The 54,437-nt window shown below is 62.3% G+C and carries 59 protein-coding genes, 1 tRNA gene and 1 other RNA gene (1 of these 61 running past the window's edge); 25 read left to right on the forward strand and 36 right to left on the reverse strand.

The window, feature by feature from the left end; translation table 11 throughout:
* Nucleotides 1-33: 33 nt before the first annotated feature.
* The 6 genes from ACP15O_RS15130 to pedF all read right to left on the reverse strand — a co-directional run bounded on the left by ACP15O_RS15130 (nt 34) and on the right by pedF (nt 6,127).
* Nucleotides 34-816, reverse strand: a complete 783-nt coding sequence (locus ACP15O_RS15130; RefSeq protein ID WP_425095911.1) for an FAD binding domain-containing protein — start codon at nt 814-816, stop codon at nt 34-36.
* 109 nt (nt 817-925) lie between these two features.
* The gene (locus ACP15O_RS15135; protein ID WP_425095920.1) at nt 926-3,298 is read right to left on the reverse strand and encodes a xanthine dehydrogenase family protein molybdopterin-binding subunit; all 2,373 of its coding nucleotides are present in this window, start codon (nt 3,296-3,298) and stop codon (nt 926-928) included.
* Between the two features lie 78 nt (nt 3,299-3,376).
* Entirely contained in the window at nt 3,377-3,862 is a 486-nt protein-coding gene (locus ACP15O_RS15140) for a (2Fe-2S)-binding protein (RefSeq protein ID WP_425096961.1), read from the reverse strand.
* A gap of 28 nt (nt 3,863-3,890) precedes the next feature.
* Nucleotides 3,891-4,439, reverse strand: coding sequence for an SRPBCC family protein (locus ACP15O_RS15145; RefSeq protein WP_425096962.1), 549 nt, complete (start codon nt 4,437-4,439; stop codon nt 3,891-3,893).
* A gap of 83 nt (nt 4,440-4,522) precedes the next feature.
* Nucleotides 4,523-5,344 (reverse strand): substrate-binding periplasmic protein, encoded by an 822-nt coding sequence (locus ACP15O_RS15150; protein ID WP_425096963.1) that lies wholly within the window; start codon nt 5,342-5,344, stop codon nt 4,523-4,525.
* A gap of 105 nt (nt 5,345-5,449) precedes the next feature.
* Nucleotides 5,450-6,127: a cytochrome c-550 PedF gene (gene pedF / locus ACP15O_RS15155; protein ID WP_425096964.1), complete on the reverse strand. Its 678-nt coding sequence runs from the start codon at nt 6,125-6,127 to the stop codon at nt 5,450-5,452.
* A 163-nt stretch (nt 6,128-6,290) separates the two neighbouring features.
* On the opposite strand from pedF, the gene ACP15O_RS15160 reads away from it, so the two are divergent.
* The 7 genes from ACP15O_RS15160 to ACP15O_RS15190 all read left to right on the forward strand — a co-directional run bounded on the left by ACP15O_RS15160 (nt 6,291) and on the right by ACP15O_RS15190 (nt 11,607).
* Nucleotides 6,291-7,454: an ABC transporter substrate-binding protein gene (locus ACP15O_RS15160; RefSeq protein WP_425096965.1), complete on the forward strand. Its 1,164-nt coding sequence runs from the start codon at nt 6,291-6,293 to the stop codon at nt 7,452-7,454.
* Nucleotides 7,451-8,407 carry a YVTN family beta-propeller repeat protein gene (locus ACP15O_RS15165; protein WP_425096966.1) on the forward strand — a complete coding sequence of 319 codons (957 nt, stop codon included), beginning with the start codon at nt 7,451-7,453 and terminating at the stop codon, nt 8,405-8,407. The genes ACP15O_RS15160 and ACP15O_RS15165 overlap by 4 nt, the downstream gene beginning before the upstream one ends.
* A 19-nt stretch (nt 8,408-8,426) precedes the next feature.
* Complete coding sequence (locus ACP15O_RS15170; protein WP_425096967.1) at nt 8,427-8,879, forward strand: cupredoxin domain-containing protein; 453 nt, start codon at nt 8,427-8,429, stop codon at nt 8,877-8,879.
* Nucleotides 8,876-9,595, forward strand: coding sequence for an ABC transporter ATP-binding protein (locus ACP15O_RS15175; protein WP_425096968.1), 720 nt, complete (start codon nt 8,876-8,878; stop codon nt 9,593-9,595). The genes ACP15O_RS15170 and ACP15O_RS15175 overlap by 4 nt, the downstream gene beginning before the upstream one ends.
* Entirely contained in the window at nt 9,592-10,383 is a 792-nt protein-coding gene (locus ACP15O_RS15180; RefSeq protein ID WP_425096969.1) for an ABC transporter permease, read from the forward strand. The genes ACP15O_RS15175 and ACP15O_RS15180 overlap by 4 nt, the downstream gene beginning before the upstream one ends.
* Before the next feature lie 76 nt (nt 10,384-10,459).
* Nucleotides 10,460-10,999 (forward strand): tetratricopeptide repeat protein, encoded by a 540-nt coding sequence (locus ACP15O_RS15185; RefSeq protein ID WP_425096970.1) that lies wholly within the window; start codon nt 10,460-10,462, stop codon nt 10,997-10,999.
* 191 nt (nt 11,000-11,190) lie between these two features.
* Nucleotides 11,191-11,607 (forward strand): c-type cytochrome, encoded by a 417-nt coding sequence (locus ACP15O_RS15190; RefSeq protein WP_425096971.1) that lies wholly within the window; start codon nt 11,191-11,193, stop codon nt 11,605-11,607.
* A gap of 1 nt (nt 11,608) precedes the next feature.
* Here the strand turns inward: ACP15O_RS15190 and ACP15O_RS15195 are convergent, their stop codons facing one another.
* The gene (locus ACP15O_RS15195; RefSeq protein ID WP_425096972.1) at nt 11,609-12,175 is read right to left on the reverse strand and encodes a hypothetical protein; all 567 of its coding nucleotides are present in this window, start codon (nt 12,173-12,175) and stop codon (nt 11,609-11,611) included.
* Nucleotides 12,176-12,348: 173 nt separating this feature from the next.
* Here ACP15O_RS15195 and ACP15O_RS15200 point away from each other — a divergent pair, with 173 nt between their 5' ends.
* The 4 genes from ACP15O_RS15200 (at nt 12,349) to ACP15O_RS15215 (ending at nt 18,407) form a co-directional block, all read left to right on the forward strand.
* Nucleotides 12,349-14,112 carry a PQQ-dependent methanol/ethanol family dehydrogenase gene (locus ACP15O_RS15200; protein WP_425096973.1) on the forward strand — a complete coding sequence of 588 codons (1,764 nt, stop codon included), beginning with the start codon at nt 12,349-12,351 and terminating at the stop codon, nt 14,110-14,112.
* Nucleotides 14,113-14,252: 140 nt separating this feature from the next.
* Nucleotides 14,253-14,939 (forward strand): response regulator, encoded by a 687-nt coding sequence (locus ACP15O_RS15205; RefSeq protein ID WP_425096974.1) that lies wholly within the window; start codon nt 14,253-14,255, stop codon nt 14,937-14,939.
* A gap of 41 nt (nt 14,940-14,980) precedes the next feature.
* Nucleotides 14,981-16,150, forward strand: a complete 1,170-nt coding sequence (locus ACP15O_RS15210) for an FIST N-terminal domain-containing protein (protein ID WP_425096975.1) — start codon at nt 14,981-14,983, stop codon at nt 16,148-16,150.
* Nucleotide 16,151: 1 nt separating this feature from the next.
* Nucleotides 16,152-18,407, forward strand: a complete 2,256-nt coding sequence (locus tag ACP15O_RS15215) for a hybrid sensor histidine kinase/response regulator (protein WP_425096976.1) — start codon at nt 16,152-16,154, stop codon at nt 18,405-18,407.
* A gap of 3 nt (nt 18,408-18,410) precedes the next feature.
* On the opposite strand, the gene ACP15O_RS15220 is transcribed toward ACP15O_RS15215, so the two are convergent.
* From ACP15O_RS15220 to phnG, 8 genes are read right to left on the reverse strand one after another with little or no spacing between them, the layout of a single operon-like run.
* A complete protein-coding gene (locus ACP15O_RS15220) occupies nt 18,411-19,550 on the reverse strand; it encodes an alpha-D-ribose 1-methylphosphonate 5-triphosphate diphosphatase (protein WP_425096977.1) in 1,140 nt (379 codons plus the stop codon).
* Between the two features lie 60 nt (nt 19,551-19,610).
* Nucleotides 19,611-20,162 (reverse strand): phosphonate metabolism protein/1,5-bisphosphokinase (PRPP-forming) PhnN, encoded by a 552-nt coding sequence (phnN, locus tag ACP15O_RS15225; protein ID WP_425096978.1) that lies wholly within the window; start codon nt 20,160-20,162, stop codon nt 19,611-19,613.
* A 3-nt stretch (nt 20,163-20,165) separates the two neighbouring features.
* Complete coding sequence (gene phnL, locus ACP15O_RS15230) at nt 20,166-20,849, reverse strand: phosphonate C-P lyase system protein PhnL (protein ID WP_425096979.1); 684 nt, start codon at nt 20,847-20,849, stop codon at nt 20,166-20,168.
* Nucleotides 20,850-20,852: 3 nt separating this feature from the next.
* Nucleotides 20,853-21,623 (reverse strand): phosphonate C-P lyase system protein PhnK, encoded by a 771-nt coding sequence (phnK, locus tag ACP15O_RS15235; protein WP_425096980.1) that lies wholly within the window; start codon nt 21,621-21,623, stop codon nt 20,853-20,855.
* The gene (locus tag ACP15O_RS15240; RefSeq protein WP_425096981.1) at nt 21,620-22,498 is read right to left on the reverse strand and encodes an alpha-D-ribose 1-methylphosphonate 5-phosphate C-P-lyase PhnJ; all 879 of its coding nucleotides are present in this window, start codon (nt 22,496-22,498) and stop codon (nt 21,620-21,622) included. Before ACP15O_RS15240 ends, phnK begins: the two co-directional genes overlap by 4 nt.
* The gene (locus ACP15O_RS15245) at nt 22,495-23,583 is read right to left on the reverse strand and encodes a carbon-phosphorus lyase complex subunit (protein WP_425096982.1); all 1,089 of its coding nucleotides are present in this window, start codon (nt 23,581-23,583) and stop codon (nt 22,495-22,497) included. The genes ACP15O_RS15240 and ACP15O_RS15245 overlap by 4 nt, the downstream gene beginning before the upstream one ends.
* Entirely contained in the window at nt 23,583-24,152 is a 570-nt protein-coding gene (gene phnH, locus ACP15O_RS15250; protein ID WP_425096983.1) for a phosphonate C-P lyase system protein PhnH, read from the reverse strand. Before phnH ends, ACP15O_RS15245 begins: the two co-directional genes overlap by 1 nt.
* Complete coding sequence (gene phnG, locus ACP15O_RS15255) at nt 24,152-24,607, reverse strand: phosphonate C-P lyase system protein PhnG (protein ID WP_425096984.1); 456 nt, start codon at nt 24,605-24,607, stop codon at nt 24,152-24,154. Before phnG ends, phnH begins: the two co-directional genes overlap by 1 nt.
* Before the next feature lie 113 nt (nt 24,608-24,720).
* Here phnG and phnF point away from each other — a divergent pair, with 113 nt between their 5' ends.
* The gene (gene phnF / locus ACP15O_RS15260) at nt 24,721-25,431 is read left to right on the forward strand and encodes a phosphonate metabolism transcriptional regulator PhnF (protein WP_425096985.1); all 711 of its coding nucleotides are present in this window, start codon (nt 24,721-24,723) and stop codon (nt 25,429-25,431) included.
* Here the strand turns inward: phnF and ACP15O_RS15265 are convergent.
* The 5 genes from ACP15O_RS15265 to phnC all read right to left on the reverse strand — a co-directional run bounded on the left by ACP15O_RS15265 (nt 25,428) and on the right by phnC (nt 30,102).
* Nucleotides 25,428-26,048 carry an LbetaH domain-containing protein gene (locus ACP15O_RS15265; RefSeq protein WP_425096986.1) on the reverse strand — a complete coding sequence of 207 codons (621 nt, stop codon included), beginning with the start codon at nt 26,046-26,048 and terminating at the stop codon, nt 25,428-25,430. The two genes, phnF and ACP15O_RS15265, sit on opposite strands and share 4 nt — an antisense overlap.
* 10 nt (nt 26,049-26,058) lie before the next feature.
* Nucleotides 26,059-27,372: a phosphonate ABC transporter, permease protein PhnE gene (phnE, locus tag ACP15O_RS15270; protein WP_425096987.1), complete on the reverse strand. Its 1,314-nt coding sequence runs from the start codon at nt 27,370-27,372 to the stop codon at nt 26,059-26,061.
* The gene (gene phnE / locus ACP15O_RS15275; RefSeq protein ID WP_425096988.1) at nt 27,369-28,259 is read right to left on the reverse strand and encodes a phosphonate ABC transporter, permease protein PhnE; all 891 of its coding nucleotides are present in this window, start codon (nt 28,257-28,259) and stop codon (nt 27,369-27,371) included. The genes phnE (ACP15O_RS15270) and phnE (ACP15O_RS15275) overlap by 4 nt, the downstream gene beginning before the upstream one ends.
* A 66-nt stretch (nt 28,260-28,325) precedes the next feature.
* The gene (gene phnD / locus ACP15O_RS15280; RefSeq protein WP_425096989.1) at nt 28,326-29,228 is read right to left on the reverse strand and encodes a phosphonate ABC transporter substrate-binding protein; all 903 of its coding nucleotides are present in this window, start codon (nt 29,226-29,228) and stop codon (nt 28,326-28,328) included.
* Nucleotides 29,229-29,286: 58 nt separating this feature from the next.
* Entirely contained in the window at nt 29,287-30,102 is an 816-nt protein-coding gene (gene phnC / locus ACP15O_RS15285; protein WP_425096990.1) for a phosphonate ABC transporter ATP-binding protein, read from the reverse strand.
* Nucleotides 30,103-30,301: 199 nt separating this feature from the next.
* Between phnC and ACP15O_RS15290 the strand changes: the two genes are divergently transcribed.
* Together ACP15O_RS15290 and ACP15O_RS15295 are read left to right on the forward strand one after the other, a co-directional pair.
* Entirely contained in the window at nt 30,302-30,910 is a 609-nt protein-coding gene (locus tag ACP15O_RS15290) for a hypothetical protein (RefSeq protein WP_425096991.1), read from the forward strand.
* A 2-nt stretch (nt 30,911-30,912) separates the two neighbouring features.
* Nucleotides 30,913-31,392 carry a hypothetical protein gene (locus ACP15O_RS15295; protein ID WP_425096992.1) on the forward strand — a complete coding sequence of 160 codons (480 nt, stop codon included), beginning with the start codon at nt 30,913-30,915 and terminating at the stop codon, nt 31,390-31,392.
* Nucleotides 31,393-31,469: 77 nt separating this feature from the next.
* Here ACP15O_RS15295 and ACP15O_RS15300 read toward each other — a convergent pair whose 3' ends face one another.
* On the reverse strand, nt 31,470-32,021 hold the full coding sequence (locus tag ACP15O_RS15300) for a hypothetical protein (RefSeq protein WP_425096993.1): 552 nt from the start codon (nt 32,019-32,021) through the stop codon (nt 31,470-31,472).
* 71 nt (nt 32,022-32,092) lie between these two features.
* On the opposite strand from ACP15O_RS15300, the gene ACP15O_RS15305 reads away from it, so the two are divergent.
* The gene (locus ACP15O_RS15305) at nt 32,093-32,359 is read left to right on the forward strand and encodes a hypothetical protein (protein ID WP_425096994.1); all 267 of its coding nucleotides are present in this window, start codon (nt 32,093-32,095) and stop codon (nt 32,357-32,359) included.
* A gap of 98 nt (nt 32,360-32,457) precedes the next feature.
* On the opposite strand, the gene ACP15O_RS15310 is transcribed toward ACP15O_RS15305, so the two are convergent.
* A tRNA-Ser gene (locus ACP15O_RS15310) sits at nt 32,458-32,547 on the reverse strand.
* Nucleotides 32,548-32,685: 138 nt separating this feature from the next.
* Between ACP15O_RS15310 and ACP15O_RS15315 the strand changes: the two genes are divergently transcribed.
* Entirely contained in the window at nt 32,686-33,810 is a 1,125-nt protein-coding gene (locus ACP15O_RS15315; protein WP_425096995.1) for an AI-2E family transporter, read from the forward strand.
* On the opposite strand, the gene ACP15O_RS15320 is transcribed toward ACP15O_RS15315, so the two are convergent.
* The 10 genes from ACP15O_RS15320 to ACP15O_RS15365 all read right to left on the reverse strand — a co-directional run bounded on the left by ACP15O_RS15320 (nt 33,807) and on the right by ACP15O_RS15365 (nt 44,872).
* Entirely contained in the window at nt 33,807-36,146 is a 2,340-nt protein-coding gene (locus ACP15O_RS15320; RefSeq protein ID WP_425096996.1) for a DUF3772 domain-containing protein, read from the reverse strand. The genes ACP15O_RS15315 and ACP15O_RS15320 overlap by 4 nt on opposite strands.
* A gap of 7 nt (nt 36,147-36,153) precedes the next feature.
* Nucleotides 36,154-37,179, reverse strand: coding sequence for a cysteine synthase A (locus tag ACP15O_RS15325; RefSeq protein ID WP_425096997.1), 1,026 nt, complete (start codon nt 37,177-37,179; stop codon nt 36,154-36,156).
* A gap of 63 nt (nt 37,180-37,242) precedes the next feature.
* Complete coding sequence (locus ACP15O_RS15330) at nt 37,243-38,385, reverse strand: NUDIX domain-containing protein (protein WP_425096998.1); 1,143 nt, start codon at nt 38,383-38,385, stop codon at nt 37,243-37,245.
* Nucleotides 38,386-38,398: 13 nt separating this feature from the next.
* On the reverse strand, nt 38,399-38,842 hold the full coding sequence (locus ACP15O_RS15335; RefSeq protein WP_425096999.1) for a TrgA family protein: 444 nt from the start codon (nt 38,840-38,842) through the stop codon (nt 38,399-38,401).
* Nucleotides 38,839-40,053, reverse strand: a complete 1,215-nt coding sequence (locus ACP15O_RS15340; RefSeq protein WP_425097000.1) for a class I SAM-dependent methyltransferase — start codon at nt 40,051-40,053, stop codon at nt 38,839-38,841. Before ACP15O_RS15340 ends, ACP15O_RS15335 begins: the two co-directional genes overlap by 4 nt.
* Nucleotides 40,054-40,131: 78 nt before the next feature.
* Nucleotides 40,132-41,547, reverse strand: a complete 1,416-nt coding sequence (locus ACP15O_RS15345; protein WP_425097001.1) for a cryptochrome/photolyase family protein — start codon at nt 41,545-41,547, stop codon at nt 40,132-40,134.
* A gap of 31 nt (nt 41,548-41,578) precedes the next feature.
* On the reverse strand, nt 41,579-42,799 hold the full coding sequence (locus ACP15O_RS15350) for an aminotransferase class V-fold PLP-dependent enzyme (protein WP_425097002.1): 1,221 nt from the start codon (nt 42,797-42,799) through the stop codon (nt 41,579-41,581).
* Nucleotides 42,800-42,835: 36 nt separating this feature from the next.
* The gene (locus ACP15O_RS15355) at nt 42,836-43,255 is read right to left on the reverse strand and encodes an HIT family protein (RefSeq protein WP_425097003.1); all 420 of its coding nucleotides are present in this window, start codon (nt 43,253-43,255) and stop codon (nt 42,836-42,838) included.
* Nucleotides 43,256-43,327: 72 nt separating this feature from the next.
* Entirely contained in the window at nt 43,328-44,320 is a 993-nt protein-coding gene (gene acuI, locus ACP15O_RS15360) for an acryloyl-CoA reductase (RefSeq protein WP_425097004.1), read from the reverse strand.
* A gap of 36 nt (nt 44,321-44,356) precedes the next feature.
* The gene (locus ACP15O_RS15365; RefSeq protein ID WP_425097005.1) at nt 44,357-44,872 is read right to left on the reverse strand and encodes a DinB family protein; all 516 of its coding nucleotides are present in this window, start codon (nt 44,870-44,872) and stop codon (nt 44,357-44,359) included.
* 160 nt (nt 44,873-45,032) lie between these two features.
* Here ACP15O_RS15365 and ACP15O_RS15370 point away from each other — a divergent pair, with 160 nt between their 5' ends.
* From ACP15O_RS15370 to ACP15O_RS15410, 9 genes are all read left to right on the forward strand, one after another.
* The gene (locus ACP15O_RS15370; protein WP_425097006.1) at nt 45,033-45,770 is read left to right on the forward strand and encodes a FadR/GntR family transcriptional regulator; all 738 of its coding nucleotides are present in this window, start codon (nt 45,033-45,035) and stop codon (nt 45,768-45,770) included.
* Nucleotides 45,771-45,818: 48 nt separating this feature from the next.
* Nucleotides 45,819-46,427 (forward strand): M23 family metallopeptidase, encoded by a 609-nt coding sequence (locus tag ACP15O_RS15375; protein WP_425097007.1) that lies wholly within the window; start codon nt 45,819-45,821, stop codon nt 46,425-46,427.
* A gap of 2 nt (nt 46,428-46,429) precedes the next feature.
* Nucleotides 46,430-46,778: a transfer-messenger RNA gene (gene ssrA / locus ACP15O_RS15380) on the forward strand.
* An 89-nt stretch (nt 46,779-46,867) separates the two neighbouring features.
* Nucleotides 46,868-47,293: an ester cyclase gene (locus ACP15O_RS15385; RefSeq protein ID WP_425097008.1), complete on the forward strand. Its 426-nt coding sequence runs from the start codon at nt 46,868-46,870 to the stop codon at nt 47,291-47,293.
* A gap of 160 nt (nt 47,294-47,453) precedes the next feature.
* The gene (locus ACP15O_RS15390) at nt 47,454-47,924 is read left to right on the forward strand and encodes an SspB family protein (RefSeq protein WP_425097009.1); all 471 of its coding nucleotides are present in this window, start codon (nt 47,454-47,456) and stop codon (nt 47,922-47,924) included.
* Between the two features lie 80 nt (nt 47,925-48,004).
* Nucleotides 48,005-48,562, forward strand: coding sequence for a class I SAM-dependent methyltransferase (locus ACP15O_RS15395; RefSeq protein ID WP_425097010.1), 558 nt, complete (start codon nt 48,005-48,007; stop codon nt 48,560-48,562).
* Nucleotides 48,563-48,615: 53 nt separating this feature from the next.
* Nucleotides 48,616-50,010: a class II fumarate hydratase gene (gene fumC, locus ACP15O_RS15400; protein WP_425097011.1), complete on the forward strand. Its 1,395-nt coding sequence runs from the start codon at nt 48,616-48,618 to the stop codon at nt 50,008-50,010.
* Nucleotides 50,010-50,210, forward strand: coding sequence for a DUF4169 family protein (locus tag ACP15O_RS15405; RefSeq protein WP_425097012.1), 201 nt, complete (start codon nt 50,010-50,012; stop codon nt 50,208-50,210). Before fumC ends, ACP15O_RS15405 begins: the two co-directional genes overlap by 1 nt.
* Nucleotides 50,207-50,425, forward strand: a complete 219-nt coding sequence (locus ACP15O_RS15410; protein ID WP_425097013.1) for a ribbon-helix-helix domain-containing protein — start codon at nt 50,207-50,209, stop codon at nt 50,423-50,425. Before ACP15O_RS15405 ends, ACP15O_RS15410 begins: the two co-directional genes overlap by 4 nt.
* Here the strand turns inward: ACP15O_RS15410 and ACP15O_RS15415 are convergent.
* From ACP15O_RS15415 to ACP15O_RS15430, 4 genes are all read right to left on the reverse strand, one after another.
* Nucleotides 50,422-51,780, reverse strand: a complete 1,359-nt coding sequence (locus ACP15O_RS15415) for a cytochrome P450 (protein ID WP_425097014.1) — start codon at nt 51,778-51,780, stop codon at nt 50,422-50,424. The genes ACP15O_RS15410 and ACP15O_RS15415 overlap by 4 nt on opposite strands.
* The gene (locus ACP15O_RS15420) at nt 51,777-52,985 is read right to left on the reverse strand and encodes a hypothetical protein (RefSeq protein WP_425097015.1); all 1,209 of its coding nucleotides are present in this window, start codon (nt 52,983-52,985) and stop codon (nt 51,777-51,779) included. The genes ACP15O_RS15415 and ACP15O_RS15420 overlap by 4 nt, the downstream gene beginning before the upstream one ends.
* Before the next feature lie 49 nt (nt 52,986-53,034).
* Entirely contained in the window at nt 53,035-53,784 is a 750-nt protein-coding gene (locus ACP15O_RS15425) for a cytochrome c biogenesis CcdA family protein (RefSeq protein ID WP_425097016.1), read from the reverse strand.
* 108 nt (nt 53,785-53,892) lie between these two features.
* Nucleotides 53,893-54,437: the end of an Rne/Rng family ribonuclease gene (locus tag ACP15O_RS15430; RefSeq protein WP_425097017.1), read on the reverse strand. It continues 2,278 nt past the right edge of the window; only the last 545 of its 2,823 coding nucleotides appear in the window; its start codon lies beyond the right edge, outside the window — the gene reads right to left on this strand; it ends in the stop codon at nt 53,893-53,895.

The raw sequence follows: 54,437 nt of genomic DNA on the forward strand, positions 1-54,437 counted from the left end.
AAAAGGGCCCCAATGGACCCTTTTCATTTTCCTTCAGCATGCTTTTACGGCGCGTATTGTGAGTATTTTTGCCAGATGGGCGCGGTATTTTCCCGATCCGTGCAGATCTGCGATCATCTCTTCTCCGGGCAGGTTCAGCGGGTCGATTGCGCCTGCGCTGAAGTCGGCGCTCAGCGCCGCTTCGGCCTCGGTCCAGCGGAACACGCCGTCATTGCCCGCCCCGGTCACCGCCACGCGCACGCCATCGGCAAACTTCGCCACGAAGACACCGCATAGCGCAAACCGCGAGGCCGGCTGCTCGAACTTCTGATAGCTGGCCGCCTGCGGGATCGGAAAGCGCACCGCGGTGATGATCTCGCCCTCCTCCAGCACGGTGCCGAACAGCCCGTCAAAATACGCATCCGCAGCGATCTCACGCGCAGAGGTCACCACCACCGCCCCCGAGGCCAGAACCGCCGAAGGATAACACGCCGCCGGATCGTTATTCGCCACAGACCCGCCAATCGTACCGCGATTGCGCACCGCCGGATCGCCGATCCCCCCCGCCAGCGCGGCCAGCGCCGGATAGGCCCCCGCCTCGGCCGCCACAGTCGCATGAGTGCTCGCGCCCCCCACGCGCAGCACACCGTCCGCAGAGGTCACCCCCTGCATCTCGGCAATCCCCGCCAGACGCACCAGCGCCGAAGGCATCGCCAGCCGCTGCTTCATCGTCGGCAGCAGGGTCTGTCCACCCCCCAGCGCCAGCGCCTCCTCATCCTTCAAAGCCTCCACAGCCTCGGCCACCGATCCGGGCGCCACAAAGTCAAAATTATACATCTCGTTTCTCCTCCCAAAGCGCCCAGAGCCACAGCCCAACCCGCTTCTTTGTTCCATAAATACTCATTGCGGCGGCGCCGCACCCGCCGCGCCGCCCCAAAACAAAGCCTCAGCCCCCCTGCATCGCTTCCCAGACCCGCGACGGGCTGACCGGCATGTCGATGTGATCCACCCGGTACCCCCCGCGCTGCAACGCATCGATCACCGCATTCACCACCGCCGGCGGGCTGCCGATCGCCCCGGCCTCGCCGCAGCCCTTCACCCCCAGCGGGTTATGCGTGCACGGCGTCTGGCACGAATGATCCACATCGTAAAACGGCACATCCGAGGCCCGCGGCATCGCGTAATCCATGAAGGATCCGGTCAGCAGCTGGCCGTTCTCATCATAGACGGTGTTTTCCAGCAGCGCCTGGCCGATGCCCTGCGCCACGCCGCCATGCACCTGACCGGCCACGATCATCGGGTTGATCACATTGCCAAAATCATCCGCCGCGGTGAAGGCCAGGATGTCCACCTTGCCGGTCTCGGGGTCCACCTCGACCTCGCAGACATAGGCGCCCGAGGGATAGGTGAAGTTGCTGGGGTCATAAAACGCGGTCTCCTCCAGCCCCGGTTCCAGGTTCTCCAGCGGGTAGTTATGCGGCACATAGGCCGCCAGGGTCACATCGCCCCAGGCCACGGATTTATCCGTGCCCGCCACGCTGAACTGGCCGTCTTTCAGCTCGATATCCGCCTCCGAGGCCTCCAGCAGATGCGCGGCGATGGTCTTGGCCTTGTTGATGATCTTCTCGGTCGCGCGCACCATGGCCGAGCCCCCCACCGCGATGGAACGAGACCCGTAAGTCCCCATACCCATTGGCGTTTTCGAGGTATCGCCATGCACGATGTCGATCTGGCTGACATCAATCCCGATCATTTCCGACACGACCTGCGCAAAGGTCGTCTCGTGCCCCTGCCCGTGGCTGTGGGACCCGGTAAAGACGCTGATGGAGCCGGTCGCATTCACCCGCACGGTGGCGGATTCATACAGCCCCGCCCGCGCGCCCAGCTGGCCCACCAGATTGGACGGCGCAATCCCGCAAGCCTCGATAAAATGCGCCAGGCCGTAACCGCGCAGCTTACCGCGCGCTTTGGATTCGGCTGCGCGCGCGTCAAACCCCGCATAATCCGTCATCTCCAGCGCCTTATCCAAGGTCGCGTGGTAATTGCCGGTGTCATAGGTCACCGCCACGGGCGTGTCATAGGGGAACTGCTCGGGCTTGATGAAGTTCAGACGGCGCAGCTCGGCCGGGTCCATGCCGATCTCGCGCGCGGCCTTGTCGATGACGCGTTCCAGCTGATAGGTCGCCTCGGGGCGCCCGGCCCCGCGATAGGCATCCACCGGCACCGTGTTGGTGAACACCGCCTTTACGTTCACATAGATCAGCGGCGTGGTGTAATTGCCCGCCATCAGCGTGCCATGCAGCCAGGTGGGAATCGACGGCGCAAAGGTGCTTAGATACGCGCCCATATTGGCATAGGTATCGGTGCGCACGGCGGTGAACTTGTGGTTCTCATCCATCGCCAGTTCGATCTTGGTGACGTGATCGCGCCCATGCGCATCCGAGATGAACGCCTCGGAGCGCGAGCAGGTCCATTTGACCGGCCGGTTCACCACTTTGGACGCGTAGGTCACAAAGGCCTCTTCGGCATAGTGGTAAATCTTCGAGCCAAACCCCCCGCCCACATCGGGCGCCACGACCCGCAGTTTATGTTCCGGAATGGACAGCACAAAGGCCCCCATCAGCAGCCGGATCACATGCGGATTCTGGCTGGTGGTGTAGAGCGTATATTCGTCATTGGCGCGCGCATAATGGCCCACGGCCACGCGCGGCTCCATCGGGTTGGGAACCAGGCGGTTGTTGACCAGCTCCAGCGTGGTGACGTGATGGGCCGACTTGATGGCCGCGTCCACGGCCTCGCGGTTTTCTTCGACAAATCCCCAGTCATAACAAAGGTTTGAGCTCAGATCCTCATGCACCTTGGTGGCCCCGTCCTTCAGCGCCTCCTTCATGTTCAGCACCGGCTCCAGCTCTTCGATCTCCAGCTCGATCGCCTCGGCCGCGTCGCGCGCCTGTTCCAGGGTTTCGGCCACCACAACCGCGATGGGATCGCCCACATGGCGCACCTTGCCCTCGGCCAGAATCGGGTGTTTGGGTTCCTGCATCGGCTGGCCATGGCGGTCCGTCACCTGCCAGCCGCACGGGATGCCGCCCGCCGCCGCAAAATCGGCAGCGGTAAAGATCTTCACCACCCCCTCCAGCGCCGACGCCGCGGCCGTGTCCAGCCGCGCGATCCGCCCATGCGCCACATCCGAGCGCAGGAAATACGCGTGGGTCTGGCCGTGAATGTTGATGTCATCGGTGTAATTGCCGGCCCCCGTCAGGAAACGGACGTCCTCGCGCCGTTTCGTGCTGTCGCCGATGCCGCCCGCCTTGGGCATGTCCTTGGGCATGTCTTTGGGCATGATCTCTCCTCCCTGAGAAAATCGTCCTGTAATCAGTGATTTATGCTGCGCTCTTCATTCTGCCGCCACGGCACCCACGTCCTGACCGGACGCCGCCATGATCGCCTTGACGATGTTGTGATAGCCCGTGCAGCGGCAGATGTTGCCCTCCAGATGATGCCGGATCTCGGCCTCAGTGGGCTTGGGGTTGTCCTTCAGCAACGCCGCCGCAGACATCACCATCCCAGGCGTGCAGAACCCGCATTGCAAACCGTGATGATCCTGAAACGCCTGCTGCAAAACGCTCAGCGTTCCGTCCGCAGACGCCTGGCCCTCAATCGTCGAAACTTCTGACCCATCCGCCTCAACCGCAAGCATCGTGCAGCTTTTGATCGCAACACCGTCAACATGCACAACACAGGCCCCACATTGCGACGTGTCACACCCAACATGCGTCCCACTCAAACCCAAACCAAAACGCAAAAAATCAACCAATAACGTCCGACTCTCAACATCAGAAATATGAAATATTCCGTTTACTGTCATTGTAACTTTGGTCATTGCATCCTCCCTGAAGCAAATCTTCGTATCAGCCGCCAAAAATCCGTTTCAGCAGACCTTTCTTAGGGGCGGCCTGCTGCACCGTTTCCTCTGCGGCGGCGGCCACTGCCTGGGCCGGAGTGGTTTCCTCGGGGGGGTCGCCCTCAACGGCGGTCTGGAAACGCTCGAAGAACTGATCGGCCATTTTCTTGGCGAAACTGTCGATGATACGGCTGCCCAGCTGGGCCAGTTTACCGCCAACCTTGGCGTCCACCTCATACGTCAAAAGGGTGCCGGTGCCGTTATCGGCCAGCGACACCTGCGCGCCGCCTTTGGCAAAGCCGGCCGCGCCTCCTTTGCCCTCTCCGGACAGGGTCAGGCTTTCGCCTTCGACAATATCCGAAAGGGTCACAGCGCCCTTGAAAGTAGCCTTGACCGGGCCGACCTTCTGCACCACCGTCGCCTCAAACCCGTCGGCGGCCGAGCCGGTCATTTCCTGGCAGCCGGGCACGCATTCTTTCAAGACATCAGCCGAGAGCAAAGCCTGCCACACCGCGGCGCGGGGGGCGGAGATCTCGCGAGTATCCTTAAGTTCCATAGCTATTCTCCTGTTCTTCTGACCAAAAGTAAGGCCCGAAACCAGAGGCAAAGCTATTCGACCAAAGGCCTAGAAAGGTCGCGTCAGCGCAGATCGGGCGGGGTAAAGGTCAGACCATGGTCTGCAAATATCCGGGCAATCCGGCCATCCTGCATGGCCGAATAGATCGCATCATCCACCGCATAGGCCAGCGGGCGATACGCGAAATGCACGCCCACGCCCACCGTCCATTTGCCCACGCCAAAGCCCGGCAACGGCGGGGTATGGATGTCCATCGCCTCGGTCAGGCTGAATTCCAGTTGGGCACGCGGGCCCATCGCGGCCTTTGTCTCGGCCCGGTCCAGCCCACCCATGGCCTGTTCGTAATTGGCATAGCGATAGACATTCGCGGCCAGTTGCCCGCCGGGAAAGGAGGACAGGTAGAAATCAGCGATCGAGTCATTTTCAACCGCGACCTTGTCAAAGCGGAAATAGGCCGGGATCGGTTTTTCATCGGGCTCGGGATAGGCGTCCTTACGGTAGGCAATCGCGATTTCCTCGACGTGGTATTGCCCGGTAAAGACCACCTGCTCGATCCGGCAGGCAAATTCGCTGTCATAGGGCACGTGCAGCATCACGTTGGCCACCGACCCGCCCACAATCGGCCCCTTCCAGAGCCAATTGCGCAGGTCCGCGTCCAGGGATTCGCCCGCCGAGACCAGATTGAACCGTGCCTCGACCCCCAGATCGGCGGCGATCATGCGGCCGATCTCGATGTCCACGCCCTTGATCTGGCCGTTCTCCTCATAGGACCAGGGGGCGAAATCCTCGTAGGCGGCGAAGGTCATGAAGCCGCGTTCGCGGATCGTATCCAGATCCTGCCCCACAATATCGCGTGAGGCATTCTGAGGTTTTGCCTGGGGCACATAGTCCTCACATCTGGCCGAGGCATGGGTCCCGGCGAGGAAGGAGAGACTCGCGAAGAGTCCGAGGGAGAGAGACGTTCTGACCATGTGCCCCCTGCCTTTCCGCTAGTGAGTTGCGGAAAGTCCGATTGTCAGTTGCTCGGCAGCGCCCGCATAATCCGGCGCGTCACCCGAAATCAGGCGCGCGGCGCGATAGGCCACACTGTCGGCCAGCGGTGCGCCCGAGCCGGTTTCGATCTGATCCGCGATCCCCTGCAATTCTGCTTGCAGCGCGTCCCGGTCGCCATCTGCCCCGCCGGCCATCGCGCTTAGCTGATCGCGAATTTCCTTCAGGCGGGGGGTGTATTCATCCAGCTCGCCATCATCGGGGCGGGTTTCGATATAGGTGCGGATGGCCCAGGCCGCCTTCTGGCCCAGCAATTCGCCAAAGGCCGGCATTTTGGTGATCCCGTTCTGGGTATAGCCGGTCACGAAGCGCTCGACATACCATTCATCGCCGAATTCCTCGGCCTCCAGATAGCGCAGATCCGGCGCCAGCCCCCCCGAGACAACGCCCAGCCCGTGGCAGCGCGCGCAGTTCTGATTATACCCGCTGTCGCCGATTTCGATCGCGGCCTGCCAGACGTCATCGCCCAGGCTGCGATAGGGGTTCTCGGTCAGCCACTCCTCGCCTACATCGGGCAGAGCGTCGGTGTTCATGGGCTGCGGGGCCACATCGCCGTGGGCCAGCGCCATGCTGCCCATCGCGATCAGGCCCAGAGCGGTCAGAGTCGTGCGTTTCATCCTTAAGTCCTCACCTTAACTGTGGAATGTGACGGGTCTTAGCCCGTGTTCCTCAGCCAGGGATATTCGACCTTGGTTTAGGTTCTGCGGGAATCCCGACTTTGGTCCTATGGAACGTCCCCTGAAGGTGCCTTTAGGCTGGCCTCATCAGGGAGGATATTTCGTGAAACGCTTGCTACTGGCATTGTTTTTGCTGGCGAATTCCGCTGTCACCGCGACGGCGGATATAGATTTGCGCATTGTCTACCTGCACCATGAACAAGATCGCCCGCCGGTCCTGTCCAACCTGTCCGCCCCCCCCGAAGACCTGGGCCAGGCCGGAGCCGAGCTGGCGATCCGCGACAGCATGACCACCGGGCGGTTTCTGGGGCATAAATATGCGCTGGAGCTGATCACGGTTGCAGCCCAGGCCGACATCCTGCCCGTCGCCCGCGCGGCGCTGGAGCGCTCGCAGATGCTGGTGCTGGACATGCCGGGGGCTGAAATGCAGGCCATCGCGGACCTGCCCGGCGCGCAGAATGCGCTGCTGTTCAACGCCACCGATCCCAGCCCCGCCCTGCGCGATGCGGATTGCCGGGCGAACCTGTTTCACACCCTGCCCAGCCAGACGATGCGGGCCGATGCGCTGATGCAATTCGTCCAGTCCAAACGCTGGAGCAAACTGGCGCTGATCGCGGGCACGCATCCGGGCGATCAGGCCTGGGCCGACGCGCTGGACCGTAGCGCCCGCAAATTCGGACTGAAAATCGGCGCGCAGAAAACCTGGGCCTTTGATGCCGACATGCGCCGCAACGCCGCCCAAGAGGTGCCGCTGTTCACGCAGGATCTGGGCACATACGATCTGCTGCTGGTCGCGGACGAGCTGAATGATTTCGCCCGCTACATCCCGTTTAACACCTGGCTGCCGCGGCCGGTGGCGGGCTCGACCGCGCTGGTGCCGGTGGCCTGGGACCGGGTGGTGGAACAATGGGGCGCGGTGCAGATGCAGAACCGTTTTCACGAACAGAGCGGCCGCGCCATGCAGCCCGAAGACTATGCCGCCTGGGCCGCGATCCGCAGCCTGTCCGAGGCCGCAACCCGTACCGGCAGCTCGGATCCAGCGACCCTGCGCGCCTATCTGCTGTCTGAGACTTTCCAACTGGCCGGTTTCAAGGGCCGGCCCCTGTCCTTCCGTCCATGGAACGGCCAACTGCGCCAGCCCATTGCGCTGGTCAGCGGTCAGGCTCTGGTCGCGCAGGCACCTTTGCCGGGGTTCCTGCACCAGGTCTCAGAGATGGACACGCTGGGGCTGGATCGCCCCGAAACCAAATGTGAGGCTTTCGAATGAAACCATATCTATTGTCTGCCCTTCTGGCCCTGCCCGGCGCGGCCTTCGCCGAAGAAATCTGGGTCACCAATGAAAAGGACGACACGGTCAGCGTGATCGACGTCGCCACGCTCGAAGTGACCCGCACCATCCCCACGGGGGAACGCCCGCGCGGGATCACCTTCAGCCAGGATTATTCGCGCGTGTATATCTGCGCCTCGGACAGCGATACGGTGCAGGTGATGGACCCTGAAACCGGGGAAATCCTGCACAACCTGCCCTCGGGCGAAGACCCGGAACAATTCGTGCTGCACCCCAATGACCGGCACCTCTATATCGCCAACGAAGATGACGCGATCACAACCGTTGTGGACACGCAATCACGCACGGTGATCGCTCAGATCGACGTTGGGATTGAACCCGAGGGCATGGCCGTCAGCCCCGATGGCAAGATCGCCATCACCACCTCGGAAACCACCAATATGGCGCATTGGATCGACACCGAAACCCAGCAGCTGTTCGCCAATACGCTGGTCGATTCCCGTCCCCGGCACGCGGAATTTGCCGCCCACGGGTCCGAGCTGTGGGTCAGTGCCGAAATCGGCGGCACGGTCAGCGTGTTTGACGTTGCCACCCAGGCCGAGAAGGCCAAGATCCGCTTCAAGGTGCAGGGGGTTCACCCTGACCGCGTGCAGCCCGTGGGCTTTGAATTCACCGGCGATGAGAAAACCGCCTTTGTCGCGCTGGGGCCCTCGAATCATGTGGCCGTGGTGAATGCCGAAACCTATGAGGTCGAAGACTACATTCTGGTCGGCCGCCGCGTGTGGCACATGGCCTTTAACACCGACAAATCGCTGCTGTTCACCACGAACGGCGTGTCCGGCGACGTCACCGTGATCGACGTCGCCAAGCGTAAACCCCTCAAAACCATCAAGGTCGGCCGCTTCCCCTGGGGCGCGGCGCTGCGGCCGTAACCAATTGGGAGCTTTTCAAATGCGTTTCTCTGCAATCGTGGCCGTGATGGCCGCTCTGGCCCTGCCCACCGGCACCCTGGCCGATGACGACGACGATGACATGAAATTCGGCATGGCCGGCATCCTGTCCTCGAAAAACAAACAGGACCTGCCCCCCGTCATCCTGTCCGCCGGAATGCCCCTGGCCGATGCGCCCTGGGTGCTGAAGTCGGGCACCTACTATGAATTCGAAATTCAGGGCGACGGCAGCCAGGAACTGGCGCTGGTGGGCCCTGAGTTTTTCCGCGCCATCTGGGTGGATGAGATCGTGGTCGAAGGGCTGGAGATCCGTCCTCTGGGCGTCGATTCCGTGGAATTCGACGAGGCCGGCGAGATGGAGATCGGCTTTGTCGCGATCAAACCGGGCAGCTATTACCTGAAGGTGCCCGGCTCGACCGGGGAAACCCAGCGGCTGGAGATTACCATTCAGTGAGCGGGCTCAGCGTTCAGGATCTCAGCTTTGCCTACGGGCCGAAACAGGCGTTGAAACAGGTCAGTTTCAGCGTCCGTCCGGGCGAATTCTGCGCGCTTCTGGGGCCAAACGGGGCGGGTAAATCCACGCTGATGAGCCTGCTGACGCGGCTGTTTACCACCCCGCATGGCAAAATCTCTGTCGCGGGCCACGATCTGGCCCGCGATCCGCGTAAAGCACTGGCCAAAATCGGTGTCGTTTTCCAGCAGAGCACGCTGGATCTGGACCTGACGGTCTATCGAAACCTGTCCTATTTCGCCGCGTTGCACGGGCTCTCGGGGCGTCAGGCGCGCCACCGGATTGACGCCGCTCTGGACCGGCTGGGCATGGCCGAGCGCGCCCATGAACGTGCCCGCGACCTGAACGGAGGCCACCGCCGCCGCACCGAAATCGCGCGCTGTCTGCTCCACGATCCGGCGGTTCTGCTGCTGGACGAACCCACCGTTGGCCTGGATGCCGAGGCGCGGCGCAGCATCACAGATCATGTCCACGATCTGGCACGCGATCAGGGACTGACCGTGTTGTGGACAACCCACCTGACCGACGAGGTGCGCGATACGGACCGTCTGATCGTGCTGCATCAGGGCCGGATTCTGGCCGATGGCCACGCCGGAGCCCTGCGCGCCCAGGCCCCTTTGGCCGATTACTTCCTGACCCTGACCGGAGCCCCGGCATGAACGGCTATCTGATTGCCCTGCGCGCGATCATCCTGCGCGAGGCCTTGCGCTTTGTGCGGCAACGCGGGCGGTTCATTGCGGCGCTGGTGCGGCCCATGGTCTGGCTGATCGTCTTTGCCGCCGGGTTCCGGGCTGCCCTGGGCCTGTCGATCATCCCGCCCTATGAAACCTACATCACCTATGACATCTACATCATGCCCGGCCTGTGCGGGATGATCGTGCTGTTCAACGGGATGCAAAGCAGCCTGAGCCTGGTCTACGACCGCGAGATGGGCTCGATGCGGCTGCTGCTGACCAGCCCCCTGCCCCGATGGTGGCTGCTGCTGTGCCGGCTGATCGCCTCGACGGTGATTTCGGCGGTGCAGGTCTACACGTTCCTGGGGCTGGCCGCGCTCTATGGGATCAGCTTTCCGGCGGTTGGCTATGTGGCTGTCCTGCCCGCGCTGCTGATCACGGGGCTGATGCTGGGGGCGCTGGGGCTGGCGCTCAGCTCGACCATCTCACAGCTTGAGAATTTCGCCGGGGTGATGAATTTCGTCATCTTCCCGATGTTCTTTCTGTCCTCGGCGCTGTACCCGCTGTGGAAAATGGCCGAAAGCTCCAGGCTGCTGCACGATATCTGCGCGGCCAACCCGTTCACCCACGCGGTCGAGCTGATCCGCTTTGCGCTCTATGGTCAGGTGAACCTGCCCGCGCTTGGCTGGACCTGTCTGGCAGGCGCGATTCTGATGGCGCTGGCGCTGTGGGGCTATGATCCGGCGCGCGGGTTGTTGCAGCGCAAAAGCTAAGACCAAAGTCTTACGACCACGAGCCCCTACGTCAACGGCGGGTAATCCCGTACACTCGGCCCCAGGAGGATCCGACATGAAACCCTATGTACTGATTGCTGCGCTGGCCCTTGCCGCCCCCGCAACCGCGCAAGAGGATGACCCCGGCGGCACATTGAACCCGATGGATACCGGATTTGGCCGGATCATGCTGAATGTGGATCAGGGGCATCTGGACATGCCCACCTGCGCCACCGGATATTACATCACCAAATCCGGCCGGCATGAACTGGCCCGCAAACTCTTCGAGGCCTGCGCCAAGGCCGGCTATACCGGTGCGATGACCTGGATGAGCCAGTTGGACAATAACGGGCTGGGCGGAGAGTATAACCCCGATGCCGCAGCCGACTGGGATCTTCAGGCCGCCAATGCGGGCGATCCGGTGGGCAAGTTCAACTATGGCCTGGACCTGATGCGCGGCCACGGCGTTGCCAGAAACGAGGCTCTGGGCCGTCAATATGTCGATCAGGCGGCCAGCGAGGGGCTGCAAATCGCCAAACGGCTACAGGGCGCCGATTACGATCTGGACGAGGTAACGCCGGATGCGGACAACTGGAAATACGCGCCGCTGTTCTAAACACCGGCTTTGCCAACCAGTTTTGCTTTCGGCACATTTTCAGCACAAAGGGGCCCGCGCGGCCCCTTTTCTACGACTTTGGTCGTACGACCAAAGTACTATGTAAGCTTTTGCTTTTATTGACCTTTATCAAGATAAGCCACTATTGAACAGGGCTAATCTCGGCGCATCAAAACCCTTCGGAGGATATGATGAGACCCGACCTTCCTGCCCTGACCATGGCCCTTGGCCTGTTCGCCCTGCCTGCATTTGCCAGCGATGCCACCTTTGAGAAAGTCAAAATAGACGCGGGCGAGCAGCTGTTCGCAGCCGAGTGCCGCCGCTGCCATGCCACCGACGCCCAGCACGACAGCTATGGCCCGCCCCTGGAAAACGTGATCGGCCGCGCGGCGGGCAGCTATCCCGACTACGATTACTCGATGGCGCTTGAGGCCTCGGGGATCGTCTGGACAGAACCGGCCCTGCGCGCCTGGATGCAGGATAACCAGGGCTTCATGCCCGGCACGAAAATGCGCCATGTGGGCATTCAGGACGACACCGTTCAGGACTTTATCCTGGCCTATCTGCGCTCGATCACCACGCGGGACGGCAGCGCAATCCGCGAGTGACCTACTCGATCACCAGACGCGGGAGCCAATGGCTGTCCGCGTCTGCCGCGTGCAGATCCTCATCGGAAATCGGGCGCAGATTGCCCGGCGCAGGCGGCGCGGAAAGCACATCCATGTTCATCTCGTGCAGCGTGCCGACGATGCGATCGCCATCCAGCTTCAGGCGATAATACACCCCGTTCCACATGTTGATCCCGTAATCCGTGGCGCCCTTCCACAGGAACAGCAGGTCGTATTCCAGATCCGTCAGATCATCGGCGCGGACCTGGCGCCGGTTTTCATAAGGGTACGGCACATGGCACCAGTATTTCTGCGGCCCCTCGTGACATTTAAACGGCCGCATCGAAAGGAAGTGGTCGGCAAATCTTTCGTCATCCCAGACCAGGGTGTAGCGGCTGAAACCGTCCTGAGAATCAAATCGGATAGCGCCTAAGCTTTGCCTTGCACCACCTTGTTCCTGAACGAAAATATGTTTTTCTCCGCTCAGGGGATCGGCCCCCGCAGCCTGGCCGGCCAGCCCCCCGAAACACAGCGCCAGAGCAGCGCCGATCATTGAGTTTGCTGTCATTTTTTCTCCTCCTGATGGCTGCACATAGGATCGCGCCCGCCCTTGGCCAGAGGTCGTACGACCATTGTGCAATTTCGCCCCCCAAAGCGCGGGTCGATAATGTCCCATGCAGCATACATCGCCAGGCAGTCCGCTTTGGCGCTGCACTGGATCACCCTATAGGGAGGGAACCGATGAACCGGTTTATCATGACAGCCGCCGCAGGCATTCTGGCAGCCACCACTGCCCATGCAGGCGTCACGGAAAGCGATCTGAAAAACGATCAGACAATGACCAACCAAGTGGTCACCAACGGGATGGGACGTCATCTGCAGCGCTATAGCCCGCTGGACACAATCAACAAGGAAAACGTGGACAACCTGGTCCCGGCCTGGGCCTTCAGCATGGGCGGCGAAAAACAGCGCGGTCAGGAAGCGCAGCCCATCGTTTATGATGGCGTGATGTATGTCACCGGCTCTTATTCGCGGATGTATGCCATCGACGTGATGACCGGCAAAGAGCTGTGGCAATACGATGCCCGCCTGCCCGAAGGCATCCTGCCCTGCTGTGACGTGATCAACCGCGGCGCGGCCATCTATGGCGATAACATCTATTTCGGCACGCTGGACGCCCGCATCGTGGCGCTGGACCGTAAAACCGGCAAAGTCGCCTGGCGTAAGAAGATCGCCGACTACAAGGCCGGCTACTCCTACACCGCGGCCCCGCTGATCGTGGATGGCAAGATCATCGTCGGCAACTCGGGCGGTGAATTTGGCATCGTGGGCATGGTCTACGCCTATGACGCCGATAATGGCGATCTGATCTGGACCCGTCCGATGATCGAAGGCCACATGGGCACCTACATGGGCAAAGAAAGCACCATGACCGGCGAGCTGAACGCAACCTGGCCGGGTGACATGTGGAAAACCGGCGGCGGCGCGACCTGGCTGGGGGGCTCTTATGACGCGGACACCGATACGCTGGTGTTTGGCGCGGGCAACCCTGCCCCGTGGAACAGCCACCTGCGCAACGCGGGCACCCCGGTCGATGGCAACAAGGGCGATAACCTCTATGCGGCCAGCCGCGTGGGCATCGACCCCGAAAACGGTGAAATCAAGTGGCACTTCCAGACCACCCCGCGTGAGGGCTGGGACTATGACGGTGTGAACGAGGTTGTCGCCTACACCGATCGCAGCGGCAACAAGCGCTACGCCACCGCCGACCGGAACGGCTATTTCTACGTGCTGAACCGCGAAGATGGCGCCTTTGTCTCGGCCAGCCCCTTCGTCAAGGACATCAGCTGGGCCAGCGGCATTGACGAAACCGGCCGCCCGATCTTTGTCGAGGAAAACCGCCCCGGCAACCCGGCCGCCTCGGCTGACGGTAAAAAGGGCGAAGTGATCTTTGCCTCGCCCTCGTTCCTGGGCGGTAAGAACTGGATGCCGATGGCGTTCAGCCAGAAAACCGGCAACTTCTATGTGCCCAGCAACGAATGGGGCATGGACATCTGGAACGAGCCGATCACCTATAAGAAAGGCGCCGCCTATCTGGGTGCGGGCTTTACCATCAAGCCCAACTACGAAGATCACATCGGCAGCCTGAAGGCGATTGATCCCGAAACCGGCGAATGGAAGTGGGAATTCAAGAACGACGCACCCCTGTGGGGCGGCGTGATGACCACCGCCGGCGGCCTGGTGTTCTTTGGCACCCCCGAGGGCGAGTTCATCGCCCTGGATGACGAAACCGGCGAAAAGCTGTGGTCGTTCCAGACGGGCTCGGGCATCGTGGGTCAGCCCATCACCTGGGAAATGGACGGCGAGCAATATGTCTCGATCGTGTCCGGCTGGGGCGGCGCTGTGCCTCTGTGGGGCGGCGAAGTGGCCAAGAAGGTCAACTATCTGAACCAGGGTGGCATGGTCTGGACATTCAAGGTTCCGCGCCAGATGGCCCAGAACTAAGGCTCTGATCCCATTGAAATCCTGCTGCGCGCGCCCCTGACGGGCGCGCGTTTGCATTATACGACTTTTAGGTACCTAGGATCGCGCCCCCCCCTTTGCTAGCCTTTTCCCAAGAGCACAGAACAAGGCATAATATGGCTATGGACATTCCAGGCGCCCCAAAGGCAAAGACTTTCAGCTCGGCGTTGATCGTGGACGATCACCCCCTGTTCTGTGACGCGCTGTCGATGACGCTGCATTCCAGCGCCGGCATCAGCAAGATCGAAACCGCCGCCACCCTGCAAGAGGGCATCGCCAAGATCGAAGAGCAGGGCTCTCCGGATGTGGTGGTGCTGGATTTGAACCTGCCGGATGTGAACGGGCTGGACGGGCTGGTGCGCATTCGCAATGCCACGCAGGCGCCGATCGTTGTGGTGTCCTCGATGGCCGATAACCGCGTGATCAGCGGCGTGATCCATGCCGGGGCCAACGGGTTCGTGCCCAAACACAGCCAGCGCGAAGTGTTCCAGGCGGCCTTTGACGTGCTGCGCAATGGCGGCATTTTCATTCCGGCCGGCTATATGCTGCTGGATCCCGAAACCGCCCCCAGCCAGAGCGACACGCTGGAACGGCTGGCCTCGTTGACCAACCAACAGGCCCGCATCCTGCAACTGATCTGCGAGGGCAAGCTGAACAAGCAAATCGCCTATGACCTGTCGATTGCCGAAACCACGGTGAAGGCTCATGTCACCGCGATCATGCGCAAACTGGGCGTGCAAAGCCGCACCCAGGCCGTTTTGATCGCCAAGGAAACGAGCTTTAACAACGTGTTGCAAGACCGCGTCTGAGACGCGTACCATCCACAGGTTACGTTTGGGAGGAGAACCTGATGGAGCTAAGCCGCGACCCGCCTGGGGCGCTTGCTGGTGTGTATGACATTGTGCGCTCGGCCTTTGCCGATGCGCGCGATCCTCATGCCGTGCAGCATCTTGCCGATACGCTCTGTCCGCAGGATCTGGATCTGGTGATTCTGTTTGTCTCGCCTGCGGCCGACATCCGTGCGATTGCCGCCATGGCGCACGAACGCTTTGCCCCGGCCCGTGTTGTCGGCTGCTCCTCTGCCGGAGAGCTGTGCAGCCAGGGCTATACCGAAAATCAGATCGTCGCCGTGGGGCTCCCGCGTGAACATTTCTGCACGCGTGTCATGGTGATCGAGGATCTGGACAATTACGACCAGCAGGAACTGATCAGCGAACTGATCCGCGGGCGCAACGATATGGCGCGCGAAACCCCTGACTGGATGTCCGAATGCGCCATGCTGCTGGTGGACGGGCTGACCATGCACGAGGACGAGCTGACCGCGCATTTGTCCATGGGCGTGGGGCCTGTGCCTTTGTTCGGCGGCAGCGCGGGCGATGGGGACAGGTTCGAGCAGACTTATGTGCTCTGGGATGGGGTGGCCCGGCAGAACGCCGCGTTGGTTGTGCAGATGCGCACAGATTGCGAGATCGAGGTCTTCAACACCGACCACCTGCTGCCCACCGAACAGCGCATGGTCGTTACGGGCGCCGATCCGGCCCGCCGCGTGGTGCATGAAATCAACGCCGAGCCTGCGGCGCTGGAATATGCGCGCCTTCTGGGCAAGGACCCCGCGCAGCTGACCACCTTTACCTTTGCCGCTCATCCCGTTGTGGTGCGGATCGGCGGGCAGCATCATGTGCGCTCGATCCAGCGGATGGAGCCGAACGGCGATCTGGTCTTCTTTTCGGCCATCGACGAAGGCGTGGTGCTGACGCTGGCCGAATCCTCGGATATGGTGGCGCATCTGAACAATCACCTGTCCAAACTGACCGCCAAGGGCAAACCCGATGCCGTTCTGGCCTTTGACTGCGTGTTCCGCCGGATGGAGGCCGAACAGATGCAGCTGGCCGGGCAATTGTCGAATATACTGGCGCAATATAACGTCGTCGGCCTGTCCACATATGGCGAGCAAATCAACGCCCGCCATGTGAACCAGACCCTGACCGGCGTGGCGATCTACCCGCCGAAAGGGCGCTGACATGCTGAACGGCCTGATCAACTCTGGCGATAGCCTGGAGAGGCAAAACGAAAAACTGCTGAAGATCGTCTCGACCCTGATGCGCCGGGTCGAGCAGGACACTGACAGCTCGGGCGTGGCCTATGCGCAGTTCCAGCGCGCCGTCATGCTGGAGGAAGAGGTCCGCGCCCGGACCCGCGATCTGGAACGCGCGCTGGACCTGCTGAACGAATCCAACGCCAAACTGGCCATCGCCAACCAGGAAACCGAGGCCGCCCGCGCCGATCTGGCCAATGCGATCGAAACCGTGCAAGAGGGCTTTGCCCTGTTCAATGCGGACGAAGAAATGGTCATGTGTAACAGCCGGTTCGGGATGCATATGGGCGACATCCGCGACCGGCTGAAACCGGGCCTGCTGTTTCGCGACTATGTGCGCCAGGTCTCGCGTTCGCGGTTTTTGTCGCTGCCGCCCTCGGAAACCCCGGAACAATGGGAATCGCGCCGCATGGAGCGGCACAAGGACAGCAGCGTGATCTTCAACGTCCGCCTGACCGGCAAACGCTGGATTCAGGTGTCCGAGCACCGGACGGCCTCGGGCGGGACGGTGATCTTGCAAACGGATGTGACCGACATCGTGCGCCTGGAACGTCAGGAACGCGAGCGCCTGATGGACGATCAGGCCCGCCTGATCCGCGCCACGCTGGAACATCTGAAGCAGGGCGTGTGTATCTTTGACAGTTTCGGCCGGCTGGTGGGGTGGAATCACCGGGTCTCGGAACTGCTGTCGGTGCAGGTGAAACGCTTTCATCTGGGCAGCAAATTCACCACCATGTGCAACCATTTTCGCAACGCCTATACCCTGTCGGACTGGATCACCCTGGACGAGCTGGTCGATTGGGCCGAGGGCAAAATCACCCGCGAGCCGCTGTCCTTTGAAATGCAGCGCGGGCTGGATCTGACGCTGGCGGTGTTCATGCAGGAAATGCCCGATAAGGGCTTTGTGATCAGCTTCACCGACATCACCGCCGAACGCATGGCGATCCGCGCCATGACCGAAACCAAGGAATCGCTGGAACACCGGGTGCTGGAGCGCACGCTGGAACTGGAGGACGCCCTGTCCGAGGCCGAGCGCGCCAATGCCTCGAAATCGCGCTTCGTGGCGGCGGCCAGCCACGATCTGTTGCAGCCCCTGTCGGCGGCCAAACTGTACATGGCCTCGCTGCAAAATGACATGAAGGGCACCGAGCCGGGCAAATTGATGACCAAAGCCAGCGCCGCGCTGCAAAGCGTCGAGAACATCCTGGGCGCGCTGCTGGACATCTCGAAACTGGATTCGGGGCTGGCGAACACCCATCTGTCCACGATTGATCTGGGGCTGATGCTGCGGCAGCTGGGCGACGAGCTGGGCCCCAAGGCGCAGGCCAAGGGGCTGGATTTCCGGCTGGTCCCCACCAGTGCGAAAATTGCCAGCGATGCCACCTATTTGCAGCGCATTTTGCAAAACCTGATGTCCAACGCGGTGCGCTATACCCAATCGGGCAAGGTTCTGGTGGGCGTGCGCAACCTGCCCAACAAGGTCCGGGTCGAGGTCTGGGACACCGGCCCCGGCATCGCCGAGGACGAGCAGGACACGATTTTCGGCGAGTTCCAGCGCCTCAATGCCACGGCCAGCGCGGCCGATGGGATGGGGCTGGGCCTGGCCATCGTGGAACGGGCCTGCGCGCTGTTGCAGCATCCCTTGCATCTGGACTCCGAAGTGGGGCGCGGGACGGTCTTTTCTGTGGAATTGCCGCGCGCGCAGGTCCATGCCGTGCCGGTCCATGCGCCCGTCTATGGTGCCCGTCTGCAAGCCAATGATTTCAGCAATATGGTTGTCCTGCTGGTGGAAAATGACGATGAGCTGCGCAATGCGCTGACCATCACGATGGAACAATGGAGCGTCGATGTGCTGGCCTGCAAAAGCGGCCAGGAGGCGCTGGACCTGCTGGATGAAATTGATCTGAGCCCGGATGTCGTGGTGGCCGATTACCAGCTGGACGAGGGCAAAAACGGTCTGGATGCCGTTGCTCAGGTGCGGGCGCGCTGCGGGGCGGTGCCGGCCTGTATCATCTCGGCCAATCGCTCGACAGAGCTGGTGCAGGCCTGCGCGCGCGCCAGCCTGCCGCTTTTGTACAAACCGATCGAGCCAACGATGCTGCGCGATTTCCTGCGCAACCCCAAATCCGAACCGCCGCCCAAACCGCGGGGCTGGCGGCCGCATGACGCGATCACGCAGTAACGCTTAGCCCACCTGCCGGCCGTGACACCACACGCCGCGAATGACCGGCGTGCCCTGCACCCGTGTGATGCGCACCAGATCGGCGTGCAGCCCCTCGGCAATGCGCCCGCGATCCATCAGCCCCGCCGCGCGCGCGGGCGTGGCCGTCACCGTGGCAATCGCGCGGGGCAGATCATCCCACAGATCGGCCAGCAAAAACGCCGAGGTCATCAGCGCCGAGGGCACGTAATCCGAGCTGATAATATCCAGCAGGCCTTTTTCAGCCAGCTCATGCGCGGCCACATTGCCCGAATGCGAGCCCCCCCGGATCAGGTTCGGTGCGCCCATCATCACCTTTATTCCATGATCATGACAGGCCTGCGCGGCCTCTACCGTGGTGGGGAATTCGGCCAGCCCGATCCCATGGGCGGCGCTGGTGACAACGTGATCGCGGGTGGTATCGTCATGGCTGGCCAGCACCGCACCATAGCGCGCAGCCTCGGCCACGGCGGCGGCCTCGTGCCGGTCGCCATTTGCCGCACGCAGCGCATAAAGCTGCGCCACATGGGCGTCGAATTCGCTGTCATTCAGGCTTAGCTTGCCCTGGACATACATTTTCAGCTTGGAAATATCGCGAAATTGCCGCTGGCCGGGCGTGTGATCCATCAGGCTGACGATACCGACGCGATCCTGCGGGCCGAACTCGGCCATTTCCTCGATCAGCGTTTCCGAGCAGACCTCGGCCCGCAGATGCAGATAGTGATTGATCCGCAAGGCCCCGGCGGCGCGCAGCTCCCACAGTTCCGATGCCAGGGGGCGGGCGTATTTCACATAGCGCCCCTTGCCATTGGGAATGGATCCCACGCGCATCGCGTCAAACACCGTGGTCACCCCAACCGAGGCCAGTTCCCCATCATGCGCCAGGATCGCGGCGGCATGGGGCCAGTCCACCTTGGGGCGGGGCTGGATGTGGCGTTCAAGGTTATCGGTGTGCAGCTCGATCAGGCCGGGGATGATCAGATCGCCTGCCACATCCACCGCCCCCGCAGGCACCGCCCCGCCGGGGGTGATGGCCGCGATCTTACCATCCCGCATCTCAATCGCGCCGTGCAGCACGTCCTTTTCCAGCACGATATGAGCGTTGGCCAGGGTGAGGGTCGTCATGTTTTCTCTCCGTTCGGATACCCGCGCATGGCACGGTTGCGTGACGTCTGAATGACAGTTTCACGCGCCTTCTGTTTCAGTGTCCAGCGCCGCCAGAAAAGCCGTCACCGCCTGATCCAACGCGCCCGAGTTATCAATGTCCACCACCTTCAGCCCCGCAGGCAGGGGTAGCCGGGCCCGTTCCAGCCGGGCGGCGATGCTTTCAGCCGTTTCGCGCCCCCGCGCTTGCAGGCGCTGCGCCAGCGCCGCATCCGTGGCGCGGATATGCAGCACACGCAGATCGTCAAACACCTGCGCCGCCTGGGTCAGCATTGCGCGCGATCCGTTGAACAGAACCGTGCGCCCCTGCGCAGCGGCCAAGACAGCGCGGCGCGGAATGCCATAGGACAGCCCATGCGCCTGCCAATGCAGCACGAAGGCTCCGGCTGCGGCGCGGCGGGCGAATTCATCGGGGCTGACGGCCTCGAAATCCTCGCCCCCCGCCGAAGCGGGCCGCGTGATCACCCGCCGGACCAGATACAGATCCGGCCGCGCGGCCAGGGCGGCCGCCATCAGCGTGTCCTTACCCACGCCCGAGGGGCCGACAACCGCGAATATGGCACCCTGCCCCATCGCTCAGGCCGCCCGCGCGGGGGTAAAGGCCGAGACGTCAATCTGCCGGTCGGCCACACGTTCGCGCGCGTCATGATCGTGAAAAATGCCGATAACAGCCGCGCCGCGCGATTTGGCCTCTTGGATCAGGGACAGCACGGTTTCGCGGTTGGTGGCATCCAGGCTGGCCGTGGGTTCGTCCAGCAGCATCGCCGGATAGGTATGAGCAAACCCGCGCGCGATATTCACCCGCTGCTGTTCCCCGCCCGAAAAGGTGGTGGGCGACAGGCTCCACAGGGTTTCGGGAATGTTCAGCCGGCTTAGCAGGTGGCGGGCGCGCTCCAATGCGATGTCGCGGTCGGTGCCGATGGCCAGCAGCGGCTCGGCCACCACCTCCAGCGTGGGCACGCGGGGCACCACGCGCAGGAACTGGCTGACATAGCCCAGCGTTTCACGGCGCAATTGCAAAATCTCACGCGGCGCGGCGCTGGCCACATCCACATTCCCCACCCAGATCGCCCCCGAGGCCGACAGGTAATTGCCATAGATCATCCGCATCAGCGTGGATTTCCCCGCGCCGGAATTGCCGATCAGGGCCACGCATTCTCCGGCCGCAACCGAGAACTGCGCGCCCTCCATCACCGGGATAACCGCGCCGCCCTGATTGTGCAGCGTGAAGGATTTCGAGAGGTTTTCAATTCGGATCATGGCTCAGACCTGCAAAATCGAGGACACAAGAAGCTGGGTATAGGCGTGCTGCGGATCGTCCAGCACCTGATCGGTCAGGCCCTGTTCCACCACATGGCCCGACTTCATCACCATCAGCCGGTCCGCCAGCAGACGCACCACGGCCAGATCATGGGTGACGATGATCGCGCTGAGGCCCATTTCACGCACCAATCCGCGCAGCAGATCCAGCAGACGCGCCTGCACCGACACATCCAGGCCTCCGGTCGGTTCATCCATGAACACCAGCCGCGGCCCCGTCACCAGATTGCGCGCGATTTGCAAGCGTTGCTGCATCCCGCCGCTGAATGCCGTGGGGCGGTCATCCACGCGGTCCTCGGTGATTTCCACACGGCCCAGCCAGTCGATCGCCTGCGCCCGGATGCCCGCGTAATTGCGCGCGCCCACGGCCATCAGCCGCTCGCCCACATTGCCGCCCGCGCTGACGCCCATGCGCAGCCCATCGCGCGCATGTTGATGCACAAAGGCCCAATCGGTGCGCGACAGCATCCTCCGTTCGGGCTCGGACATTTGCAGCGTGTCGCGCGGCCCATCGGTGCGCGTGTCGAACAAGACCTCACCGGCATCTGGGGTCAGATGACCGGCAAGGCAGTTCAGGAGTGTGGACTTGCCCGACCCGGACTCGCCCACGATCCCCAGCACTTCGCCGGGAAACAGATCAAAACTGACATCGGTACAGCCGATCCGGACGCCATAGTATTTCGCGACATTGCGCGCCGACAAAAGCGGGGTCATGCGGTTTCCTCCTGCGGGGTCAGATCCGGCGGGGCCAGGCGGCCACGATGGCCCTGATCGCGGCGGGTTTCACAAAAATCCGTGTCCGAGCAGACAAACATCCGCCCGCCCTGATCGTCTGTGATCACCTCGTCCAGATAGCTGCCCTGCGCGCCGCACAGATCGCAGTCATGTTCCGCGCGCATGGGCTGAAACGGGTGGTCCTCAAAGTCCAGGCTGACAACCTGAGTGTAGGGCGGAATGGCGTAGATGCGCTGTTCACGCCCCGCGCCAAACAGCTGAATTGCGGCGCTTTCCAGTTTCGGGTTATCGAATTTCGGGATCGGGCTGGGATCCATCACATAGTGCCCCTCGACCTTCACCGGATAGGCATAGGCCGTGGCGATATGGCCGTGGCGCGCGATGTCTTCGTACAGTTTCACATGCATCAGCCCGTATTCTTCCAAAGCGTGCATCTTGCGCGTCTCGGTCTCGCGCGGTTCCAGAAAGCGCAGGGGTTCGGGGATGGGCACCTGATAGACCAGGATCTGATCCTCGGTCAGGGGCAGTTCGGGAATGCGGTGGCGGGTCTGGATCACCGTGGCCTCGGCGGTGCGTTCGGTCGTGGCCACATCCGCCGTCCGTTGGAAAAACTTGCGGATGGACACGGCATTGGTGGTGTCATCAGCGCCCTGGTCAATCACCTTCAGGCAGTCATCGGGCGTCAGGCAGGCCGCCGTCACCTGCACACCGCCCGTGCCCCAGCCATAGGGCATGGGCATCTCGCGGCTGGCAAAGGGCACTTGGTATCCGGGGATCGCCACCCCCTTGAGGATCGCGCGGCGGATCATGCGTTTGGTCTGCTCGTCCAGATAGGCGAAGTTATAGTCGCTCATTCTGCGGCCTCCTGGGTTTGCGAGACCATGGCCTCGGCGCGGACTTTGCGGATCAGCTCCAGTTCCGATTGGAAATCCACGTAATGGGGCAGTTTGATATGTTCCAAAAACCCCGTCGCCTGAATGTTGTCGGCATGAGACAGCACGAATTCCTCATCCTGCGCTGGGGCGCCCATGTTCTCCTCGCCCAGTTCCTGCCAGCGCAGGGCACGGTCCACCAGCGCCATTGAAATCGCCTTGCGTTCGGTCTGACCAAACACCAGCCCATAGCCCCGCGTGAATTGCGGCGGTTCGGATTTCGAGCCCAGGAACTGATTGATCGTCTCGCATTCCGTCAGGGTGATTTCGCCGATTTCAATGGCGAAGCCCAGCTCGGGGATGTCCATTTCCACAGCCACCTGCCCGATCCGCAGCTCGCCCACAAAGGGGTGATTGCGCCCGTATCCGCGCTGCGTGGAATAGGCCATGCCCAGCACGAACCCTTCGTCCCCGCGTGTCAGCGCCTGAAGCCGCAACGCCCGATCCGCCGGATATTCCATCGGTTTGCGCGTCATGTCGGGCGGGGTTTCCTGCGATTGGGGCTCTGCTTGCAGCAATTCTTCGTCGGACAGGAACGCGGCGATATGGGGCATGTCGCCTTTGGGCGCGGGGGCGGTTTGCGCCTGCGGAGCCTCGCCCTCGGCTGCCAGTTTGAAATCCAGCAAGCGGTGCGTGTAATCAAAGGTGGGCCCCAACACCTGCCCGCCCGGCGCGTCCTTATACGTGGCCGAAATGCGCCGGTCGCAGGCCATTTTCGAGGTCTCAACCGGGTGCGAATGCCCGATCCGCGGCAAGGTCGTCCGATAGGCGCGGATCAGGAAAATCGCCTCGATCAGATCGCCCCGCGCCTGTTTGATCGCCAGCGCGGCCAGATCCGGATCATAGAGCGAGCCCTCGGCCATCACCCGGTTCACCGCCAGCGAGAGCTGCTCGCGGATCTGTGCCAGGCTAAGCTCGGATATATCCGGATCGCCCCGGCGTTCCTCGGCCAGCCAGTCATGGGCGTTATCAATGGCGCGCTCGCCCCCTTTGACAGCGACATACATCACAGATCCTCCACAAGGGTGCTGCGCGGCAGACCGGCCAGGCGGTGGCCCGCAGCAAAGTAGAAATCCAGCCCCAGCGGGAACAGCTGGCGGTTCGCACGGAAGGCCGCCGTTTCGGGCAGCGACAGGCGGGCGTGGCTTTGGATACCGGGGCCGGTCAGGCGCGGACCCGAGTTCGACAGCGCATCCAGTTCCACAATCAACGTGGCAGACCTGTCCGGATATTCGGCATCCCCCACCGGATAGGCGCTCAGCGGAGTCAGCGCGGCCCATGTCCCCAGCGCGAATTGCGCCTGGGACGCCGCAACGATGGGCGCCCCGATATGAAAGGCCACCCAGTCGCGCACCTCTGCCCCATCGTGGCCGGGGGCCAGGAAAACCGGCGTTTCGGCATCGCATAGCGTCAGCAGCAGCGCCGCCGCAGCGGGCGAGACCGGCGCGGGGGCCTGCGCGCCGTGCAGCTCGGCGATGCGGCCGGGACGGGCCAGCACGTTCAGCGCCGCGCGAAACGCCGCCGCCGATTGGACCGCAGGCTGCGCAAAGCCGCCCTGAAGGCTTTTGTCCAGCATCAATCCTCTCCTCTGACCATGGTAAAGAAATCCACCCTGGTGGCGGCGGCCTTGGCTGCGCGGGTCTGCCGGGTGTGCTCTTGGGCCTCAGCCAGCGGCTGCAAAACGCTGGCGCGCATTTCATCCGCGCGGCCCGTCTGCATCAGCGCGTCGATCAGCGCGGCCTGCTGGGCGTGGGTCTTATCGCGCCCCTGCACATAGCCATGCCCCACCTGCCCCGAGCCCAGCCGCACCGCGCAGCGCGTCACCGTCATCTCACCCAGGTTAAAGGGCGCGCCGATGGCTCCGGCGCGGCCCCGCACCATCACCCCGCCCACCTGAGGCAGGCGCAGCCATTCAAAATCGGGCCAGTCGGGCACCCGTTCGGCCAGCGCCGCCACCTGCGCCGCCGGGGCCTTGGCCAGCAGGCTCATCCAGCCTTTGCGCGCCGCAATATCCACCGTTTCCATTCCCATCTAGACACCTTGTCGATTTGTCGAGATTCCTATACAACTACACAAATCATAGGCGATCAGAGCCCGAGTCTGCAAAGCCTGTTTCATGAAATTTCAATGACGCGGAGGCACGTATGGCCAAAACGCCTGTCTGGAAATCCATCGCTGCGGCGCTTGAGGCCGATATTGCGGCCGGGCATTACGGCACCGGAGACAAGCTGCCCACCGAGGCAGACCTGGCCGCGCGTTTCGGCGTGAACCGGCATACGGTGCGGCGGGCCCTGGCAGATATGGCCGCGCGCGGCATCACCCGGTCGCGGCGCGGCGCGGGGGTGTTCGTGGAAACTCCGCCCACGGATTACCCCATCGGCCGGCGCGTGCGGTTCCACAAGGCGATCGAGGCAACGGGCCGGCTGCCCTCGAAACGGGTGCTGGCCGTCACCCGCCGCGCCTGCGATAGCGCCGAGGCCAGCGCCTTGCAATTGTCCCCCGGCGATCCGGTGTTCGACTATCAGGGGCTGTCTTTGTCCGCAGGCGCGCCGATTGCGGTGTTTACCTCGGTGTTTCCTGCCGCGCGCGTGCCCGATCTGCCTGACGCGCTGCAAAAGACCAGCTCGGTCACTCAGGCGCTGCGGGCCTGCGGGATTGCCGATTACATCCGCGCCCAAACCCGGCTAAGCGCGGTCCGGCTGGATGCCACTCAGGCCCTGCATCTGCGCCTGCGCGAGGGCGATCCGGCGCTCAAATCCATCGGGATCAACATCTGCCCCGAAGGCCGCCCCATCGAATACGGGCTGACCTGGTTCGCCGGCGAACGCGTAACCCTGACCGTCACCCCGGACTAGGAGGTTTCGTATTTCTCCAGAAAAGCCTCGATCGGCAGGCTGCGGAAATCGGGCAAGCGGGCGCGCAATGTCTGATGATCCCAGTCCCACCAGGCCAGCTGTTGCAGCCGCGCGGCGGTCTTCGGTTCGAACCGCGCGCGCAAGGGGCTGGCCGGCACGCCCGCCACGATCTGATAGGGCGGCACATCCCTGGTGACGACGGCTCCGGCGGCCACGATGGCCCCATCCCCGATCCGGACCTCGGGGCGGATCACCGCGCCATGGCCGATCCAGGTATCATGGCCGATATGCGCCAGCCGCGATTGGCGATGCGCAAAAAAATCCGCGTCCCGCGTGGCTTCATCCCAGTAATCGTCCGAGCGATACAGGAAATGGTGCAGGCTGGCCTGCTGCATTGGATGATCCGTCGGGCCAATCCGGGTAAAGCTGGCGATATTGGCGAATTTGCCGATCCGCGCATTGGCCACATCCGCATAACGATCGCAGTAGGAATAATTCCCAAACACCGAATGGGCGATGCGGCTGCCCTTGCCGATCTCGACATAGGCGCCGAAATCCGAGGCCGTGATTTCGCACTCGGGGTGGATAAACGGGGTGTCGGCGGTCAGTCTTGGCATGGTTTCGTCCTTAGTGGCCGCTGTCCGAGCCCTTGATCAGCCGCGCGCGCAGCAGGCCCGACAGCCAGTCCATCAGCATCACCATCAAGATCACGAGGAGGATGTAATAGCTGACTTCCTCCCAATCTTTCTGCGTGATCAGCGCCTGGGTCAACAAAAGCCCGATGCCGCCGCCGGTGATTGCGCCGATGATGGTGGCGCTGCGGGTGTTGGATTCCAGGAAATACAGAACCTGGCTGAGAAACACCGGCGTGATCTGCGGGATCACCCCAAAGCGATAGCGCTGCAACGTGTTCGCGCCGGTGGATTCGATGCCCTCGATCTGCTTTTTGTCCACGTTTTCCAACGCTTCCGAGAACATCTTCCCAAAGCTGCCGGTATCGGTGATCAGGATTGCCAAGGCCCCCGTCAGCGGACCCGGCCCAAAGGCGCGCGCCAGAATGATCGTCCAGATCAGCGCATCCACCCCGCGGAAGAAATCAAACAGACGCCGCGCGGCAAAGCGGATGGCCATCAGCGGTGCAAAGTTTCTGGCCGCCAGAAAGGCCAGCGGCAGCGCCACGATGGCCGCGCCGAACGTACCCAGAAAGGCCATCAGGATGGTTTCGAAAATCGCGCCCGCCACCTGGCTGTGATGCCACATCGGATTGTGCCAGAAATCGTGCCAGATCGCCCCCGCCTGCCCTGCGGCCGCACGGCTGAGCAGTTCAGGAAGGCTCAGCCCGTAATAGGGGCTGCTGAGGGTAAAGAAGAACAGCTCCCACCCAAGCTCATAGCGGAACACCTCGGCCTTGGTGCGGGTGACATTCAGACGGCCGGCCTCGGTGGTGATGGCCAGGCGCGATTTCGACAGGCTGGCCCAATCGGGCACAACACCGCCGGGGAATTCCACCTGCACGCCCTGCGCCCGGCTGGAGGTCACCCGGATCGTGCCATAGTCCGGCATCTCATAGGTGATCACATCGCCCAGGGTCACGCGATGCCCCTGCCCCAGATCCACCACCGGATCGGCTCCGGCGCTGACCCAATCGGGGCGCATCCCCTCGGGATATGTGCCCTTGCGCTCACCCTCGATCGCGACGGTGATCTGATCCGAGCGCAGATCGCGCGTGACATGGGTTTTATAGCTGTAGCTGTCGGCCACCAGTGTTCTGGCATTGTCCAGACTGGCGCGTTCGCTCAGGCCCGGAATGTCAAAGGCAAAGACCACGTAGGTCAGATAGGCCAGCACCAGCACCGGCGCGGCCAGGGCGATCAGGCGTTTGCGGCCGATCAGGCGCTCGGCGCTCTGGCGCAGATCCAGGTTCGTTGCGGCGGTGCTCATAGCGTGGCCTCCAGTTTGCGGTTGCCCATGTTCTGTTTCCCGTGGGTCAAACGATCCCGCAGCCCCGAGGAAATCTGATCCACCAGTACGATCGTCAGGAACAGCAGCAGAAAAATCGCCGTGGCCTCGTCATATTTGCCCTTGCCCCAGGACATGGCGTTTTTCAGCTCATAGCCGATGCCGCCCGCCCCCACGAAGCCCAGAATGGCCGAGGCGCGGATGTTGATTTCGAACCGCAGCAGCGCATAGGACAGATAGTTCGGCGCGACCTGCGGGATCACCCCCAGCGTCATCCGCTGCACCCAAGAGGCCCCGACGGATTCCAACCCCTCGACCGGCTTGAGCGAGGCGTTCTCGTTCACCTCAGAGAACAGTTTCCCCAGGGCACCGGCGGTGTGAAAGGCAATCGCGATCATCGCCGGCACCGGCCCGCCGCCCAGCACAAAGATCAGCACCAGAGCAATCACGATTTCAGGCATGGCGCGCATGATGTCCATGCTGCGCCGGAACACCGGGATCGCGCGCGGCCACAGCGCCAGCCCCCGCGTCGACAGCAGCGACAGCACAATCGCCAGCATCGCCCCCACCAGCGTGGCCGCCCCCGCGATGTTCAGCGTCTCGATCAGCGCGGGCAGGAAATGCAGCAGATGGGCGGGAAATTCCGCCAGTTTGTGCGCGGCCTCGCCCAGGACCTCGGCGGGGAAGTCGAAAAAACGGTGCAGCCCCTCCCAGAACCCACCTGCATTGCGCGCATCGGCCGTCATGAACCCGGACACCATCAGGGCCACGAACAGGATCAGGAAAATCGAATTATACATCCGTTTGCGCCGCGTCAGCGCCATATAGGCCGCGCGCGTGTCACCAGCGGGGTGCGTCAGGTCGGTCATGATCAGAGCCTTTGAAAAACTGGCGGGCCCTGATGGCCAGGGCCCGCCGGAACGTCATGAAAACGCTTAGTTCGATTTCAGTTTGCGCGCTTCGATGATCACTTCGTAGGCGTCATGCGTGATCGGCATGAAGCCCTTGGCGTCACCTTGCAGCACGCCGTAAGCGCACTCTTCGTCCATGGATTTCAGCGAGGCCAGCAGCCCCGTGAATTTGACCTTCACATCGGTGGGCAGGTCTTTGCGCACGACAAAGGGCCCCTCGGGGATGGGTTTGGACTGCCAGATCTGCACCAGCTCGTTCATGTCCACCAGGCCCGCGTCCACGGCTTTGCGCAGCGCGCCCGAGTTGAACCCGTCTTCCCAGTTGCCCAGGCCGTCGGCCCAGGTGACGCCGCCGTCCACGTCGCCGTTGTTCACGGCCACGATGGTCTGTTCATGCCCGCCGGTGAATTTCACTTCGCCGAAATAATCGCCCGAGGTCATGCTCGCGCCGGTGGCCTGAGGGATCTCGATCGAGGGGATCAGGAAGCCGCTGGTCGAGTTGGGATCGCCAAAGCCAAAGACTTTGCCCTTCATGTCGTCCAGCGATTTGATGCCGCTGTCCTTGCGGGCGAACCCGACCGAGTAGTAGCCATAGCCGCCATCGTTGTTGACCTTCACCAGGATCGGCTCCACCGCTTCGGGATCCGACAGGTAGGTTTTGGCATAGCCCGAGGCGCCCACCCAGGCCGCATCGATGGTGCCGCCCAGCAGGCCCTGAATCACGCCGTTGTAATCGGCCGGGGCAAAGAGTTTGGTTTCGACGCCCAGCAGCTCTTCGGTTTTGGCGCGCAGGCATTCGTTGTTGTTCAGACGGTCTTGGGCGTTTTCGCCGCCCAGGATGCCGATGCGGAATTCTTTGATTTCGTCGGCCATGACCGGGCTGGTCAGGGCGGTGGTTGCCAGAATGGCAGCAATCAGTTTTTTCATGGTTCACTCCGATTGAGATAAAACCCGCGGCCAATCCGCAGGCCGTGAAGGTTTTGGATCAGGCCGTTTCGGCCAAGTCCGCCATTGCAGGGCGGGCCAGCGTTTCGATGCTGGTGCTGGTCGCGGCCTCAGAGAAAGAGCCATCCGCGCCATAAATGTCCCGAGCCGCGCCAGTGGTCAGCTGCTCAGGGAGTCCGTCAAACACCACACGTCCGGCGCGCATACCGATCACCCGGTCGCAATAGCGCCGCGCCGTATCCAGCGTGTGCAGGTTGGCAATCACAATGCGCCCGTCCTCTTCGTGGATACGGCGCAGGGCCTGCATCACGATCTGGGCATTCATCGGGTCCAGGCTGGCAATGGGTTCATCCGCCAGAATGATCCTGGGATCCTGCATCAGGGCGCGCGCAATCGCCACGCGCTGCTGCTGCCCGCCCGACAGGGCCTCGGCGCGTTTGGCGGCATGGGCCTCGATCCCCAGACGTTCCAGAATATCAATCGCGCGGTGAATATCACTGCTTGGGTACAGGTTGAACAAAGTCGGCAAGGTAGAGCGGCGGTTCAGCGTGCCGTGCAGCACGTTCGAGACCACATCCATCCGCGGCACCAAATTGAACTGCTGGAAAATCATCGCGCAATCGCCCTGCCAGCGACGCTTGTCAGCGCCCTTCAGCCCGGTGATCTGGCGCCCCTCAAAGGTGATCGTGCCGCTGGTTTCCGTCTCCAGCCGGTTCAGCATCCGCAACAGCGTGGATTTGCCCGCCCCCGAGGCCCCGATCACGCCGATCATCATCGGCCGGTCCACGGCAAAGCTTACATTGTCCACGGCGGCAACCGCGCCATAGCGTTTGGTCAGTTTGTCAAAGACAAGCATCCACATCCCCCGGATCACATCTTGGGGGAGACAAACACCGAGTCTGCAAACTCTGTGCGACAGTCAGGCAAATATTTTGTGACGCAGCCCCGGCATCAGCCCACAGCAATCGTCAGAATGTCGCTACACAGCCGCCGCGTCCCGCCTGTAGGCGGCCTCCGGTTCGGATTGCGGAAACACCAACGCCGGGCGGCGTTCCATGCTTGGAGACGCAGACAAGTTCAAGGGCATGGGGCAAACGATCCGCGATGCCCATGACGTTCTGCAAAAGGGCGTCGAACGCGCGATTGCCCTTGTCAACGACCGGACCCGAACGGACGTGGCGAAGCACGACGCCGCCAAGCGCATTGCCGAAGACACGGCGAACCAATTGGCCGTCCAGCGCAACCAACTTGCGCGGAAAGCCGAAGACTTGATGCAGGACGGGCAGGCCATTGCCGACGCATTCTTTGAACTGCGCAGCGAACGCGGTGCAATCGACGCACAGATTATCGCATGGGTCAAAGAGCAATCCGCGAAGGACGGCGGCGTTGCCGAAATCCGCAAGACCGCGATGGAAGAACCGCAGCTTGCCGCCGTGATCTACAACGCGCCCAACTTCCTGTTGGGGATCAATGCGAACTCGCACCAGAAAATGCGGCTGGACGTCGTAGAGAAACACGCCCCCAACGCATACAAGGCGATGGACCAAGGCGTTGAAATGCAAGCCCTTCTGTCGCGCTATGACAAGGCAATCGCCGGGGTCCATTCCAGCTTCTACAACCCGACCGTCGCAGCACAGGCCGAAACCCACGTCGCGGTCGCGTAGCCATGAACCAAGCCCAAACCGATATCGCCGCCATTGCCGATTGGCTGGCCCAAGCGTCGCGTTTCAAGAAAGCGCCCATGTCCAGTGAAATCGCGTTCGGGCCGTATGCTACGATCTTGCCGACCGACCCGGATACGACGGACTATCCCGACGTCGCGGACCTCGCAGAAGGGGGTGCGGTGTTCTTCGTGCCCACATCGCAGCTTGTCAAAGTCCCGGTGCCGCACTTGGACATGAAGCCCGAAGGCCACCCGGTCTTGGTCGAACGTATCCGGCACTTGTTCACGTTTAAACTCGGCGGCGATCTGCCCGACGTCTGGACCCTCGCAATCGCCAATCCGGCAACCTCGATTAGCGACGTACTTGCCGCCGAAGGCTTGGCCGGGCTGGACCTCGACGCGGTTGCGATCTTGGCCGTGCCGATCTGGACGCTACCCGCCGAAGACCGCGCGACCGTCGCGGACCTGTGCTGGTATCCGTAGCGTTTTTCGCATTGTGATGGCGCGGCGTACTCTGCGGCACGCCCCATCGCATAGGCGCTGACATGGACCAGCGCCGATTAGGCTGCGTCTTCGGGCGCGGCCTCTTTTTGTTCAATTTGCGCAGGATCGTCTTTGCGAACCATCTTTGGATAGTCGAACTTTGCGGAGTATTTAGTACGCCATAGCGCATCTTGCGCCGAAGCGATAATTCGTCGGTCCAATGCGTCTTCTATGATCTCATCAAGTTTTTCGTCCGAAATGAAGATCATGTGTGACTTGCCCGCTTCAAGCGATATGGGTAGCCCCGTTTCGACGCCGTGCATACTCAGAGGGTAGTGGACCCAACCTACGCGCAGCATGATCCGTTTGAATTCCCAAGCGTGCTTGACCCGATCTAACAGGGATTCACGGCGATATCTGTAGAGAATGTCCACCGCAGATATATGCACCGTATGAGCGGACGGATTCTGCAACGCAATGTACGCGCCGGAAACATACTCGTCTTCGATCTTTTCCATTCCAAGCGTCATCTTCACTTTGAATTTGGGTCGCGCACGCGAAACGTTCCACATGAAAACAGCAGTGGAAAGCAGCGCCGCATAGATCGCTAGGTACTTCGTAATGTCCATCGGAACTCACCGTCGCGTATTGTGTCGGAACATACTATATATGGTATCGAAGTTTGAGGGAGCAACAGTACATGGCCAGCATCAAAGATCACCCATTCTACATCCGTATGAAGCAACTCCCGCCGAAAGAGGTTGCCGCATGGGTCTTGGGCGACACGCCCGTAGAGCGAGCCGAAGCCAAGGACCGCAAAGCCGCGTTTCGTCGGGTCGCAAAGCACATCATGGGCGGTCGTGCAGAGCGCACGAAGTATGGCTTCAACTCCGACACGAACGGCGAAATCGCACGGGCGATGGAATGGGCGTTCAATGCCGGGCAGAAGGCAGCGAAGGGCAAATGAACTGGCGCAGCCTGTGGGTAGACTGTGGGTAGCGAAAATTTACCCCGAACGAAACTCCACCTAAGGCATTGAAATAAAACAACAATATTTGGGTAAAGTGGCGGAGAGACAGGGATTCGAACCCTGGAGACGGTTTCCCGCCTACACACTTTCCAGGCGTGCGCCTTCGACCACTCGGCCACCTCTCCGTTCGGCCCTTCTACTCATAGGCTTATGGGTATGCAAGCCCTCTCGGACACGCAAATGAAACCTTGTCGCCCGGTTGCCAGCGCCGTGGCAAACACCCATAATAAAATCAACCCTCTGACCCGGATATGACTGGCAAAATGAACAAATCTCTTCGTCGCCCGCCGCAGCCCCGACAGGTGACCGGCTTGGGCGCCCGGCGCGAGCTGGACCGCATCCAGACAGGTGCGCTGATCATCATCGCCTTTGCCGTGGTGCTGTTTTTGCTGGTGCAGGCGCGATTCCTGCTGATTTCGCTGGCGACGGCGATTGTTCTGTTCAGCCTGACCAGTGACGCGATCAACTTTATCGCGCGGCAGAAAATCGGGCCTTTGCGGATTCCGAACTTTCTGGCGTCGATCACGGCGCTGCTGCTGATTTCGGCAGCGCTGCTGACGCTGACCTCGATTATTCTCAGCCAGGTGAACACGGTTCTGGCCACCACGGTTTCCTATGCCGAAAGCGCGCCCTCGGCGATTGCGGCGATGTTCGCCTGGATGGGCGAGGACGTGCAGACAGCGGTTTTCAATTCCGTCAGCTCGATTGAGGTAACCGGCTATCTGCGCACGGCCGCGGGCCAGGCGGGCAACCTGATGTCGGCCACGGTGCTGGTGATCCTGTTCGTGGGCTTTCTGTTTGCCGAGCGCATCTGGTTTGCCACCAAGCTTGAGAATTTCTTTGGCGGAGACACCGCCCAGGCGCGACAGGTCAGCCGGATCATGTCCACCATCATCCACCGGGTGAACTATTATCTGCTGGTGAAAACCGGGGTCAGCGCGGTAACGGGCGCGATGGTGTTCGTTGTCGCGCAGGTGTTCGAACTGGACCTGGCCGGCCCTCTGGGGATCTTGGCCTTTGTGCTGAACTATATCCCCAATGTCGGCTCGATCGTGGCCACGATCCTGGTGGCGCTGGTGACGTTCGTGCAGACTTCTGATCCGGGCTCGACCCTGGCGGTGTTCATCGTGGTGACGCTGATTCAGTTCGTCAACGGCAGCGTGATTGACCCCACATTGATGGGCCGCGCCCTGCGGCTGTCCTCGTTCGGGATTATCATCAGCCTGGCCTTCTGGGGCGCGGTGTGGGGCATTCCGGGGATGTTCCTGTCGGTGCCGATCATGGTGGCAATGCTGATCGTCTGCTCAGAAGTCCCTGCCCTGCGGCCCATCGCGATCCTGTTGTCGCGGCAGGGCCTGCCCGAGCCCAAGGAAGAGGACGAGGGTTAACCCTCGTCCCTGGGGCCCGTCAGCGCCTCGGGGTTGCGCAGCCAGATGTCGCGCTGTGCAAAGGGGATCTCGATGCCCTCTGCGGCGAAACGGCGGGCGATTTCGTGGTTCAGCTCGGACTTCACGCTCAGCGACCAGTTCACATCGCGCAGGATGGCCCGGATTTCAAAATCCAGAGAATCCGCCCCGAACCCGCTGAACAGCACGCCGGGCGGCGGGTTCAGCAGCACCATGGGATGAGCCTCGGCAATCTCGCGCAGGATGGTTTCGACGCGCCGGGTGTCCGTCCCATAGGCCACACCGACGTTCACAATCACCCGCCCGATGGTATTGCCGCGGGTAAAGTTCGTCACGGTCCCGCTGACCAGATCAGCGTTGGGCACGATGACATCGGTACGGTCGAATGTCTCGATCCGGGTCGAACGCACCGAGATATTGCGCACATAGCCCATCTTACCGCCGACCTCGATCCAGTCGCCCTCGGCCACGGGGCGTTCGATCAGCAGGATGATGCCGGACACGAAGTTCGACACGATATTCTGAAGGCCGAAACCGATCCCGACCGACAGCGCCCCCGCGACAATCGCAATCGAGCTGAGATCCAGCCCCGCGCTGGTGATCGCCACGATGGCCGACAGCACGATCCCGACATAGCCCAGCCCCGACACGATCGCCGTCTGCCCGCCCACATCAATCCGCGTTTTCGGCAGGATCGAGCCCCGCAGCGCCCCCTGGATAATCCGCGTCGCCATATAGCCAAGCGCGAAAACCAGCGCGAAAACCAGGAAATCCATCGGCGAAATCCGCGTATCGCCAATCGAGAACCCGGCGCGGAATTTCGTCCACAGCTCCAGCAGCTCGGCTGGCCGGACGCCCCAGATCAGGGCCAGCACCGGCAGCGCCGCCAACGACAGGGCAAAGCCGATCAGAACCGGCCACAGGGCCTCTTGGTTGGGGCCGTCCGCGCGGGCCAGCATCACGTAAACGTCATCCACCAGACGGCGCAGAACCAGCACCAGCCCCAGCAAAAACAGCGTCATGACAGTGGGATAGACGATGGCCTCGGCAGCATAGCGATAGCCCACCGCCCACAGAACCGGCCCGACAACCGCAACGGCCTGCGTGCCCAGTTGCAACACGCGCAACACCAACAGCCCATTGCCCAGCTCTGCGCCCTCGCCCTCGGGCGGGCGGATATGCGCCGCAATGCTCTGGCCGACCCGGATCAGGATCAGCGCGATCAGACAGACCAGGGGAAAGCCGATCACGGCCTCGGCCTCGGGCGAGAAATTCGCGATCCCGCCCAGCACCTGCAAAACGCTACCCAGCACCGTCAGCACCGCCAGCCCGGTCGCATAGCGCCGCGCCATTGCCCGTTTGCCCGGCGCCAAAGACATCAGCGCAGCCCCCTCGCCGGGCGGAAACAGCCGATCCGCCAGCCAGCGCGCAGCCAGGATCTCAAAGCCCCAAAGCGGCAGATAGGTCAGCACCGTCGTGCTGTGCAGCCCGGCAAATCCGGTTTCAATCACCGCCTGCGACAGCAGCAAAAGCCCCAGCAGCGGCAGCGCAACCTTGCCCAGCGAGACCAGGAAATGCCACACCTCGCCGCCATGACGCGACAGGCGGCTGGCGCGCAGGCCCAGGCTGGTGAACCAACGACGCCCGCGCAACAGCAAGATCAGCCCGATCAGCGCCAGCCCGACGGCCTTGGGCGCGTTTTGCTGGAATTCGACGCGGCGGACCTCGTTTTGCCAGTTCGACTGGGTTTCGCGGGTCAGCAGGCCGAAAGCGTCGATCAGTTCTTGCAGGCTTGGGGCCCAAAGCGCCGGATTCAACGGGGTCGGGCCCAGTTGCGACAGCTCGTCAACCTGACGTTCGCGCAAGATCCGGTCGATCTCGGCCACCAGACCGGCGGCACGGCTATAGGCCTCCTCGGCGGCCAGAACCGGCGCCTGAAGCCGGGCCAGCTGCGTGTTCAACGCGCTGCGGCGGGTGGCGATATCCTCGGTTTCCTGCCCGTCCTCGGGAACCGGGCCAAGCGCGGCAATCTGCGATTGAATCGTAGCGATGCGCGCCTTGTTGGTATTCTGCGCCTCCAGAAAACGATCCCGCCAGCTGACGATTTCAGATTGCAGCGTTTCCAGCGCCGCATTCGAGGCCCGGCCGCTTTCCAGCGCCGCCTCGGCCCGGCTGGCGGTTGCCGACCACAATTCGTAATCCAGCGAGGATTGCGTGCCCGCACTATCCGAGAACGCCACCTCCTGCGCCCAGACCTGCCCCGGCAGCGCAATTGCCACCGCCAAAGCCATCCACAGGCTGAAGATCAGACGCGCCATCCGCGGATCAGTCCTCGAACACGGTGGGGATGGATTGCGGCGCGGCCACCAGCCAGTGCGGCACCGGCAGCCCCTTGGCCCGCAGGAATTCAGGGTTATAAAGCTTGGACTGATAGCGGGTGCCGTAATCGCACAGAACGGTCACGATGGTGTGACCGGGGCCCATTTCCCTGGCCATGCGCACCGCGCCCGCCACGTTCACCGCAGAGGAACCGCCCAGGCACAGGCCTTCGTCGGTCAGCAGGTCGAACACCAGCGGCAGGGCCTCGGCGTCGGACACACGCCAGGACATATCGGGGGTAAAGCCCTCAAGGTTGGCGGTGATGCGCCCCTGCCCGATGCCCTCGGTGATCGAGTCGCCCGGATTGTCCTGCCCGGTGTAAATCTTGAACAGGCCCGCGCCTTCGGGATCGACCAGACCGACCTTCACGCCCTTGGGCTGAAGCGCGGTGCCAACACCGGCCAGCGTCCCCCCCGAGCCCACCGCACAAACAAAGCCATCGACCTTGCCGCCGGTCTGTTCCCAGATCTCGGGGCCGGTGGTTTCCACATGTGCCTGCCGGTTCGCCACGTTATCGAACTGATTGGCCCAGATCGCGCCATTAGGTTCGGTTTTGGCAAGTTCAGCAGCCAAACGCCCCGAATACCGCACATAGTTGTTCGGATTTTTATAGGGCGCTGCGGGCACCTCGATCAGCTGAGCGCCCGCCAGACGCAGCATATCCTTCTTTTCCTGGCTCTGGGTTTCGGGAATGACGATGACGGTTTTGAACCCCATCGAGGCCCCCACCAGCGCCAGCCCGATGCCGGTGTTTCCAGCCGTGCCCTCGACGATGGTGCCGCCCGGTTTCAGCTGCCCCTTGGCCACCGCGTCACGGATGATGTACAGCGCCGCGCGATCCTTGACCGACTGGCCGGGGTTCATGAACTCGGCCTTACCCAGGATTTCGCACCCTGTCTCTTCGCTGGCCTTGTTCAGGCGGATCAGAGGGGTGTTGCCGATGGCCTCGGCCAGGTCATGAGCGATACGCATGTGTTTTTCCTTTTCCGTTCCTCATAGCTCTAGGCCCCATGGGCCGGGAACTCAACCGGGAACTCAACCTGCGCCTTGCGCGGCTGCCCGCAGATGCTCTCGATGCCGCGCCAGCCAGAGCAGCGCATTGACCAGCGGAACCACCCGCAATTCCCCCCGCTCGAACATCTGCATCGCCTGATCGAAACCAAAGATATGAGAGCGGATATTTTCGGATTCGCTGTCCAGCCCGCCAACCCCGGCGATGCCATCGGGCAGATCGGCCAGGCCCAGATAGATGTGGTAATACTCGTTCATACACCCAGGCGAGGGATAGCCGCGCATGATCAGGCGCAGATCGAGCAGGTCCAGCCCGGCCTCTTCGTGCGCCTCGCGGCGGGCGGTCTGTTCGGGAGTCTCGCCCGCGTCCACGCGGCCCGCGATCGGCTCCAGTTGCCAGGGCACCCGATCGCCGCGCACATAGGGGCCCATGCGGAACTGCTCGACCATCATCACCCGGTCGCGCACCGGATCATAGGGCAGCACCAGGGCGGCATCGGTGGCCTTGAAACTGGCCAGTTTAACGTCGGGGCCCATCTGGCCGTCGAATTGCCGGAACCTGAGCACATGCTGTTCAACCGCAAAGTAATCGGTATAGGGCTGCGCGGCCTGCACCGTCACCACATCCGCCCGCGTCAGACCGCCCGGCGCGTCCGGCACAGGCTCGGCCTCGCCCATCAGACGCGAGGCGGCGCGCATTTCGATCATCGGGCGCAGTTTCTCGGCCTCTTCGGCCGGGCGCAGACCATAGAAAGACATCAGCTCGGTCGCTGTGCGCAGCGAAATCGCGCCGCGCCGCGCCACCCATGTGTCCAGATCGAACGCCCCCCCCGAGGCAAACCTGCCGGGCGTGGTGAACCACGCCAGCGCCGGGGTCTTTGCCTCTTCTGCCCCCTCTGCGCGGACCGTCACGGGGCGCAGATCGTAGCCGAACCCGCCCTCGTAATAGGCCAGCCGCGCCTGATCCTGGGCCGAGACCCGCAGCAGCAGGCCCGGACAGGTCTGCCCGGCCTCGGGCGCAAGAAACGGAAAGCCCAGATCCGCAGCCCAATGCGCCTGATGATCCGGCAATTCGGCCTGCAACAGATCTGTTTTCAGCCTCCGCCCCAGCACCGTTTCCAGTAGAGGTATGTGCCGCAAAGACCCATAAAGAAACAATGTTTTCATCTAAGACTCATGTTCAGCGCCAGACGCGCCCTGCCAGTTCGGACAAGACACCGGCCGCGACACCTCCGATCAGAAGGGGCACGGTAACGTCCGGATGAACCAGCACCTTGCCATAGTCAATCCCGATGCTGAGGATATCCAGCAGCGCCTCGACCGGGCCCTTGTAGTAGCGGCGCAGCGCCTGGCGCAGCATCTCGTTGCACGATTGCAGGAACAGCACCCACAGCACCAGCAAGAACACCCCCGTCAGCCCGTTCCCAAGACCCGCCGACAGCCCCCGCCCACTGCGCCCGCCGATGCTGATCCAGCCGACCAGCACGCCCAGCACGACGTTCACATAATCGAACCAGCCAAAGACCGTGCCCTCGGGCAGATGCGGTTTGACGGTTTGGGACACGAACCAGGCGGTCGCGGCCAGAATAACAGCGGCAACAAGCCGCGCGGCGGTAGGCATCATGAGCAGGCAGGCCTTTGAATCGTGATCTGAGTCACGTCGCAGTTTCCCCACTCGAACGAGCCAGCACAAGAGGTCAGATAGAAATTCCACATCCGCCGGAACCGATCGTCAAACCCCAGCGGCTGCACCTGATCCCAGCGATCGTTGAACCTGTCATACCAACGCCGCAGAGTCTGACTGTAGCTTTGCCCGAATTCGATGGACTGCCGGAACACCAGGCCGGCTTTCTCGACCTCGGACAGCAAGGCCGAGCGGCTGGGCAGCATCCCTCCGGGGAAGATATATTTCTGGATGAAGTCCACGCCTTTACGATATGATTCAAAACGCTTTTCCTGAAGGGTGATGATCTGCAACGTGGCGTTTTTCCCCGGTTTCAGACATGCGTGCACCTTGTTGAAATAGACCGGCCAGTATTTCTCGCCCACGGCTTCGAACATTTCGATGCTGGCAATGCCGTCATAGTGGCCGGTTTCATCGCGATAATCCTGCAAACGCAGATCGACCTGATCGGAAAGCCCTGCCTTTTCAATGCGTTCCCTTGCATAGCTCAACTGTTCATGACTGATCGTCAAGCCGGTTACCCGCAGGCCGCGTTCCCTTGCAGCATATTCGGCAAAGCCGCCCCAGCCACAGCCGATTTCCAGCACGTGATCGCCGGGCTGCGCGCCCATCTGATCCACCATGGATGCGTATTTCTGGATCTGCGCCTGCTCCAGGCTTTCCTGCCCGGTTTTGAACAATGCGCTGGAATAGGTCATCGTGTCATCCAGCCATAACCCATAGAAATCATTTCCTAAATCATAGTGATAGCTGATGTTTTTCCTGGCTTGCTTCTTGGTGTTCGCATTCATCCAATGGCGCAGGCGTTCGTAGGCGCGCACCAGGAACATGCCCGGAAACCCCTCGTATAGCTCATCGTTTTCGGCATGGAGCAGGTCCAGAAACGCCTGAAGATCCGGGCTGCTCCACCAGCCATCCAGATAGGCATCGCAGAAGCCCAGGTCTCCCTCGCGGATCAGCCGGGTGAACGTGTCCGGATGGTGAATATGCAGCGCGGCCACGGGGCCCGGCCGGGGCGCTTCGGCGCGAAAAACCCGCCCGTCGGGCAACACGAAATCCAGCCGCCCGCGATGCAGCCCTCTGGCCAGCTGGAATACCGCCTGAAAATAGCGCGGCAGGTCTTTTTGGTCTGTCGTCTCAGTCAGGATCATCCGCATCTCCCCTTGCGGCATTGTGATCTCAGGCTGGCAAGAATTCCGCCTTCGGGCAAGAATTTCCTAAAGCAGGGGCTAAAAACCCCTGTTTTCATAGGCCATAAGCGCGGTTTTCCGCCCTTCGGCCAGGGAAACGATGGGCTGGGGATAGAGATCCGAGGGGCTCATTCCCCAACTGCGCGGGATCGCCTGGAAATAGCTCAGCGCGGTTGGCGGCGGGGCTTTCTGCCCTTCGGCGATCCATTTTCGCACATAGTCCTGCGCCGGATCGAACTTAGCCAGCTGCGTGTCGGGGTTGAAAATCCGAAAATACGGCGCCGCATCGGGCCCCGAGCCCGCGCTCCATTGCCAGCCCATCGCATTCGCTGCGGGATCCCAGTCGATCAGACAATCGGCAAACCAATCCTGGCCGATTTTCCAGTGCGTCATCAAATGCTTGGTCAGATAGGCGGCCACGATCATCCGGCCGCGATTATGCATCCGGCCGGTCACGTACATCTCGCGCAGGGCCGCATCGACAAAGGGAACGCCCGTGCGCCCCTGTTTCCAGGCCAGCACATGCGGGTGATCCGGGTCGGTCTGCCAGGGGAACCGATCCCAGTCGGGCTTCCAACTTCGGGTGGTGATATGCGGATCGTGATAGGCCAGATGATAGGCGAATTCGCGCCAGGCCAGCTCTTTGAGCCACTTTTCCGCGCCCTGAGTGCCGGCCTCAAGCTCCAGCTGCCCGCGGTGCCAGCATCGGTGCGGCGAGATTTCCCCAAGCGCCAGATATTCCGACATACCCGAGGTGCCATCCAGGCCCGGCCGGTCCCGATCCTGCGCATAGCTGGCCAGACGCGCATCCGAGAAATGCTCAAGCCGGGTCAGGGCAGCGTCCTCTCCGGCCTGAAAATGCGCCCTCAGGATCGGAGCGCCGCGCTGCATCGCCCGCCCCAGGGACCAGGCGCTCAGCCTTTCAGAGCGCGGCCAGTCCTGCGGGGCGGGCAACGCTTTGGGCGCGGGCAGCAAAGCCCCCACATCCCGGCCCCGCACATTGCGCCAGAACGGCGTGTAGACGCGGTAATGCGTGCCGGTTCCGGTGCGTATATCCTGCGGCTCGAACAGCAACTGACCGCTGTAACTTTGGGCCTTTATCCCTTGTTTTTTCAGGGTTTTCTTTATTTCAGAATCGCGTTTACGAAAAGCCGGATCATAACAGCGGGTCCAGAATACGGCCTGCGCGCCGGTCTCTTGGATCAGCTTTTGCAAGACATCCTGCGCCAGGCCGGAGCGCAGGATCAGACGGCTGCCCACCTGCTCTAGATTGCGCGAAAACTGCGCCAGAGCATCGTTCAGACGCAGCGCGGGCGCGGCGCCCAGATGCTCTGTCAGCGCGTCTCGGATAAAAACGGGAATAACCGCCCCGCCACTGCGCAGGGCCGCGTTCAAGGCGGGGTGATCTTGCAGCCGTAAATCACGGCGAAACCACAAAAGAGTAGGACCAGTCATGCCACAGATACGCAAAGCGGGGCCGCGTGGATCATAAAATCTGATCCAGCGCGTCAATCAGCGCCTGAACTTCGTCCGGACTGGTGTAATGCACAAAACTAAGCCGCAGAACGCCCTCGTCCGGGTTCAGCCCCATCCCCTGCAAGGCGCGCACCGCGTAGAAATTGCTGCCGCTGGCCATGATCCCGCGTTGGGCCAGTTTCTGCGCGACAGGGTCATGCGGCCGGCCCAGATGCAGGGCCACCGTCGGGGCGCGCCGTTCGGCCTGCGCCGGCCCCAGCAGGCGGACAGAATTCCGAGACCCGGCGAACTCCAGCAGCGGTTGCAGCAGCGCGGTTTCATGGGCGCGCATCAGATCGTGCAGAGCCGCGCCGCGTTCCGCCGGGGTGCCGGTGATACCGTGATGCTCTGCCAGCCCATCCAGATAATCGGCCAGGCCAGCGCAGGCCGCCACCTGCGCATGATCCGGCCCGGCGGGGGTAAAGCGCTTGTACAGCACATCGGCGTTGAAATAATGCCCCTGATTGGGCAGCTGCATCCCCAGGTCGCGGCGGATCACCATGATGCCCTGATGCGGGCCATAGGTTTTATAGGCCGAAAACAGATAGATATCCGCCCCCAGCATGCCCACATCCGGCAGCCCGTGCGGCGCATAGCTGACACCGTCCACACAGACAAACGCCCCCGCGGCGTGCGCCATGGCGGTGATTTCGGCCACCGGGTTCACCTCGGCCACCACGTTCGAGCAATGGGGGAAACAGACCAGCCGCACGTTTTCATCCAGCAGATCGGCCAGATCCTCGGGGGTCAGGTGGCCGGTCTCGGGGTCGATGCGCCATTCACGGATCTCGATCCCGTCCTCGGCCAGACGGCGCCAGGGGCCTGAATTGGCCTCGTGATCCTGATTGGTGACCACGATCGCCTCGCCCGGTTGCAGCCATTGCCGGAAGGCCTGCGCCAGAACATAGGTATTTTGCGTGGTCGAAGGGCCAAAGCTGACCTCCTCGGCCTGCACTCCCAGATAGGCGGCCAGACGCGTGCGGGCCTCGTCCATTTCGGCCCCTGCCAGCTGGCTGGCCGCATAGGGGGCATAGGGCTGGACCTTGCGGGCATGATAATAGCGCGTCAGCCGGTCAATCACGGGCTGACACGTATACGACCCGCCGGCGTTCTCAAAGAAGGCCTGCCCCTGCAACGAGGCTTCGGCAAAGGCCGGGAACTGCCCGCGCACATAGTCCAGATCCAAAGTCATGTGGGCTCCTTTAGGGGGGCAGATAGAGGCCCGGTGTCAGTCGTCCAGAGCCCCGCGGATTTTCGCGGCGATTTCCTTGATCACGGCCATGTCCTCCATTTTTCCCGGCGGGCGCAGGCTGACACCAGCGTGGCGGGGCAGGACGTGGTAATGCAGGTGAAAGACTTCCTGCCCGCCCACGGCCTCGTTGAATTGCTGGACGGTGACGCCCTCGGCGCCCAGGGCCTTCATCACCGCATGGCCCATCTTGCGCGTGGTGCGCAGGCAGGCGGCCAGTTGCGCGTCGCTGGCATCCAGCATGTTGCGGCAGGGCGTCTTGGGGATGATCAGGCAATGGCCATCGGCGCGGGGCATGATGTCCATGAAGACATAGGTGTCGTCATCCTCGTAGAGCTTTTCCGACGGGATTTCGCCGCGCAGGATCTTGGCGAAGATATTGTCGCTGTCATAGGCCATGGGGGTCTCCTGAATCGTTTAGGGCAAGGCTAACGCCCTGCCCCGTCAGGTTCCAGCCCGATCCGTGCCGGATCAGGCGTTTACGTCCACCACGATGCGGCCCTTGACCTGACCGGCCAGAATGTCGCGGCCCAGCGCGGGCAGGTCGGACAGGGTGGCGGGGGTCACCATTGTCTCCAGCTTGTCCATCGGCAGATCACGGGCGATGCGTTCCCAGGCGCGGGCGCGATCCGCATAGGGCCGCATGACCGAATCGATGCCCAGCAGGTTCACCCCGCGCAGGATGAAGGGCGTGATCAGGGCGCCCTCGATCGCCGCGCCCCCCGCCAGGCCCACTGCCGCAACCGAGGCACCGTATTTCATCTGTTTCAGCACCCGGCCCAGCATGGCACCGCCCACGGCATCCACACAGCCCGCCCAGGTTTCCGATTCCAGCGGCTTGCGGGTCACGTCGGACAGATCCTCGCGTGCAACGATCTGCGCCGCCCCCAGCGAGCGCAGGTAATCATCGGCCTCGGGACGGCCGGTGACGGCGGCGACCTCGTACCCCAGATTGGCCAGAATCGCCGTCGCGACCGAGCCAACGCCCCCCGCCGCACCCGTCACCAGAACCGGGCCATGGCCGGGCTGCATCCCGTGATCCTCCAGCGCCATGACGCACAGCATCGCGGTGAACCCGGCGGTGCCCACGGCCATGGCCTGACGTGTACTCAGCCCCTCGGGCAGCGGCACCAGCCAGTCGGCGCGCACGCGGGCCTTTTGCGCATAACCGCCCCAATGGGCCTCGCCCACGCGCCAGCCGGTCAGAACCACCTTGTCACCGGGCTTGTAACGCGTATCCGAGGAGGCCTCGACCGTGCCGGCAAAGTCGATCCCCGGAATATGCGGATATTTGCGCACCAGGCCGCCCCCCGGCCCCAGGCACAGACCGTCCTTGTAGTTCACCGTGGAATACTCCACCGCCACGGTGACCTCGGCTTCGGGCAGATCGGTCAGTGCGATCTGAGTGACCTGGGACTGGGTCTTTCCGTCTTCGTCCTTATCGACGATCAGTGCGTTGAACATGTCCGCTCCTCCTTTGGGCGTTGATGGATAATCGAGTCACAGCCAGGGCCCGTCGGCGGGCATCAACAGCAGATCCGTCACCCAGGCCTGGCTGCCCGTGGCGGTTATCATCGCGTGAACCTGGCCCCGGTGATGAGTCTGATGCGTAAACAGGTGCATGATGCAGGATGTGATCGGCTGTTTCATGTCCTTACCGGCCATAGGGGAATACCAGCTTAGCTCTCCGACCAGATCGACGGCCTTCAGCCCCCCGGCCCATTGCAGGATACGCCCATCGGTGCGGAACCGTTCGGCCCCCCAGGCGGCCAGTGTCGGTGTCAGCTCGGTATGCTGAGCGGCGTCCACGCGCGGGCCCGCATCCCCGGCCAGACGCGACATCCACAGCTGATCGCCCCACAGAATGTGATTGGCCGTATTCCGGATCGAGCCGAAAAACGCACCGCGATCCTTTGTCAGTTCGTCAGGGGCCAGAGCCTTCAGCTCGGCGCTCATCAGTTTGTTCTGCCAGGCATTGTAACGCGCCATGGTCAGGCAATAGTCGGCTGTTATCATCGGCGGCTTATCCTTTCCTTTCGACCATGCGCATCATGCTAACACAGGAAATCTCTGCGTCATCCCAACCTCTGGGGCCAAATCTCTTGCCAGCGGCGGGCCGGGGCCCCTAAATGTCTGACAAAAGAATCCGTCCCTGCCAAGCACAAATGTCAGACAAATGAAGATCGATCCCAACAGCAGCGCCGATCTGTCGGCTCAGATTGCCACCGCCCTGCGCGATGCCATTGTCAGCGGCGCGCTGATCGTCGATGCGCGCCTGCCCTCCGAGGCCGAACTGGCCGAGCAATTCCAGGTCTCGCGCCCCACCGTGCGCGAGGCGTTGAAACGGCTGGCCGCGCAATCGCTGATTCGCACTCAGCGCGGGGCCGCTGGGGGGGCTTTCGTCAATCGGCTGTCATTTGAGGAAGCCTATGGCCAGCAGGTCACCACCTCGACCCTGCTGCTGACAATGAACGAAGTGCGCTTCGAGGTCGCCTGCGAGGCGCGTTTTGCCATGGTCCGCTGCTGCGCCCCCCTGTCTGCGCAGCGCCGGACGGCCGATCACCTGGCCACAATGCGCGCCGAGATCCACCGGCAGAAACAGCCCGATCTGTCAGGCCAGGCCTTTTGCGCGTCGGATGTGGCGTTTCACCGGGCCCTGGTGGATGCGGCCGGCAACCCGGTGCTGTCGTATCAGCTGGCCGGCGCGGTCGAGGCCATGCAGCCGCTGATGAACATGATCACCTTCACCGTGCAATCCCGCGAGCGCCTGGTCGAGCTGCACACCCGGATCACGGACGCGCTGGAGTCGCGCGACGCCCCCGAGATTGACCGGCTCTTGTGCGAATTGCAAAGCGACACGCTGGAAATCGCCGCCGGGATCATTGCCAGGCGCAAAGCCGCCAAAGGCGGCTAGACAGGCGGTCCGCGCGCCCTTACCCTTCCGTAAGGGAAGGAGACTGCGATGGGAAAACTGGCCACAGCGCTGCTGTGTATCGTGGCCCTGAGCGGCTGCCAGCTGGGCTCTTACGGGAAATCCTCGCCCTACCCCTATGACGTTGCCGAAAAGATCGCGGTAACGGTGCCCCCCAACGCGCCCTCGGTTATTCAGCAGTTCCGCCCGCTTTCCCCTGAAAAAGGACAGGACAGCGGCGCCGAGCATCCCGGTATCGACATCTACGAAGCGCGCGGCTTTCCGGTTCTGGCCGCGGCAGACGGGGTGGTGACGCAGTCGGGCTTTGGCGGTTCTTACGGGCATAAGATCGTGCTGCGGCACAAGACCGGGCCGGACGGGTATGCGATGCAGACCGTCTACAAACACCTGAGCGCCCGCGACGTACAACCCGGAGCCACCGTCAAACGTGGCCAGAAAATCGCCGGTCTGGGCAATTCGGGCCTTCTGGCCGCCGGCATCGTGCACCTGCATTTCGAGGTCCACCAGATCCACGAAACCCGCACCGTGCCGCAGGATCCGCATCTTTACTGGGCGGATGGTGTGGGCCGGGTCACCTGTTTTGACCCTGCGCGGCAATACGCAGGGTTTGCCCTGACATATCCCGTGCCCTGCCGCTGAGGGGGCTTTTATTCCGGCGCGGGGCTGCCTATATAACGGGTGTCCTTCGGGACTATGGGCATAAACGCGCATGTAATAAACGGATCGGACCCGGGGGCGGTACCCGGCGGCTCCACCAAATCACCCGTTGTTGGCGGGTCATGGGGCCGAAACAGGATCGACGAACGCGTAAAGATGTAGCTTTGTCCCGGTGAGATACCACCGTTATCGGTTCACAAAGTACAATTGCCAACAACAATCGTGCTCCGGTCGCAATGGCTGCGTAAGCAGTCGGAGTTACCGAAACTTAAGCCCTTGCGCCTAGCCGCGTAAGGCGGGGTTCGCAGGTACCTGGCAACAGAAACCTGCACTTTCTGACAGGTGGAAATCCCGTAGTTGTTCAGTCTTCGTTTAGGCTTTTGCCGTAGCGTGGCCTCATTACAGCAAACGAGGATCTCCTGATGGCCAATTCAGACATCATGCGTGAGTGGTTTTCCCGTGTTTGGGAACAAGGCGACGTTTCCGCCATCGACGAACTTTTTGTCCCCGATACCCTGGCTCAGGGGATCGTTCCGGATATGGAAATGGGGGTGGACGAGTTCAAATTCCTGGTCGCGACGATGCAGGAAATGATCACAACCCCCAAAGTCAGAATCGAAAAACTGATCGAACAGGATGACTGGATTTCCGGTTTCATGACCCTGATGACCGAAACGATCGAACAGCGCAAACCCGTGCAGGTTTCGTGCATGGTGTTCTGTCGCTTCAAGGATGAAAAGATCGTCGAAGCCTACAACAGTTTCGATTTCGTCAATTTCTTTGAACAACTGGGCCTTTTGCCCCAAAGCACCATCGCGATCTGCATGTCCGGCCAGCCGATCGGCTAAGCCCCCTGCACCTGCCCCTGCACCAGCCCCAAGAGCCAGCCCACCGACGAATTGCGCACGGGGCTGGCCTTGGCCCCTGGCCCCCTGAATTTTTCCTGCGCTCCCCTTTCGTTTTGCCCCGAATCCCCTATGCTCGGAGCCGAACTTCAAGGAAGCAGCGATGTCGGACAGCATTGATTACGGAAAGCTGATGCACCACGCCATGCGGGGGCTCATTCAGCAGGTTTTGCAGGATGTTGCGGAAAACGGTCTGCCGGGGTCTCATCATTTTTTCATCACCTTCGACACCACCAATCCCGACGCGCAGCTGGCCGATTGGCTGCACCAGCGCTATCCGTCGGAAATGACCGTGGTCATGCAGCATTGGTACGAGAACCTTGAGGTGACGGACGAAGGCTTCTCGGTCACGCTGAATTTCGGGGATCAGCCCGAACCGCTGTTCATCCCCTATGATGCGATCAAGACATTCGTCGATCCCTCTGTCGAATTCGGCCTGCGTTTTGAAAGCTCGGAGCTGGACGAGGAGGACGAGGACGCACCCGAGGAGGCGTCGCCCCAGGAAGAGGCCACCGATGAGGGGGCCTCGCATCAGGATGCCGAGGTCGTCAGCCTGGATCAGTTCCGCAAATAGGCAAACCGTCGTCCATTCGTCACGCGTTTGAAACATAGCTTTGGCACGCAGGCTCTCAGATCAATTGAAGGAGAGCCCTGATGCCAAGTGATTTCGCCGTTTTTCTGGGTCAGATGATGCGCCGGCCAACCGAGGTTGTGGCCATTGCGCCCTCCTCTAACGCGGTTGCCCGCCGGATGACCGAAGGGCTGGACCGTATCCAGGGCCCCATCGTTGAAATCGGACCCGGGACGGGCAGCTTTACCAAGGCAATTCTGGAACGCGGCGTTGCGCCCGAACGTCTGACCCTGATGGAGATGAACCCGGTCTTCTGCGAGACCTTGCGCCAGAAATTCCCGGGCGTGACGGTCCTGAATCGCCCTGCGCAAGAGATTGAGCAGATCGGCCTGACGGGAATCGGCGCCGTGATCTCGGGCGTTCCGGTGTTGGCCCGCCCGCAAATTCAGCGCGAGGTCGTGGGCCGTGCGCTGCGTGTGATGGCCGCTAAGGGCGAATTCGTTCAGATCACCTATAGCCCCGGCGCGCCGATCTCGGATCAGATGCAGGCCGAACTGGGCGTCAGCGTCGAAAAGCGCGCCACGGTGTGGGCCAATTTGCCGCCCGCCCGCGTCTTTGTATTCCGTCGTATACAGCATTGATTTCAGCGCCCGTTCAGGTATGTAGTCGGCAATTCCCTTTAGGAGGTTGACCGATGACTGACACCCGCACCGAAACCGACAGCTTTGGCCCGCTCGAAGTCCCCAGCGACAAGTACTGGGGCGCGCAGACGCAACGCTCGATCATGAACTTCCCCATCGGCTGGGAAAAACAGCCCGTCGCCATCGTGCGCGCGCTGGGTGTGATCAAAAAAGCCTGCGCCATGGCCAACAAAGAATCGGGCAAAATGGACGCCAAAATCGCCGATGCGATCATCCAGGCCGCCGGTGAGGTGTTCGAGGGCAAGTTCGACGACAACTTCCCGCTGGTCGTCTGGCAGACCGGCTCGGGCACCCAGTCGAACATGAACTCGAACGAGGTGATCGCCAACCGCGCGATCGAGATCCTGGGCGGCGTGATCGGGGCAAAGGACCCGGTGCATCCCAATGACCACTGCAACATGGGCCAGTCCTCGAACGATACCTTCCCCACCGCCATGCACATCGCCGCCGCCATGACCGTGCGCGACGTGCTGCTGCCCGGCCTGACCAAGCTGGCCGAGGGGCTGGAGGCCAAATCCGAAGAGTTCAAAGACATCATCAAGATCGGCCGGACCCACACCCAGGACGCAACCCCGCTGACCCTGGGCCAGGAATTCAGCGGTTATGCCCACATGATCCGTCAGGGCATCGCCCGCATTGAGGCCGCCCTGCCCGGCATCTATGAGCTGGCCCAGGGCGGCACCGCCGTCGGCACCGGCCTGAACACCGCCCCCGGCTGGAGCGAAACCGTCGCCGCCAACATGGCTGAAATCACCGGCCTGCCCTTTGTCACCGCCCCCAACAAATTCGAGGCCCTGTCGGCGCATGACGCCATGGTCTTTATGTCGGGCGCTTTGGCCACGGTTGCGGGGTCTATGTACAAGATCGCCAATGACATCCGTTTCCTGGGCTCGGGCCCGCGTTCGGGTCTGGGCGAGCTGATCCTGCCGGAAAACGAGCCCGGCTCGTCCATCATGCCCGGCAAGGTGAACCCCACCCAGGCCGAGGCAATGACTCAGGTCGCCGCGCACGTCATGGGCAACAACGCCGCGATGACTTTCGCCGGCAGCCAAGGTCACTTTGAACTGAACGTCTACAACCCGATGATGTCCTACAACCTGCTGCAATCCATGCAGCTGCTGGGCGACGTGGCCGACAGCTTCACCACAAGGATGCTGAACGGTATTCAGGCGAACGAGCCGCGCATCGACAAGCTGATGAAAGAATCGCTGATGCTGGTGACCGCACTGGCCCCCACAATCGGCTATGACAACGCCACCAAGGTTGCGAAAACCGCGCACAAGAATGGCACCACCCTGAAGGAAGAGGCCATCGCCCTGGGCTTTGTGGACGAGGCAACCTTTGACGCCGTTGTCCGCCCCGAGCAGATGATCGGCCCCAAAGCCTGATGCCCGGTTCTGGTTCAGGGCCGGTGAACCTGAATCGGTTTCGAAAACAAAAAGCGCGGGCCGAGCAAAAGGCCCGCGCTGATCAGAATGCGGTGAAATTCGGCCGCACCAAGGCCGAAAAACAGCTGGACCGCGCCAAGGCGGACAAGGCCGCCCGCGATCTGGACGGAAAGAAACGCGACGGGAAAACTCAGGAATGAGCGACCGTCCCGTCAAACGATCCCTCACATTGCGGGGCCACCGCACCAGCGTTTCGCTGGAGGATGATTTCTGGCACGGTTTCCGCGCCATTGCCGAAACGCAGGGAAAACCCATCAATGTCCTGGCCGCCGAGCTGGACGCCGCACGCGATCTGGACACGGGCCTGGCCACCGCGATTCGCCTGTTTGTGCTACGATACTACCGTGATCGTTAACGCTTGGTGATCTTCAGCCAAATACCATCCGCGCCGCGCACCGTCAGATGGGCCACCGGCATGGCCGGGCGCTCTGCGACGGGCGTAAACCGATAGGCGCGCACCAGCAAAGACAGCAGCAACGGCCCCTCGATCATCGCGAAACCGGCGCCGGTGCAGACCCGCTGACCGGCGGAAAACGGGATGAAAGCCTCGCGCAGGCAGGCCTTGCCATTTTCCGTCTGGAACCGCCCCGGATCGAAGTCATCGGGGCGCTCCCACAGCCGTTCGTGCCGGTGCAGATGCCAGGGGCTCAGCACGATCTGGCTGCCCTTGGGCACCGCCCGAGCGCGCAAGGTTTCAGGGCAGGCAGCCTCGCGGACCATCATCGGCACCGGCGGATAAAGCCGCAGCGTTTCGCGGAAAACATCCCTTGATATCCGCAACTTAGCAACATCCGAAAAATCCGGTTCCGCAGCAAGCAGCTGCGCCTCTTGTGCCAGACGATCCTGCCAATCAGGATAGAGCGCCAGCAGATACAGCGCCCAGGCCAGGGCCGACGCGCTGGTTTCATGCCCGGCCAGAAAGAAGATCGCAACCTGGTCAACCATCTCATCGGGGGCAAAGGTCTCGCCCGTCTGCGGATCGGTTGTTGTCATGATTTTGGTCGCCAGATCGTCCGGAGCCTGGCCCAGGCGAATGGCCCTGGCCCGGTCCTGCGTCAACTGCGTGATCAGACGGCGGATGGTGCGGGCTGTCTGCCGGGTGCGGCGCGAATGCAGGCGCGGAAACCAGCGCGGCAAGGGCAACAAAGCCCCCAGATTGACGACGGGCTGGGCGCGCTGATGCTCTCGGAATTCGTTAAAAACCTGCGCGGCCACCTGATGCTCGATCGGGATGGAAAACAGCGTCCGAAAGATCACATCGGCGGCGGCGTGGCTGGTCTCGGCCTCGATTTCCCGCGGTGTGTCATCCGCCAGAGGGGCCAGCCGATCCACAGCCGCCTGCCCGGCCTGCGCCATCGCCGGGAACACCTCGCGCAGGCGCCCGCCCTCGAACGCCGGGTCGATGATGCGGCGCTGACGTTTCCAGACCTCGCCATTCGTGACGAAAACCGAGTTCCCCAGAAGCGGCGTCAGCCCCTCGCGCACGCGGTTGGATTTGGGGAAATCATCGGGCCGCTCGCGCAGAACCAGATCCACCAGAGCGGGCTGATTACACATGTAGGACCGAAAAAACGGGGTGCGGAACTCGGCCATCCAGGCGCGATACAGCCGCGCGGGCTGGGCCGACAGGATGTCTTTGCGAAACAGCCGAAAATAGCGCCAGAGCGAAACTTTGTCGGGGCGCGCGGGGGGTTTGGGCGGCTGGATCATGGCGCAACCGAGGTGAATTTAGAGACGGCGTGCTCAATCCGCGACTTCGAGGCAACGCGGGTTTCATACCGCGCCCGCAGGGTCAGCGGGCCGGCGGTAATGCGGAAATAATCATAGTCCTTTGGACGATCAAACGCGCATAAGTATTGGAAATGCAAACGGAAAAACCGGCGCTTCAGGCGGGCCCATGTCTGAGCAGAGAGCGTCTGCGTAAACGCCGCAGAAAACACCAGCGGCCATTTTTTCTCCGGCCCGGCCACGCCAGAAACGCCCACCGGATCGCACAGCGCAAAGGCGCAGCCATCGCCCGGCGCGGTCACATCCACCCAGGCCACCTGGTCTTGTGCGGACAGATAGGCCAGGTCTGCGCGCAGCCGCCAGGCCTTGGGCAGAAAGGACACCATGGGCACCACCTGACCCAATGTCAGCAGGTTTAGCGCAGGGGCCCCGGCCGGCAGGCCGGCGCGGATCAGATCAGACAGAATCGACACCGCCAGATGCGCCCCCGAGCTGTGCCCGACCACCAGCACCTCATCGACATCCGTGTCCAGACTGGCGCGAATCGTGGCGGTAAACGCGGCAATCCTGGCTTCCAGCTCGGGCGGGTTGGCCCCATGCGTCCGCGCCGAATAAGCGTAATCATGCATCAGATAATAGGCGAAAAACCTGTTATCGTGCTTGCGAAACCACATCAGAATCGGCGGCACAACGGCCAGCCCCAGCACAGCCAGCCACGGGTGCAGCGCGGCGAGCAGCCCGCCCAATGCCCAGGCCGCCAACAGGGCCAGCAGCAGCTGCACCAGCAAAAACACCACCGGATAAAGCGCCGCGATCACCGGGCCTTTGCGCAGTCGCATCAGCCTGCGCAGCGCGCCCGAGCCGATATAGACCCAAGCCGTACGCGCCAGTTGCAGGTAGGTTGCCACGATCCCCTGATCCATACTGCCGCGCACGATGTCCGACCAGACCAGCACTTCGAAATCGGCCTCGACCTGCGCGTCATCCATCTGGCCCGTGACGTGCCAGCCATAGGGGCCTTTGGTGGTTTTCGGTTTCAGATCAATCTGATAGCCGCTGATTTCGGCCTGTGCGGCGCCCTCTTTTCGGTACAGCTCGCGGTAGCGGCGCGGGTGAATCGGATCGTAGCCGGGGATATAGAACACCCGACGTTTGCGCACCTGTTTCATTTGCTCGACTGCACTCATGACGCCCTCTTGGACGCAGGCTAACGCAGGAATTGGGCTGATGTAAGGCTTAACCGAGGCTGGCCAGTGCGGGGAATTTCTCTAGCAGCCAATAAGAGAAAGACGAGAACCCGCCCGTCAGCATCAGCAGGCCGATGGTCCACAAGAGCAGGCCCATGACGCGCTCGATCTGTTCCATGTGGCGTTTCATCCAGCCCATCAGCCCGGTCAGGCGCGGCAGGAACGCCGCCACCAGCAGGAAGGGAATGCCCAGACCCGCCGCATAGACCGCCAGCAACAGCGTACCGCGCGTGATTGACGCCTCCGAGGCCGCCAGCGACAGGATCGCGCCCAGCTGCGGCCCGATGCAGGGCGTCCAGCCAAAGGCAAAGGCCAGGCCCAGGATATAGGCTCCGAAAGCCGAGCCGCCCCGGTCCCCAGCATCCAGACGCGCCTCGCGGTCCAGAAAACCGATGCGATAGACGCCCACGAAATGCGCGCCAAAGATCATCACCGCAATGCCCGCAATCGTGTTGAACCAGCTTTGATAGGACAGGAAAACCGCCCCGATCGCCGAGGCCGTGAAGCCCAGGAACAGGAACACGGTGGACAGGCCCAGCACAAAGAAAAACGCCGGTGCCAGGGCCGATTTTCTGCGCCCGCTGTCATTTAGCTCGGACAGGGAAATCCCGCTCATATAGGCCAGGTAGGGCGGCACGATGGGCAGAACACAGGGGCTCAGAAACGAGACAACCCCCGCCAGCAGCGCCACGAACATTGCAGGCAGAAGCCCTGCGTCGATGATCTCGATTCCAAACATGTCTTTGTCTTTAGGGGAAATAAGACGCGCCGTCACTGCGACGGAATTCACATTCGCGTGGCGTGGAACGGAAAACGCCACCCCGGTACGGGATGGCGTCTGGTTGTCTTAGCGTCCGACGCTCCACCAGCCTTTGCGCTTGGGCTTGGGCGGCTCGGCGGGGGCCTCGGGTTCCGGCTCGGCGGGCTCTTGCGCGGTGATCAGAGCCTCCTCAGGAGCTGCTGTTTCGGCGGCCGCAGCCTCGTCTTCCACCGCAGCCGCGTCGGGCAGAGCCTCTTCGGCCGGCGCGTCTTCGGCGGCCTCTGCCTCCTGAGCCGGCTCGGGCTCTTGCGGGGCGGGGTCTTCGGCGTTCGCGGTTTCCCCGGCAACATCCTCTGGCGTCGCCTCAGTGGCAGGGGCCTCTTCGGAGGCGGGCTCTTCTGCGGCGGCTTCGGGCGGCGCAGTGCCTTCATCCGCAGCCTCTTCTGCCGGAGCCTCCGGGCTGGCGTCAGTAGCCTCCTCGGTCGTGGTTTTCTTCGAACGCGAACGGCGGCGGCGGCGCTTCTTGGGGGCCTCTTCGCTGCCCTCCTCGGGTTTGGGCGCCTGCCCATCCTCTTGCCCGTCCTCTTGTCCGTCTGGCGCAGCATCCTCTGCGGGCGCGGCATCGGCCTCTG

It is taken from the genome of Youngimonas ophiurae (nom. illeg.) (genome assembly GCF_049803795.1).
Classification (GTDB): domain Bacteria; phylum Pseudomonadota; class Alphaproteobacteria; order Rhodobacterales; family Rhodobacteraceae; genus Thalassobius.

What these genes read in the sequence shown, in the direction of transcription:
- ACP15O_RS15170 (WP_425096967.1), top strand. Translation starts at nt 8,427, where the DNA reads ATGCGTTTCTCTGCAATCGTGGCCGTGATGGCCGCTCTGGCCCTGCCC.
- ACP15O_RS15265 (WP_425096986.1), bottom strand. Translation starts at nt 26,048, where the DNA reads ATGCCAAGACTGACCGCCGACACCCCGTTTATCCACCCCGAGTGCGAA.
- phnD (WP_425096989.1), bottom strand. Translation starts at nt 29,228, where the DNA reads ATGAAAAAACTGATTGCTGCCATTCTGGCAACCACCGCCCTGACCAGC.
- ACP15O_RS15195 (WP_425096972.1), bottom strand. Translation starts at nt 12,175, where the DNA reads ATGACAGCAAACTCAATGATCGGCGCTGCTCTGGCGCTGTGTTTCGGG.
- phnK (WP_425096980.1), bottom strand. Translation starts at nt 21,623, where the DNA reads ATGACCCCGCTTTTGTCGGCGCGCAATGTCGCGAAATACTATGGCGTC.
- ACP15O_RS15320 (WP_425096996.1), bottom strand. Translation starts at nt 36,146, where the DNA reads ATGGCGCGTCTGATCTTCAGCCTGTGGATGGCTTTGGCGGTGGCAATT.
- ACP15O_RS15210 (WP_425096975.1), top strand. Translation starts at nt 14,981, where the DNA reads ATGGAGCTAAGCCGCGACCCGCCTGGGGCGCTTGCTGGTGTGTATGAC.
- ACP15O_RS15315 (WP_425096995.1), top strand. Translation starts at nt 32,686, where the DNA reads ATGAACAAATCTCTTCGTCGCCCGCCGCAGCCCCGACAGGTGACCGGC.
- ACP15O_RS15420 (WP_425097015.1), bottom strand. Translation starts at nt 52,985, where the DNA reads ATGAGTGCAGTCGAGCAAATGAAACAGGTGCGCAAACGTCGGGTGTTC.
- ACP15O_RS15145 (WP_425096962.1), bottom strand. Translation starts at nt 4,439, where the DNA reads ATGGAACTTAAGGATACTCGCGAGATCTCCGCCCCCCGCGCCGCGGTG.
- ACP15O_RS15205 (WP_425096974.1), top strand. Translation starts at nt 14,253, where the DNA reads ATGGACATTCCAGGCGCCCCAAAGGCAAAGACTTTCAGCTCGGCGTTG.
- ACP15O_RS15390 (WP_425097009.1), top strand. Translation starts at nt 47,454, where the DNA reads ATGTCGGACAGCATTGATTACGGAAAGCTGATGCACCACGCCATGCGG.
- phnF (WP_425096985.1), top strand. Translation starts at nt 24,721, where the DNA reads ATGGCCAAAACGCCTGTCTGGAAATCCATCGCTGCGGCGCTTGAGGCC.
- ACP15O_RS15295 (WP_425096992.1), top strand. Translation starts at nt 30,913, where the DNA reads ATGAACCAAGCCCAAACCGATATCGCCGCCATTGCCGATTGGCTGGCC.
- phnH (WP_425096983.1), bottom strand. Translation starts at nt 24,152, where the DNA reads ATGCTGGACAAAAGCCTTCAGGGCGGCTTTGCGCAGCCTGCGGTCCAA.
- phnN (WP_425096978.1), bottom strand. Translation starts at nt 20,162, where the DNA reads ATGGGGCAGGGTGCCATATTCGCGGTTGTCGGCCCCTCGGGCGTGGGT.
- ACP15O_RS15395 (WP_425097010.1), top strand. Translation starts at nt 48,005, where the DNA reads ATGCCAAGTGATTTCGCCGTTTTTCTGGGTCAGATGATGCGCCGGCCA.
- ACP15O_RS15375 (WP_425097007.1), top strand. Translation starts at nt 45,819, where the DNA reads ATGGGAAAACTGGCCACAGCGCTGCTGTGTATCGTGGCCCTGAGCGGC.
- phnG (WP_425096984.1), bottom strand. Translation starts at nt 24,607, where the DNA reads ATGGGAATGGAAACGGTGGATATTGCGGCGCGCAAAGGCTGGATGAGC.
- ACP15O_RS15220 (WP_425096977.1), bottom strand. Translation starts at nt 19,550, where the DNA reads ATGACGACCCTCACCCTGGCCAACGCTCATATCGTGCTGGAAAAGGAC.
- ACP15O_RS15425 (WP_425097016.1), bottom strand. Translation starts at nt 53,784, where the DNA reads ATGTTTGGAATCGAGATCATCGACGCAGGGCTTCTGCCTGCAATGTTC.
- ACP15O_RS15180 (WP_425096969.1), top strand. Translation starts at nt 9,592, where the DNA reads ATGAACGGCTATCTGATTGCCCTGCGCGCGATCATCCTGCGCGAGGCC.
- phnE (WP_425096988.1), bottom strand. Translation starts at nt 28,259, where the DNA reads ATGACCGACCTGACGCACCCCGCTGGTGACACGCGCGCGGCCTATATG.
- ACP15O_RS15365 (WP_425097005.1), bottom strand. Translation starts at nt 44,872, where the DNA reads ATGATAACAGCCGACTATTGCCTGACCATGGCGCGTTACAATGCCTGG.
- ACP15O_RS15350 (WP_425097002.1), bottom strand. Translation starts at nt 42,799, where the DNA reads ATGACTTTGGATCTGGACTATGTGCGCGGGCAGTTCCCGGCCTTTGCC.
- ACP15O_RS15290 (WP_425096991.1), top strand. Translation starts at nt 30,302, where the DNA reads ATGCTTGGAGACGCAGACAAGTTCAAGGGCATGGGGCAAACGATCCGC.
- ACP15O_RS15245 (WP_425096982.1), bottom strand. Translation starts at nt 23,583, where the DNA reads ATGTATGTCGCTGTCAAAGGGGGCGAGCGCGCCATTGATAACGCCCAT.
- phnE (WP_425096987.1), bottom strand. Translation starts at nt 27,372, where the DNA reads ATGAGCACCGCCGCAACGAACCTGGATCTGCGCCAGAGCGCCGAGCGC.
- ACP15O_RS15415 (WP_425097014.1), bottom strand. Translation starts at nt 51,780, where the DNA reads ATGATCCAGCCGCCCAAACCCCCCGCGCGCCCCGACAAAGTTTCGCTC.
- ACP15O_RS15370 (WP_425097006.1), top strand. Translation starts at nt 45,033, where the DNA reads ATGAAGATCGATCCCAACAGCAGCGCCGATCTGTCGGCTCAGATTGCC.
- ACP15O_RS15135 (WP_425095920.1), bottom strand. Translation starts at nt 3,298, where the DNA reads ATGCCCAAGGCGGGCGGCATCGGCGACAGCACGAAACGGCGCGAGGAC.
- ACP15O_RS15130 (WP_425095911.1), bottom strand. Translation starts at nt 816, where the DNA reads ATGTATAATTTTGACTTTGTGGCGCCCGGATCGGTGGCCGAGGCTGTG.
- ACP15O_RS15355 (WP_425097003.1), bottom strand. Translation starts at nt 43,255, where the DNA reads ATGGCCTATGACAGCGACAATATCTTCGCCAAGATCCTGCGCGGCGAA.
- fumC (WP_425097011.1), top strand. Translation starts at nt 48,616, where the DNA reads ATGACTGACACCCGCACCGAAACCGACAGCTTTGGCCCGCTCGAAGTC.
- ACP15O_RS15405 (WP_425097012.1), top strand. Translation starts at nt 50,010, where the DNA reads ATGCCCGGTTCTGGTTCAGGGCCGGTGAACCTGAATCGGTTTCGAAAA.
- acuI (WP_425097004.1), bottom strand. Translation starts at nt 44,320, where the DNA reads ATGTTCAACGCACTGATCGTCGATAAGGACGAAGACGGAAAGACCCAG.
- ACP15O_RS15385 (WP_425097008.1), top strand. Translation starts at nt 46,868, where the DNA reads ATGGCCAATTCAGACATCATGCGTGAGTGGTTTTCCCGTGTTTGGGAA.
- phnL (WP_425096979.1), bottom strand. Translation starts at nt 20,849, where the DNA reads ATGATCCGAATTGAAAACCTCTCGAAATCCTTCACGCTGCACAATCAG.
- ACP15O_RS15185 (WP_425096970.1), top strand. Translation starts at nt 10,460, where the DNA reads ATGAAACCCTATGTACTGATTGCTGCGCTGGCCCTTGCCGCCCCCGCA.
- ACP15O_RS15345 (WP_425097001.1), bottom strand. Translation starts at nt 41,547, where the DNA reads ATGACTGGTCCTACTCTTTTGTGGTTTCGCCGTGATTTACGGCTGCAA.
- ACP15O_RS15340 (WP_425097000.1), bottom strand. Translation starts at nt 40,053, where the DNA reads ATGATCCTGACTGAGACGACAGACCAAAAAGACCTGCCGCGCTATTTT.
- ACP15O_RS15200 (WP_425096973.1), top strand. Translation starts at nt 12,349, where the DNA reads ATGAACCGGTTTATCATGACAGCCGCCGCAGGCATTCTGGCAGCCACC.
- ACP15O_RS15215 (WP_425096976.1), top strand. Translation starts at nt 16,152, where the DNA reads ATGCTGAACGGCCTGATCAACTCTGGCGATAGCCTGGAGAGGCAAAAC.
- pedF (WP_425096964.1), bottom strand. Translation starts at nt 6,127, where the DNA reads ATGAAACGCACGACTCTGACCGCTCTGGGCCTGATCGCGATGGGCAGC.
- ACP15O_RS15190 (WP_425096971.1), top strand. Translation starts at nt 11,191, where the DNA reads ATGAGACCCGACCTTCCTGCCCTGACCATGGCCCTTGGCCTGTTCGCC.
- ACP15O_RS15305 (WP_425096994.1), top strand. Translation starts at nt 32,093, where the DNA reads ATGGCCAGCATCAAAGATCACCCATTCTACATCCGTATGAAGCAACTC.
- ACP15O_RS15335 (WP_425096999.1), bottom strand. Translation starts at nt 38,842, where the DNA reads ATGATGCCTACCGCCGCGCGGCTTGTTGCCGCTGTTATTCTGGCCGCG.
- ACP15O_RS15325 (WP_425096997.1), bottom strand. Translation starts at nt 37,179, where the DNA reads ATGCGTATCGCTCATGACCTGGCCGAGGCCATCGGCAACACCCCTCTG.
- ACP15O_RS15140 (WP_425096961.1), bottom strand. Translation starts at nt 3,862, where the DNA reads ATGACCAAAGTTACAATGACAGTAAACGGAATATTTCATATTTCTGAT.
- phnC (WP_425096990.1), bottom strand. Translation starts at nt 30,102, where the DNA reads ATGCTTGTCTTTGACAAACTGACCAAACGCTATGGCGCGGTTGCCGCC.
- ACP15O_RS15330 (WP_425096998.1), bottom strand. Translation starts at nt 38,385, where the DNA reads ATGAAAACATTGTTTCTTTATGGGTCTTTGCGGCACATACCTCTACTG.
- ACP15O_RS15300 (WP_425096993.1), bottom strand. Translation starts at nt 32,021, where the DNA reads ATGGACATTACGAAGTACCTAGCGATCTATGCGGCGCTGCTTTCCACT.
- ACP15O_RS15165 (WP_425096966.1), top strand. Translation starts at nt 7,451, where the DNA reads ATGAAACCATATCTATTGTCTGCCCTTCTGGCCCTGCCCGGCGCGGCC.
- ACP15O_RS15240 (WP_425096981.1), bottom strand. Translation starts at nt 22,498, where the DNA reads ATGAGCGACTATAACTTCGCCTATCTGGACGAGCAGACCAAACGCATG.
- ACP15O_RS15410 (WP_425097013.1), top strand. Translation starts at nt 50,207, where the DNA reads ATGAGCGACCGTCCCGTCAAACGATCCCTCACATTGCGGGGCCACCGC.